This is a genomic window from Laspinema olomoucense D3b (assembly GCF_025370785.1).
GTDB lineage: Bacteria > Cyanobacteriota > Cyanobacteriia > Cyanobacteriales > Laspinemataceae > Laspinema > Laspinema olomoucense.
The window spans coordinates 1-42,290 of sequence record NZ_JAMXFA010000052.1 but is presented as its reverse complement, the minus strand read 5'-3'; the positions used below and the strand labels follow the sequence as shown (position 1 = coordinate 42,290).

36 protein-coding genes are annotated in these 42,290 nt (G+C 45.7%); 22 read left to right on the top strand and 14 right to left on the bottom strand.

Features of this window, described 5'->3' with window-relative positions; all coding sequences use genetic code 11:
- The first annotated feature begins 150 nt into the window (after nt 1–150).
- The gene (locus NG792_RS25865; protein WP_261237326.1) at nt 151–3,462 is read left to right on the top strand and encodes a tetratricopeptide repeat protein; all 3,312 of its coding nucleotides are present in this window, start codon (nt 151–153) and stop codon (nt 3,460–3,462) included.
- A gap of 712 nt (nt 3,463–4,174) precedes the next feature.
- On the opposite strand, the gene NG792_RS25860 is transcribed toward NG792_RS25865, so the two are convergent.
- The 3 genes from NG792_RS25860 to NG792_RS25850 form a co-directional block, all read right to left on the bottom strand.
- Nucleotides 4,175–5,326 (bottom strand): hypothetical protein, encoded by a 1,152-nt coding sequence (locus tag NG792_RS25860; RefSeq protein WP_261237325.1) that lies wholly within the window; start codon nt 5,324–5,326, stop codon nt 4,175–4,177.
- A gap of 6 nt (nt 5,327–5,332) precedes the next feature.
- Nucleotides 5,333–10,678 (bottom strand): hypothetical protein, encoded by a 5,346-nt coding sequence (locus tag NG792_RS25855; RefSeq protein ID WP_261237324.1) that lies wholly within the window; start codon nt 10,676–10,678, stop codon nt 5,333–5,335.
- A gap of 759 nt (nt 10,679–11,437) precedes the next feature.
- Nucleotides 11,438–11,638, bottom strand: coding sequence for a hypothetical protein (locus NG792_RS25850; protein ID WP_261237322.1), 201 nt, complete (start codon nt 11,636–11,638; stop codon nt 11,438–11,440).
- A gap of 31 nt (nt 11,639–11,669) precedes the next feature.
- On the opposite strand from NG792_RS25850, the gene NG792_RS25845 reads away from it, so the two are divergent.
- Both NG792_RS25845 and NG792_RS25840 read left to right on the top strand, forming a co-directional pair.
- Entirely contained in the window at nt 11,670–11,843 is a 174-nt protein-coding gene (locus NG792_RS25845; protein WP_261237321.1) for a hypothetical protein, read from the top strand.
- Between the two features lie 24 nt (nt 11,844–11,867).
- Complete coding sequence (locus NG792_RS25840) at nt 11,868–12,011, top strand: hypothetical protein (RefSeq protein ID WP_261237320.1); 144 nt, start codon at nt 11,868–11,870, stop codon at nt 12,009–12,011.
- A 589-nt stretch (nt 12,012–12,600) separates the two neighbouring features.
- On the opposite strand, the gene NG792_RS25835 is transcribed toward NG792_RS25840, so the two are convergent.
- Nucleotides 12,601–12,816 (bottom strand): hypothetical protein, encoded by a 216-nt coding sequence (locus tag NG792_RS25835; RefSeq protein ID WP_261237319.1) that lies wholly within the window; start codon nt 12,814–12,816, stop codon nt 12,601–12,603.
- 460 nt (nt 12,817–13,276) lie between these two features.
- Entirely contained in the window at nt 13,277–14,098 is an 822-nt protein-coding gene (locus NG792_RS25830; RefSeq protein WP_261237318.1) for a DUF3370 family protein, read from the bottom strand.
- Nucleotides 14,099–15,701: 1,603 nt separating this feature from the next.
- On the opposite strand from NG792_RS25830, the gene NG792_RS25825 reads away from it, so the two are divergent.
- From NG792_RS25825 to NG792_RS25755, 15 genes are all read left to right on the top strand, one after another.
- Nucleotides 15,702–15,944: a hypothetical protein gene (locus NG792_RS25825; RefSeq protein WP_261237316.1), complete on the top strand. Its 243-nt coding sequence runs from the start codon at nt 15,702–15,704 to the stop codon at nt 15,942–15,944.
- A 99-nt stretch (nt 15,945–16,043) separates the two neighbouring features.
- Nucleotides 16,044–19,526 (top strand): CHAT domain-containing protein, encoded by a 3,483-nt coding sequence (locus tag NG792_RS25820; RefSeq protein ID WP_261237315.1) that lies wholly within the window; start codon nt 16,044–16,046, stop codon nt 19,524–19,526.
- Nucleotides 19,527–20,297: 771 nt separating this feature from the next.
- Nucleotides 20,298–20,657: a single-stranded DNA-binding protein gene (locus tag NG792_RS25815; protein ID WP_261237314.1), complete on the top strand. Its 360-nt coding sequence runs from the start codon at nt 20,298–20,300 to the stop codon at nt 20,655–20,657.
- Between the two features lie 87 nt (nt 20,658–20,744).
- A complete protein-coding gene (locus tag NG792_RS25810) occupies nt 20,745–21,233 on the top strand; it encodes a hypothetical protein (RefSeq protein WP_261237312.1) in 489 nt (162 codons plus the stop codon).
- A 290-nt stretch (nt 21,234–21,523) separates the two neighbouring features.
- Nucleotides 21,524–21,979 carry a DUF1257 domain-containing protein gene (locus NG792_RS25805; protein ID WP_261237311.1) on the top strand — a complete coding sequence of 152 codons (456 nt, stop codon included), beginning with the start codon at nt 21,524–21,526 and terminating at the stop codon, nt 21,977–21,979.
- Between the two features lie 47 nt (nt 21,980–22,026).
- Nucleotides 22,027–22,224, top strand: coding sequence for a DUF2997 domain-containing protein (locus NG792_RS25800; protein WP_261237310.1), 198 nt, complete (start codon nt 22,027–22,029; stop codon nt 22,222–22,224).
- A 108-nt stretch (nt 22,225–22,332) separates the two neighbouring features.
- Nucleotides 22,333–23,934: an AAA family ATPase gene (locus NG792_RS25795; RefSeq protein ID WP_261237309.1), complete on the top strand. Its 1,602-nt coding sequence runs from the start codon at nt 22,333–22,335 to the stop codon at nt 23,932–23,934.
- Nucleotides 23,935–24,003: 69 nt separating this feature from the next.
- A complete protein-coding gene (locus tag NG792_RS25790) occupies nt 24,004–24,567 on the top strand; it encodes a hypothetical protein (RefSeq protein WP_261237308.1) in 564 nt (187 codons plus the stop codon).
- Between the two features lie 13 nt (nt 24,568–24,580).
- Nucleotides 24,581–25,498: a bifunctional DNA primase/polymerase gene (locus NG792_RS25785; RefSeq protein ID WP_261237307.1), complete on the top strand. Its 918-nt coding sequence runs from the start codon at nt 24,581–24,583 to the stop codon at nt 25,496–25,498.
- 54 nt (nt 25,499–25,552) lie between these two features.
- Nucleotides 25,553–25,927, top strand: a complete 375-nt coding sequence (locus tag NG792_RS25780; protein WP_261237306.1) for a hypothetical protein — start codon at nt 25,553–25,555, stop codon at nt 25,925–25,927.
- Between the two features lie 121 nt (nt 25,928–26,048).
- Entirely contained in the window at nt 26,049–26,267 is a 219-nt protein-coding gene (locus tag NG792_RS25775; protein WP_261237305.1) for a hypothetical protein, read from the top strand.
- Between the two features lie 35 nt (nt 26,268–26,302).
- Nucleotides 26,303–26,602, top strand: coding sequence for a hypothetical protein (locus NG792_RS25770; protein ID WP_261237304.1), 300 nt, complete (start codon nt 26,303–26,305; stop codon nt 26,600–26,602).
- 79 nt (nt 26,603–26,681) lie between these two features.
- Complete coding sequence (locus NG792_RS25765; RefSeq protein WP_261237303.1) at nt 26,682–27,569, top strand: DUF5895 domain-containing protein; 888 nt, start codon at nt 26,682–26,684, stop codon at nt 27,567–27,569.
- A 397-nt stretch (nt 27,570–27,966) separates the two neighbouring features.
- Nucleotides 27,967–28,215: a hypothetical protein gene (locus NG792_RS25760; protein WP_261237302.1), complete on the top strand. Its 249-nt coding sequence runs from the start codon at nt 27,967–27,969 to the stop codon at nt 28,213–28,215.
- A 75-nt stretch (nt 28,216–28,290) separates the two neighbouring features.
- The gene (locus NG792_RS25755; RefSeq protein WP_261237300.1) at nt 28,291–28,488 is read left to right on the top strand and encodes a hypothetical protein; all 198 of its coding nucleotides are present in this window, start codon (nt 28,291–28,293) and stop codon (nt 28,486–28,488) included.
- Here NG792_RS25755 and NG792_RS25750 read toward each other — a convergent pair.
- From NG792_RS25750 to NG792_RS25725, 6 genes are all read right to left on the bottom strand, one after another.
- Nucleotides 28,457–29,017 carry a DUF6753 family protein gene (locus NG792_RS25750; RefSeq protein WP_261237299.1) on the bottom strand — a complete coding sequence of 187 codons (561 nt, stop codon included), beginning with the start codon at nt 29,015–29,017 and terminating at the stop codon, nt 28,457–28,459. The two genes, NG792_RS25755 and NG792_RS25750, sit on opposite strands and share 32 nt — an antisense overlap.
- A gap of 14 nt (nt 29,018–29,031) precedes the next feature.
- Nucleotides 29,032–30,096 carry a hypothetical protein gene (locus NG792_RS25745; protein ID WP_261237298.1) on the bottom strand — a complete coding sequence of 355 codons (1,065 nt, stop codon included), beginning with the start codon at nt 30,094–30,096 and terminating at the stop codon, nt 29,032–29,034.
- Nucleotides 30,096–30,974: a P-loop NTPase family protein gene (locus tag NG792_RS25740; RefSeq protein WP_261237296.1), complete on the bottom strand. Its 879-nt coding sequence runs from the start codon at nt 30,972–30,974 to the stop codon at nt 30,096–30,098. Before NG792_RS25740 ends, NG792_RS25745 begins: the two co-directional genes overlap by 1 nt.
- A gap of 87 nt (nt 30,975–31,061) precedes the next feature.
- Nucleotides 31,062–31,487 carry a hypothetical protein gene (locus tag NG792_RS25735; protein WP_261237295.1) on the bottom strand — a complete coding sequence of 142 codons (426 nt, stop codon included), beginning with the start codon at nt 31,485–31,487 and terminating at the stop codon, nt 31,062–31,064.
- A 17-nt stretch (nt 31,488–31,504) separates the two neighbouring features.
- Nucleotides 31,505–32,608 (bottom strand): ParM/StbA family protein, encoded by a 1,104-nt coding sequence (locus tag NG792_RS25730; RefSeq protein ID WP_261237293.1) that lies wholly within the window; start codon nt 32,606–32,608, stop codon nt 31,505–31,507.
- Between the two features lie 321 nt (nt 32,609–32,929).
- Nucleotides 32,930–34,129: an RNA-guided endonuclease InsQ/TnpB family protein gene (locus tag NG792_RS25725; protein ID WP_261237292.1), complete on the bottom strand. Its 1,200-nt coding sequence runs from the start codon at nt 34,127–34,129 to the stop codon at nt 32,930–32,932.
- A gap of 1,196 nt (nt 34,130–35,325) precedes the next feature.
- On the opposite strand from NG792_RS25725, the gene NG792_RS25720 reads away from it, so the two are divergent.
- Nucleotides 35,326–37,401: a relaxase/mobilization nuclease domain-containing protein gene (locus tag NG792_RS25720; RefSeq protein ID WP_261237290.1), complete on the top strand. Its 2,076-nt coding sequence runs from the start codon at nt 35,326–35,328 to the stop codon at nt 37,399–37,401.
- Between the two features lie 62 nt (nt 37,402–37,463).
- On the opposite strand, the gene NG792_RS25715 is transcribed toward NG792_RS25720, so the two are convergent.
- Nucleotides 37,464–37,943, bottom strand: a complete 480-nt coding sequence (locus NG792_RS25715) for a GNAT family N-acetyltransferase (protein ID WP_261237289.1) — start codon at nt 37,941–37,943, stop codon at nt 37,464–37,466.
- A gap of 610 nt (nt 37,944–38,553) precedes the next feature.
- Entirely contained in the window at nt 38,554–38,838 is a 285-nt protein-coding gene (locus tag NG792_RS25710; RefSeq protein ID WP_261237288.1) for a hypothetical protein, read from the bottom strand.
- Nucleotides 38,839–39,132: 294 nt separating this feature from the next.
- On the opposite strand from NG792_RS25710, the gene NG792_RS25705 reads away from it, so the two are divergent.
- From NG792_RS25705 to NG792_RS25695, 3 genes are all read left to right on the top strand, one after another.
- Nucleotides 39,133–39,702, top strand: coding sequence for a tyrosine-type recombinase/integrase (locus NG792_RS25705; protein WP_261237287.1), 570 nt, complete (start codon nt 39,133–39,135; stop codon nt 39,700–39,702).
- A gap of 711 nt (nt 39,703–40,413) precedes the next feature.
- Nucleotides 40,414–40,731 carry a hypothetical protein gene (locus NG792_RS25700; protein WP_261237285.1) on the top strand — a complete coding sequence of 106 codons (318 nt, stop codon included), beginning with the start codon at nt 40,414–40,416 and terminating at the stop codon, nt 40,729–40,731.
- A 10-nt stretch (nt 40,732–40,741) separates the two neighbouring features.
- A complete protein-coding gene (locus NG792_RS25695) occupies nt 40,742–41,182 on the top strand; it encodes a DUF4326 domain-containing protein (protein ID WP_261237284.1) in 441 nt (146 codons plus the stop codon).
- Here the strand turns inward: NG792_RS25695 and NG792_RS25690 are convergent.
- The gene (locus NG792_RS25690; RefSeq protein WP_261237283.1) at nt 41,106–42,143 is read right to left on the bottom strand and encodes an IS630 family transposase; all 1,038 of its coding nucleotides are present in this window, start codon (nt 42,141–42,143) and stop codon (nt 41,106–41,108) included. The genes NG792_RS25695 and NG792_RS25690 overlap by 77 nt on opposite strands.
- Between the last annotated feature and the right edge of the window lie 147 nt (nt 42,144–42,290).

The following is a 42,290-nucleotide window of genomic DNA, read 5'->3' as shown; positions in this document are numbered from 1 at the left end:
AAACGCTTATCCAGTCTGGGCTGTATCCATCAACATTCCCATGAAGCCACTGACCATTAAATTGGCGAAGGTATTGCAAAAAAATGTAGGTTATTCTACTGCCCTCCCTATTGTGGATACAATGAATGAAGTGGTTATGGTGACGCGATCATGGATCAAGCAATAGCTGGTCGGTTGGGGACTTTTGGCGCGGCGGTGGTTGTGGGGGCAGCAGTGACCGCCGCCACCCCCTCGGTTCCCTTGGTCGCAGTAGGAACCGCCCTCACTGCGGTAGCGGGGGGGATTGTTGCCAATGATTTGGGGGCGCTCAATGCTCAGTTAGGGGAGCCGGATTTGCGAAATGCCCATTTAACCCGGGCGGTGGGGCGATCGCTCGCCATCGTGATTGAAGATGTCGCCAAAGACCACAAGGGGCGATCGGGCCGAGCGTTGAAAGCGCTGGCCCAAACCGCGCGGCAAGATTGGCCTCAAATCGTCCGGGAAACCGTAGGAAATCAGACCCCGGCGGAGTTATTTGAGGAAAATTTAGCGGCGAATTATTTTGCGACGGTACCAGCGAATTTTGACCAGATGCGGGCCTTGGCAACCTGGGAAGACTGGCGGCTCGTGATTGACGCCTTGGGACATAGAGTGCGGCGAGGGAAGCGATTCCGGCGGTGGCTATCGGGGACAGTGTATCCCTTAAGAGCCTTAAATCCGGGACAGGTGGATACTCTAGCCCAACGGTTGCATCAAGATTTCCCGAGGGCAATCCGGGAAGTGTTGAAGCGGGATTTTGCCGAGGGAAAAGAGGCATTTGCCGGGATGGTGTTTGACCTGCTGGGCAACTTAACGGCGGGTCAGCAGGATTTAGCAAAACGGGTGGCTCAGTGGCGATCGCAAACCCAGTCTCTTTCCCATGCCCTTGCCGAGCAACTAACCCTGGAATTGCTGTGGTTAGAAGGGGTGGTGACTCGGGAGGGTGAAATCACCCGGGAGACGGTGACAGCCACAGGGGAAAAGATTGAGCAAACGATGGGCAACCAGGCCGATCGCATTATCCATGAGCTTCGCCCCGTCGTCACCCCCCAAAACCCCCACTCACCCTCTAACCTCTCGCGCTACGCTCGCACTGTGCCCAAATTCGTGGGGCGGGAGGTGGCAAAGGCAGAGTTGAGCCGGTTGTTAGCAGAGACGGACCAGGTGGCAGTGTCGGGGATGGGCGGCCTAGGGAAAACCGAATTAGCATGGCAGTGGGCGGACCAGGAATATCAGGCGGGCAATTTTCCCGGTGGGGTGGTGTGGCTGGATGTGGCAGCAGGGAATCCCGGGGACCAGTTGCTGCTGTTTTATCAGACCACCTTTGCCGTGGAAGTCCCCCAGGAGTTGGCGACGGTGGCCGATCGCGTCGCCTATTGTTGGCAGCATTGGCCTGGGGAGGGTGCCGTGTTGGTGGTGTTGGATGATGTGGTGCGGGAGCGGGACGGGGCGCAGTTGGCGATGTTTCGGCCCGGGGGTTGGTTTCGGGTGTTGCGGACAACCCGGGAACGGTGGACCGGGGTGCAGGATTACCCCCTGGATCAGCTTTCCGATGACGCAGGGCGGGAGTTGTTGACCAGCTACATTGACCCAGCGCGCCTAGAGGCGGAACCGGAGGCGGTGGAGGATTTGTTGTGGTGGTTTGGGGGGTTGCCTCTGGGGTTGGAGTTGGCAGGGCGGTATTTGGTGTTATATAAAATTTCTCTGATTGCCAAGTATATGGAAGGGTTACATCTGACCCATAAATCCCTAAACTCAAATATTGAGATGGGCTATCCCCACGGGCTGGAGGCGGCCCTGGCGTTCAGTTGGGCGCGGCTGGATGGGGAGGCGGCGCGGGGGTTGGCCCTGCGGTTGGGGCTATATGGGGCAGCGGCGATTCCTCTGACGGAAGATGAGCTACAAGATTGGCACGAGGCTTTCAACGGGTTGTTAAATTTGAATCTATTGGAGGGGGAGAGGAACTGGGTGCGGTTGCATCCGTTAGTGCGGCAGTTTGTGCGGCAACGGTTGGCGGTGGAGTTGTCTGCGGAGGCGGTGGATGAATTGCGGAGGGAAGTGGCGGGGGCGATCGTTAAACAGGGTAAACATATTCCTGACCGCTTTACGATGACCCAGGCGCGGGAGTTTGCCCCCTGGATTCCCCATCTGGAGGAGGTGTGGGAGGAATTGTTGCCCTGGGTGGGGGATGAGGATGTAATTTCACCGCTAGAGGCATTACTCCAGTTTTATTATGGACAGGGAGTCTATCGAGCAGCGCAACTTTGGGCTGAGGAGTGTGTGGCGGTGGTGCGATCGCGCTTAGGCGACAAACATCCAGACACTGCGACTGCCCTCAGCCATCTGGCGGCTGTGTACCGGGAGCAAGGGAACTACACCGCTGTCGAACCCCTCCTCTTGGAAGCCCTGAAGATTGACCAGGAGAGCCTGCCCCCTAATCATCGATATTTAGCCCGCGACTTCAACAACCTGGCAGAGTTGTACCGGGCGCAAGGGAAGTACGACGCTGCCGAACTCCACTATTTGGAAGCCTTGGAGATTGACCGGAAGAGCCTGCTCCCCAATCTTCCCGATTTAACCTGCGACCTCAACAATCTGGGGGGGTTATACTACCAACAAGGGAAGTACGACGCCGCCGAACCCCTCTACTTGGAAGTCTTGGAGATTGACCAGGAGAGCCTGCCCTCCAATCATCCCGATGTAGCCACCCACCTCAACAACCTGGCGGATTTGTACCGGGTGCAAGGAAAGTACAACGACGCTGAACTCCTCTACTTAAAAGCCTTGGAGATTGACCGAGAGAGCCTACCCCCCAATCATCCGCAGTTAGCTATCCTCCTCAATAACCTGGCGGCGTTGTACTACGAGCAAGGGAACTACGCCGCTGCCGAACCCTTTTACTTGGAAGCCTTGGCGATCGCTCGGAAAAGCCGGCCCCCTAATCATCCCGATTTAGCCATCCTTCTTAACAACCTGGCGACGTTGTACCGGGAGCAAGGGAACTACACCGCTGCCGAACCCCTCGTCTTGGAAGCCCTGAAGATTGACCGGGAGAGCTTGCCCCCTAATCATCCTGATTTAGCCATCCATCTCAACAACCTGGCAGAGTTGTACGAGGAGCAAGGGAAGTACGACGCTGCCAAACTCCTCTACTTGGAAGCCGTGGAGATTGACCGGAAGAGCCTGCTCCCTAATCATCCCGATTTAGCCATCCATCTTGTCAATTTTGCACGATTTCAAGGAAAGCAAGGCAATTATGAAGGTACTGAACCCATGATGTTAGAGGGGATACAAATACTATTTGAGTCCTGGGGATTGGAGCACCCACGATTCAAAAAAAAGTTCCAAGATTGCATCAATTTCTACCGCACTGGCCTCGCTGCGGGACTGCCCACTCGCCTGCACCAACACCCCCTTGGCGACCAAATTCGCTCGCGCCTCTAGTCCCGGAAAGCCCAGAAACCCAGGTTCTAAAGTCTGGCGATAAAATTGATGAGCCAGCGCCCACAATCCATCCTGTCCAGTTCATCTTACCCTGCCTGACAACAATGGTGGTCAAGCCTACCGCTCGATCTCCCCATCCAACTGGAACTCGTGGATGACATTTTAATCTTTAGTACCTCCAAATCCGTCCAAAATCGGATTGAACCCATATTCCACTGGTTTAATTGCTGACTTTTTATTTTTTAAAAACCTTTGCCCATAAATGGTTTCAGCGATTTTATAAAAAATCTATGGGAACTATGGTCCTCAATGTAACCGGAGTTTTCCGGCTTCTTGAGAATATTCTCAGTAAAAACTGCACTTTTTGAGTGCTTACTCCCCTGGAGAGAGTAATAAAACCCCGGGTACAGAAAATAGCTGTAAATTTCAAAGGAAAAGGTTTGTAGCGATTTTAAAAAATTGGTTGCTTCAGCCAAAAAACTTGCGGAGACATTCCATCGAAGTATTTTTGCTTATGCGGAATGTGGGTTAAGAATAGCAGCGGTCCAATTGTAGTCGATTTTAGCGACTCCCCCTTCGCCTTCTAAGCGAGGGTAGCGATCGTGTCCAATGTGGTCGATCACTTCAGCTACGGAGTTGGGGCATCTAAAAGTGATGGGTGTTGTGGGTGGCATCAAACAAGCGTCTAACAGCGTACACAGTTAATCTAACTCTACTTTGAGTTTCGCCTTAATATCCGATGCCAGTCAGTAATTTCTCGGCTCAGTAAGAGTTCTGGGCTAATCGTTTCTAAATGAGAGAGAGCATTGCGTATTTTCCTTAAGTGCCGCACAAGATTTCTAACGTCGCTTTTTACAACTCTACAATTTTCATCAATTTGATACTCGATATGACCAATTTCTAAATCTTGAACATCTTTAATAACCTCACCAAATCTGGTCGTAAAAGGCACTTTTAAAAATCCCGCTAGAAGCCTAAGAATATCATGCCTTCTTTCTTCAACAAATGGCAATAGCTCTCCAACTTCCCCGCTCCAGATTCGACGTTCTATTTCTACTTTATCTAAAACTCCATTTACCAAAACAGCAGAGTGAATTTTCTCTTCACTCTCAATAATATCTTTCATTCCTTTACACCATCTCTCGGATAATTCATAATTACAATCACACCAGTTACGTTCCCCAGCAATCTGATGAAGAATTGGTAAAGGTTTAAGAATATGTTCAAGTTTTTCATAAGCCAGACGCTTGCTAATATTGCAGTCCCAAAGAGCAATATTTGTTACTACTGAGATAGCTACCCGCTTTTGTAAATCGGGCAATCGTTTGCCTTGAAAAAGCTGAGAAGTGAACAACATCATATCCATACGGTCAACGACACCCTTCCAAAAATGGTGGGACAAACATACTTCTTCGGCTGGGGGATCGAGAGCCAGTTTCCCAACTAACGAGACGCAAAAAAGCGTGCGATAAAGCTTAGGGATATTCCGACATGGTTGTTCGTAGTCTAAAATAAATTTTTTCCAGACAGGCCAAACATTGGGAGTCAAATCATCCAACCAGACAATCTTGCCAGCAAAATTTTGATGTTGTGCCAATGTACGAGCATTCCGAACTTCATTTGAGCTAATTTCGCCTACAAAATGGTCGAAGAGGAAATGAACAGGTTCGCCTGAGCTTTCAGAAGATACAGAAATCTTCTGCCAATCCCAATCGTCGCCAAGTTCAGACCGGATAGCGCTCGACAAACCGCTTGGTAAATGTTCTGGTAAACAGAGAATGACATTTTTTCCATCTCTAAAGTCTTGAACAACCCGTTCGACAAATTGACTCGGACCGGGGAGTTGCCACCAAAAACGAGTCATATCGCTTTATTCTCCAAAAGATGTCAGGATACGACCTACAAGTGGATCGACACTCCAATTACCATTGCCAATTGGATATGCAAGTCTAAGCAACTCCGCCCACCTAAAAGTTTGACAAACAATTTCATTCGATATGCCATCAACAATCTCAATTAAATCTTCAGTAGAGGCTTTTTCTAAAGTAGCCAGAGCGCGTAATATCTGTTTTTGTTGGGAATGAGGATTATCAAGCCCCATAAGAATTGCTAATTCACTCAGGACATCAAAATGAGTCAATGACTCTCCAATCTTTTGTAGGTGAGGTTCCCAGTGGCGATCGGATTTAGCTTGTTGATACAAACGCTGAAGTAGAACTGACCAATTTCCTGTAATCTCAGTTATCTTCTCTCGGCTTTCTTTATTCAATGCTAAATCACAATCCTCCAACCACTGCCTAAGAGCTCCGTCATGCCAAGGTTTGAGACTCAAAAGACTTACCCCTTGAGACACCAATGAATCAAGACAGTTAACATTCATTAATTCCCACAATTTTTGGGGATTGGCTACAAAAACAACTCGTGCAAATGACTTTTTAGATTTCAGCCTATGAAGTTTATCCAGCGCTGCTCTTACCCATTCTTGACCCCAAGAACAATTGGATGAAACAAATATAATCGTCGTTCCATCAATCTCTCGTTCTCGCTTGTCTAGGTTGTTTAAATGGTTGGTAAAAACCGATGTTTCAGAGACATCTTCAATAGCACTAAAAAATTCTTGACCCACTGCTGAGACTAAGAACTCCTGCAACTCATCTAAACCTGCTGCTGGGCAACCAAAAATAATAGAAACGCTATTTTCTCGTCGTCGCAGGGCTGATTCTTGTTGCACCGTCAAAGGACTGCGACGAGATAAGTCAGTTCGCAAAGCTGACCTAAAAATTTCAGGATCGTAGCCTAACGAAGGTTCACGACTTCTCAGAAGTTGTTCCTCAATTTCAGCTTCAGTGCCCAAAAGCAAAACTACGTTGGGACTTCTGAGGGCAAAGCGTCCTTGATCGGTTTCTCTTAAAACTCCTAAACCCACCATCTCTGCTAGCAGGGCGCGAAACTCATCTGTAGATTTACCTTGAAATCCTTCTGACCACCAAGATAGGACAGTATCCTGAACCCAGGATACAGCAAATCCATCAACCATGCCTGTCTGACTCGTGAGAGACTCATAGGCTATGGAATATGCGATCACTTCATACCGTTGATCTAGTTGCAGCGTCCAGAGGAGGCGATCACGGATAGCCTTGCGGAGATTTTGACTTTGGTAAGCTTCGTCAACTTGCTTGTCACCAATCTCATACGGAGGAGTATTGCTCCGTTCGTACTTTTTCAAGTGATTCTTATTAACGTCTCTGAGCAACTCCTGACAATAAAGCTGAATTAAACTCGGATAGTAATTAGTTTGAGAAAGAATTCGGGTCACCAAATCGTCTGATAATTCATACCCAATGCTTGTTAAGGGGCGTTTGATTAGCTCTCTAGCTTCCCGCCACTCTCCATTTTCTAACAAAGGGCCAATGCAAACAGGCTCCCCATAATGAGCAAGAGGATGGTTTTCCAACCTAGTAGTACGCTGAACGTTGTGCAAACCTGCAAATACTACCTTAAAGCGACGCTCTGTTTTATCCATCAGCCCTTTAAAACGACTGGTTTGATTGAACTCTTTTTGCCCGTCAGATTCAAGAAATTTGTCAGATTCATCGAGTAACAAAAGGATGCGACGGCTTTTATCTTGTTCCAACCAATTTTGCAGATGCTTTAGCAGAGTTTCCGCACCTACATTGGTCGGACTGTTACGGGGGACAACTTCAAATTTTTTAAACTCATCTGCCAACAGGCTCCAAATGTCTTCAATTGGCCTGTGGATACCAATACCATCAGCTTTTAAATCAAGAAAAAGAGCTATTCTTCTTTCCTGTGGCGCGTGGAAATCACGCTCTACAGAACGTAATAAAGCGGTTTTTCCTAACTGTCGTCCTCCATAAATAAAGCAAGAACCCATTGAATTAATGATAGAGTCTCGCTCTTGTCTACGTCCGTAAAAAATTTCTGGAGGAACTAATCCAGCAGTGGTTGCATAAGACTCTAGAAAGGTAAAAGGCAGAGCGCACTTAAATAATGTACGCAGTCTGGGTTCTTCTGCACCGCAAAGATACAGCATTAATATATCATCAATCAAAACAAATGTCCGACGACGTTCTCGGCACAGTCGTGCTAATTCTCTACGTCGCACTTCCGTCAAACGTCCAAAAAAGAATACAAAAGCTGGAGAACCATGAGAAGTTTCTCCAACTGTATTCAGAATATCTTCTACTGTGGGTCTATCCCATACGCAAAGAATGCGATATTGTCCGTGAGCGGCTGAACCGTAAGCAGCAACCGGACACAATTCTTTGTTACGTATAACTTCTGTGGTTACTTGCAGCCACATCCGGCCCCCGTTCCGTTCTACTGTAACTCGTAATGGGTTAAACCCTAAGTGGACTAAAATAGTCCGTGCATCTGATTCTGACATTTGCTGGGATTTACCCCCTCTTTTGGCTGAAAACCAGGCACTCAGCATTTCAGTTGCTCTATCAGTTGCAGATCCAGAGGGTCGTTTTAAATTGATTCCGCAAAAACTTTCTCTTCTTTGTACCTTTTGGATGTAAAATGGTGGGTTATTTTCCTCCATAAATTTGTCAATATCAGTGACTTTTATGGGAAAAAAATCAGTGAACTCATTTGATTCTGCTTCTACTACTTTGGGAATTTCATCACCCCTATCTACCATGTCTATGTATTCATTGGCTGTCAGCACATTTCCTCGCTCTAATAGTTCGGTGATGCGTACATAGCTTGGCTGTTCAGGACCTATAAAAAGTGCATTTAATCTTTGCCTTACCTGATCAATTGCTACTTCTTTCTTTTGAGCGATAGCTGCTTTAATATCTCTCAGATTCTCATGTTTTAGATCGAACCGCAGAGTTGTTTCAACTTCTTTCTCTATATTGACAATTTTGGTTGCATAATCAAATCTATCTGCTTCTTTCAGAATTCCTAAAGCAACTGCTTGTTCAATTTGATTTCTGGTTTCCTTGAGATCTCTAAGTAAACTATCCCGACATTCTCGTAGCCCCTCTTCTCGCATCCGCGAGAGTTCTTCAATATTGAGCGAAAGTTCTGACTTAGCACGAAGATACTCAATAATTTTTTCCGTAGCTTCGTGATTTCTGTTTTCTCTTTGACAATAAAAACTTACCGACCAATCAAAATTATTTTGGGCTAATAGTTCCAGAATGCCTTTAACAATTAGATTTTCGCTATTGTCAGGCTTCCAGTTACCATCTAAAGAAAGCTCGGCTATTCTTAGCATATCCGCATACAAGAGATATTTTGGAGCGGATTCTTCAATTGCTAGAGGAACACTAGAAGCAAACAAAGTCTGAATATTGGTTACAGATCTTTGGCAGCAGGAAATACCTGCCTTAATTAATCCTGACAAATTCCCTGACAAATTCCCTTCTGCAAAATCCTCTAGTTCCTTCAAAACAGCACTGTGACGATTAGATAGTTCTTGTTTAAGTTGCTTCGCTTGCTGTTGAGAAAAATCATTTTCTCGCTCTGGACGTGACTCTTGAAGCTGCAACCATCGCCGTCCAAAAGTCACAGCTTCTCCAACTCGGAGCCGAATTCTATTTAGAGCAGTACCTGTAATCGCATTACCACCTGCAAGACCGCCAATCTCTTTTTGGGTTCGCTTAACCTCTGCATTAATTTGAGACTCGGAAGATAATTGATCAACATACCTGCGAACTATTTCTACTTGATTATGATTATTTTCTCGTACCGGCAATAATAAAGAGTAAATTAAATTATTGGGTTTCAGCCACTCGCCCCAAACTGCTTTGGCAACTCCATAAATCATGTCAGCAAGTGGAGCATGAGAAAACCATTCCTCAACTTGTTGCTGCAAAGTCACTATATCAGTTTCCCAGTCTGCCTGATTTCTGACTGTTTTGATGGCTGTTGTATTTAGTGCGTAGCGTTGGCTTCCGTAATTTGCAATTGCTCGACAATACTCAAAGAGTTGGCTTAGACCTCCTCCCAGTCGTAGGTGGTTGAGAATGTCTGAAGCATTAGTATTTGGAGCTAGTAATGCCGGACGGAGTGCTGAAGCAGCTAAAAGTAAACTAATTGCCTGATTCCACTCACCATCTCCAGTAAACAAGCTCTCACTAAAGTTTGCAAAATCCTCCACAAGGATATTAGCAATTTCTCCAATTCCTACTTCGTAACGTACATGATCTCCTAAAATTACTGCTCGAATTACCCAATAGGGCAATTGGAAACGAATGTTGGGGAATTTTCTTTCGAGACAACGCGCTAGATTAAAAGCTAGACTACCCTTGTCTTCATAAATTAGTTGCCAGATTAAATATTGAAGTTCATTCTGGCTCTCTTCAAGTTTGCTATTTAATAATGAAACTGCTATTTCTTGAGCATCTGTCGGAATTTTAGTAAAAGCATCAGATTGGCTATGAGTTGGAGTGGGAATTGGGATATTAGGGACTTCTGCTTCTTTAGAAGTGCCACTTTCAGTTGCCTCTGGCCTCTCTCTTTCGTCAGAAAACGAAGGCATATCAGATACTTCTGGTTTAATTTGTCCAGATTCTGGAATTACATTATCAGCCTTCTCCTCTCCAAATGTGGACGCTGATAGAAAAAAGAGTTTTCCTGTCAATGCAGCTATTGCAACAGGCGTCCCCAATGACTGACCTACTGCTTTCTGCAAGTTTTCCAATCGTTGATAGTCTGGAGATTCTCGTTCGGAAATTAGTGTGAGAAGCTGCACGAATGGATGTTCACCGGATACTAAGATTTTTGCTTCTGGATGTAAGCCATTTTCCTGCCAATTTAAAATCGAACTGTGCAATTCACAAGCTTGCAATAGACTTTGTTCTAGAGGAGTAAAATCACCATTATCGCTGTAGCGAATTTGCAAAAATTTATCTAATATATTTAAGGCTTCTTGATTCTTTATGTTAACAATTTGTTCCGCTTCGTTAATCCTACTAAGGATAACTTCTATATCCTTAATAGAAATGATTTCCTCAACATCAGGAGTAGAAACTCCAAAAGATTGTGCCACTTGCACAACTAGACTGCGGAGTTCTTCAAATCGTTGTCGTTCTCTAGCAATTTGTTCAGCGAGGGCAAATGATGGAGGAATCAAAGGTTCTTGTAATTTTTTGACGGCTTCTGACAGTTGTTCGCTAAGTTGTAAAAGTTTTTGGGCTAAAGAGTTTAAATCAGTTTGTAACTCGACTGTCTTTTGTTTCATATTCTTTAACTATTTAAAAATCAATAAGAATGCTCGGACATCACGCCCAGTTTTTCATCTGCCAAAATACCACAAACGTTGGCAGACTCGACCTTATAAGCTGGATGCTGTGTTTGGATATCTCCCCTGGGGGGGGGGTAACAAGGGAGCTAAAAGCCTCACTGCGTAAGGAGTTGGCCGAATTATGGTAGAAAAAAATAGGTCCCATTCAAATTAACCTTGACCTATTGAGAAAAAATGATGACTCAATTATACCAGACCTATCTGCGAAAATACTTGACTCTAGCTCAGTTGTCATTCTTCTTCAGTGCAAATAGGAAACTTTTGTTTGGGTTCATGGCTTGTTTTCCAGGGGATTCAGTCCAGCAATCGGTTTGGTACTCATTAACCGATCACTTGGAATTAAGGGCCATCTTTCTCTTGAAATTAAGGGTGCTACCCCAAAAACTGGGTAAAACTTTCTCCACTTCAGGGTTTTGGCGTAGGCAAAATTTTAGAAATGAAACAGCCCTGATTGCCGGTTGCCTCTGGCATGGGGGATCTGCTCAAGTCTTAAAGAGTTTGCCCAACTGCTCCACAATTTTCAAGTGCTCAAAATGAACACTTGAAAAATGAGCGGCCCCATCAGAGCGCTTATTGAGTTCATCTAAGGTAAGGTTCCTCGCAGGTAGCTGACTGCCTCTGGGGTAAGGTTTCGGTTCGATAGCGGGTTGGCAATAATCCAGGGTTTGAAATGTGGAGCAGTGCCTTCTCTTCTGCTCAGTTCGGTGCGGATTGACCGATCGCCTCCGAGGAACGGGCCATCTTCTTCATTGCCAATAGGACGACTCTTCGGTTGGCGACCACTTGGGGAAAGCGGTTCACCCGGGCGATCCATGTGGTAACAATTGACCGATCGCCTCTAAGGAAACGGCCATCTTCTTCATCACCAATAGGACGACTCTTGGGTTCGTGAGCCACTTGTGTTGGCCGTTCAGTCCGGCAGTCGGTCTTGGCACTGGCGGGTCGAGCGCCTCGAAAGAAGCGGCAGTTACGGCATGATGTTGAGGTGGCGGGAAGCCTCAGCTATGTCGTAGGCTTTTCGCCTGTGCAACAGTTCCAGGAGTCATTAACTCCAGTGACGGAGATCGCCTGTGCCGCTACCTCAGAATGCGGTGAAATCTGACGGGATCGGGTAGGACAATCTGTGATGAAAACTACCCATTTGCAAGGGTTTTTGCTGGCGATCGGCTACCGCATAACTTCAACTTCCCCTGGGCGATCGCCAATAAATGTTAGCTTCGACAGTTCCCGTGCGGATAGTTCAGAGTGCCGATTCAACCGGGTGAGTTGAGGTGGGAGTTGGGGGGCGATCGGGTAGAACAACTTGTCACCCCGGCCCAGAAATTTGGTACTCCACAATTTTCAAGTGCTCACTTTGAGCACTTGAACAACGAACGCCCCCATCAGAGGGCTTGAGCAGATATTCTTTTTCCGTTGAGTTTGGTGCTGGGTGAGCGGTAAGCGCAGCTATGCCTACTTGCAATCGCCCCAAAGAATAGGCAATTTTTTCCCGGGAAGATAGGGGCATTCTCAGTTGAGTTGAAGGCATTTGTCCTGGATGTGCTCTGAGGCCATCTCATCGGTGTTGCCTGAGCGGTAAGCGCAGCTATGCCGTAGGCAATCGCCCCCAAGGAAAGGGCCATTTTTCCATTGCCAATCGGACGACTCTTGGGTTTGAGGGCAGTGGGGATCGTGGTTCTCTGCGGCGATCAGTCTGAGTGGCAGTTGAGCGGTCTTCGCAGCTATGCCTACTTGCAATCGCCTCCAATAAGGACTTGAGTTAGACATCCCACCCAATAGCAGTTGAATTTCCCAAATGAGAATTGCTGAGGATGGGGTGACAATTTGCCTCACCACCCTCGGATAACGGTCTGATAAAATCAGGAGTTAGAGGAAGAGGTTGCCTGTTGGGAATTCTCTTTAATTTTTTTGGCTTCTTCAATTTCCATTCGCGCCAAAGTCGTCACGGCATCGGATAAATAGGTAACCAGAGTAACCCTTTTCTCCGGGTCTTTTTCTCGCCATAAGTCATTCGCATAAACCATCACGAGATTGCGATAAGCTCTAATAGATTCGGAATCAATTGCGTAACTCATAGATTTAGTAACTGCTCATGTCAAAGGGATATTGACACTCTGCCCTCTAAAAAGAGGCAGATTCTTTAAGACTTGCTTAAAAGGGATAGTCAAGTATCCCCCTAGACGCTCAAAACAACTATCAAGAAGATGCTGCAATTGCGCTTACTTTCCAAATTGTTTTGCTTTTGGGTTCCATCACTAAGCCAGATAGGTACGCTCCTTGTCCTGCCATTATTTGCTCGTCTAGTCGTTATGCCAATTGCATCCGGTTCTTCGTTGCGGGGATTTCTCTGTACTAGGACAATTCATCGCGTAGATGGTTATTCTTACTCACCATTTTATTTTATCATATTGACGGAGGCTAAAGCCGCCGAGTCGCTTGGGTGACTCGCTCGCTCAGAGACGAGGCGTGACCTCACTCCCGCTACCCGCTTGTGTGGGATTTGATTTGGGAGCGATCGCCTCAAACCCACCCCAATTAATTCGGACTTGCCACCGTTCTCACCGTCAGCACTTGCGGTGGGGTCGCATCGGGAGGATAGAGAAAATCCACCTCAACCAAACGCCGATCGCCCGGTGGTAGAGTCAGGGTCAACAACGGTTCTCCCTGTTGTCCCCGTCGCTGTACCAAGTGCAGATAGCGCGTCTGAGTGACGCCTTTTTCATCGGGATAGCACACTCGGATCGTCCCGCGAAAGAACACTTGCCGATCGCGCGGATTGAAGAATAACAGTGCATCCATATCCTCATTTTCCTTCAACGGTGACGAAAACTCTAACCTCACCGTCTGCGCTCGCTCGCTAGAATTGTACAATGGCAAGCTCAAATCGTATTCTATCCCATAATTAGCATGAGCGAAATAGGCCGTATCGGGATACCGTGCCAGCATTGGCGCACTTTGTATCTGCCCCGTTCCCAAAGTAATGCGATGTACCGTACTCAACGCATAGGCAAACGCTTGACCCAGAGGCGGAATTGTGAGGGTTTCCGAATTCGGGTCATCAGTGAGATGCGATCGCCACTGCGACCCCTGCGCCACCCCCGCCACGCGCCCGAACACCACATCGATATTGCTCGGATCCAGAGAAGTCGGCGGCGTATCTCGCGGCCCTGCAAACCCACCATTTTCTAACAATCGTTGCCATTCGGCTAAAGTAGGTGCGCGTTCTTTGCCATCATCCGTCAAGGGCGATCGCATCGCTAAATTTGCCAAATAGACCTCCGGCGTTGGTGTGGGAAAAGCGATCGCCTCAAAGGAAAAGACCCATTCTTTCCATTTGGGTATGGGCTGACCGATCACCTCGCCACAAACGACGGGGCCATCTTCTTCATCGCCAATAGGGCCTATCGGTCACCTCAGCGGTAGGTCTTGGTGGTAGTTGACAAATCGGCTCAAACGACGGGGCCACTCTTTTCCAGTTTGGTACTGGCTAATCAATCGCCGCAAACGACGAGGCCATTCTTCCCTTGAAATTAAGGATACTGCCCCAAAAACCCGGGTCAAACCTTCTCCCGTTTAGGGTTTCGGGGAAGGCCAAATTTTAAAATGAAACAGCCTGGGTTGCTGGTTGCCTCTGGTCAGGGCGATGGGTTCAACGATTAAATTGTTTGCCCAACTGCTCCACAATTTTCAAGTGCTCATTTTGAGCACTTGAAAAACGAGCGCCCCCATGAGAGCGCTTATTAAGTTCAGGTCAAGTCCCTCGCGGGTAGCCGACTGCCTAGAAAGAAGAGGCCATTTTTTCGGCTTCAGTTCGCTGTTGGCTGACCGATTGCCTTGAATCAAGGGCCATTTTCCCTTGGGATTAAGACTACTGCCCCAAAAACCTGGGTCAAACTTTCTCCCGGTTAGGGTTTCGGCGCGGGCAAAATTTTAGAAATGAAATAGCCTGGGTTGCAGGTGGCCCCTGGTGAGGGCGATGGGTTCAACGATTAAATTGTTTGCCCAACTGCCCCACAAATTTCAAGTGCTCATTTTGAGCACTTGAAAAATGAGCACCCCCATCAAAACGCTTATTGAGTTCATATCACGTCCCTCGCAGGTAGCTGACTGTCTCTGGGGTTAGGTTCCGTTTTGATAGCTGAATGATCGCCCCGAACGAAAGATTCATCCTCTTTCAGTTCGGTGCTGATTGGCCGGTAAGCGCAACTATGCCTACTTGCAATCGCCTCAAAGGAATGGGCCATTTCCCGCTCAGTTCGGTGCTGAGTGACTAATTGCCTCGAAGAAAGGAGCCATTTTTGTTCAAAAACCAGATGGTTTGTTGGCTTTCAGTCAGGTGAGCGGTTTGCTGCTGAGTAGCCGATCGCCCCGAAAAAAGGGTCCATCTTTTTGGCTAGAAATAGGACTACTCTGTTTTGATTTATCGAGACCCGTTGTCCTGGGGATTCAGTCCTGTGAGCCATTTTCTGCTGAGTGATCCCTAACCTCAAATGGGGCATTCTTTTCCATCGCAAATAGGACTACGTTGTTTAGATTTGGGGCAGTGGTCCCTGGGATTTAGTCAGGCGGTAGGTCTCCGTACTGGCTGACTGGACAGTGAAAAGTTCTGTATAATCCCGAGAGTGTCGCTCTATCAGCATCAAGAAATGGATCACCTTAGACTCACTATATAACATTTTACAAAAATCAACTCTCATCCTATGTTAGGGTATCGAAACCCTTAACCCAATTAGATAAATCAACCCAAACCAATCAACCCAAAACCTGCCACAAAAAACCATCCATAATGCCACCCGTCCAGTCCAAAATCATCAAATCCTTCGGTGAAAATCAGTGAAATCAGTGGTCCTCCCAACTCACCCAAGATTACAAAGAGAAACAAAAGCAATCGGCCCCTTCCAATTTAAGTTTTAACGTTCAACTAATCACTCAACCAATTCACAAATCAGGAAGCAAAACAATGGTGCGTCAAGGGTTGTTATTTCTATGTCGTCCAGGATTGGCTATAGCCGCAACTCTGCTACTAGGCTCAAGTGTTGCCCAGATGAGTTTAGCGCAGAAGATGGATAAGTTATCAGAATCAACCGGGATTGGAGAAAGTTGGGTTGCTCAGAATTCGAGTAGTGCCCAGGGTAGTGCTCAGGGCGATCGCATACCCGCAGACCGTTGCGAACCCAATGCGAATTCTGAGTTGGGTTTTTGATTGAGGTTGTCATTACCTCCCTTAACTGCTTGTCTGTCATTTCCCCCAGATGGTCATGCACTCTTCTCTTATTCTCTATTAACCATTCAAACAACAACCATGCGCCGAAAGAATAGCCGAAAAGTCCACCCCTCCCTCGCCGTCCTCATCAGCGCGATTTTCGCCAGCGCAACCGCCATCCCCATCAGCGCTCAACCGAGGATAGAGTCACCCTCTCAGACACCCACCCCAGAAAACGCCACTGATTCGGGAAATGCTCAACCCGTGCAAGCATTTGCGGGACAACTGGCGGTGTTCTTGGGACATGAGGATTTGGTCAACAATGCCACCTTCAGCCCCGATGGCAGTCAAATCCTCACGGCTAGTTGGGATAACACCGCCCGCTTGTGGGATAGATCGGGCAATCTCATCGCCCTGTTCCGGGGGCATGAGGGGAGTGTCAGAAGTGCCACCTTCAGCCCTAATGGCAGCCAAATCCTCACGGCTAGTGAGGATAACACCGCCCGCTTGTGGGATACCTCTGGCAATCTCCTCGCTGTATTCCGGGGGCATGAGGGGATTGTCAGAAGTGCCACCTTCAGCCCTGATGGCGGTCAAATCCTCACGGCTAGTTCGGATAACACTGCCCGCCTGTGGGATACCTCTGGCAATCTCATTGCCATCTTCCGGGGGCATGAGAGTTTTGTCAACAGTGCTACCTTCAGCCCCGATGGTAGTCAAATCCTCACGGCTAGTGAGGATAACATCGCCCGCTTGTGGGATACCTCTGGCAATCTCATCGCTGTCTTCCGGGGGCATAAGCGTGGTGTCGAGAGTGCCACCTTCAGCCCTGATGGTGGTCAAATCCTCACTGCTAGTTGGGATAACACCGCCCGCTTGTGGGATACCTCTGGCAATCTCATCGCTGTCTTCCGGGGGCATGAGAGTTTTGTCAACAGTGCCACCTTCAGCCCCGATGGCGGTCAAATCCTCACTGCTAGTTGGGATGACACCGCCCGCTTGTGGGATACCTCTGGCAATCTCATCGCTGTCTTCCGGGGGCATGAGGGGAGTGTCAGAAGTGCCACCTTCAGCCCCGATGGCGGTCAAATTCTCACTGCTAGTTGGGATAACACTGCCCGCCTCTGGGACATATCATTAGCAATACAAACATCGGCTCTTGAGATAGCCTTTCTACAAGGCATCCAACTCTCTAACCAAGGAACTATCGAATCCAGACAACAGGCCATTCAAAAATTAGAAGAATCTCGCCAACTCTATCAGCAATCGGGAAACTTCACCAAAGCAGCCGCAGCATTATTTTATATTGGCAATCTTTACGCAAATTTCGGCCAATTTCAAAGCGCAATCGACTCCTACACCCAAGCTTTATCCCTGTCCCAACAAGCGGGAGTCAAAGCACAAGAAGCTGAAATTTTCAACAGTCTGGGGCAACTGTACAATAATTTAGCCGACCCGCAAACTGCCCTGGCTTACTATAACCAAGCCCTGCCCCTGTTCTATCAATTAAATGATCAAGGCGGTGCAGCCACGACTTTCAATAATATTGGCGATGTCTATACGACTTTAAAACAAGGGGAAAACGCGCTTGATTCCTACACCAAAGTCCTGATTATCTCCCGACCCGCCGGCAATCTCCACGCCGAAGCTGCTGCCTTAAGTGGCATTGGTCGCACCTACATCGCCTCCCAACAATGGCAAACTGCCCTGAATGCTTACAACCAATCCCTGATTATCTCCCGACACCTCAACGATAACCTTCAACAAGCAACCATTCTCAATGAAATCGGCAGGATTCAAGTGGCTTTGGGTCAAGACTCAGCCGCGCAAGAATCTTACAGCGAAGCCTTATCTTTATCCCAACAACTCGGTGCTAAGACTCAAGAAGCCAACATTCTGTACAATCGGGCTATCTTAAACCATCAGCAAAATAACCTAACAGCAGCCCAAACCGACATTGAAGCAGCTATTAATATTGTCGAAGACCTCCGCACTCAAATCAAGAGTGAAAAGCTCCGCCAATCTTACTTCGCTCAAAACCAATCCTATTACGAATTTTACACCGACTTGCTGATGCAATTGCATCAGCAAAACCCAGGGAAAGAATATCACAAACAAGCCCTTAATGTTAGTGAACGCGCCCGTGCCCGCACTTTGTTGGAAATTCTCGCTGAAGCCAATGCCGATATCCGCGCAGGTGTTGACCCCGAACTGCGCGAAAAAGAAAGCTATTTACAGCAGCGCATCAATGTCATGGCTGCTCGTCAAATCGAGTTAGTTTCTGTAGAATATACTGACGAACAAGCAACGGCACTCAAACAAGAACTGGAGAATTTATTGCGCGAATTGGATGCAGTGAAAGCATCCATCCGCCAAACTTCACCCCGATATGCTGCCCTAACTCAACCACAACCCCTGACTGCTGAACAAATTCAGCAGCAGGTTCTGGATGAAAATACTTTGCTGTTACAATATTCTCTCGGAGAAAACCGCAGTTTTCTTTGGGCGGTAACTCCCGATAGTTTAACCGCCTACGAGTTACCCCCTCGCGCTGAAATTGAGAAGGCAGCACGAGAGTTTCGCGATTCAATGACTGCACCAACTCAAAGATATAGTCCCCCAAGGATTGCCAAAACGGCAGCAAATCTCAGTCAGATGGTTCTGGCTCCTGTTGCCGAACTTCTGGGTAATAAGCGATTACTCATTGTTGGCGATGGTGCGTTACATTACGTTCCCTTTGCGGCACTTTCTCACCCGACAATGGCCGATTATCAACCGTTAATGATTGAGCATGAGGTGATTGCGCTCCCCAGTTCCTCCTCTATGGCGGCATTGCGCGAACAAATTGGCGATCGCTCAGTTGCACCTAAGACCTTGGCAATTTTTGCGGATCCTGTCTTCAGCACCCAAGACGAACGCATCCCCGGCAGCGGAGAAACCATTGCGGCACAAACTGATGTAGTCGTGACGCGCTCCTCGGCAGATATCGGGGTGAGCGGCACCCTGGCGCGGCTCAAGTTTACTCGCAATGAAGCTGAAGCCATTCTATCTTTAATTCCCGATGCCGAAAGACTGAAAGCCTTTGATTTTGATGCCAACCGTCAAACCGTCACCAGCGACGAACTGAATCAATACCGCCTGGTGCATTTTGCCACTCACGGCTTTCTCAATAGCGTCAATCCCGAATTATCCGGAATAGTTCTTTCTTTAGTAGATTCCCAGGGAAATACTCAAGATGGTTTTCTGCGCCTACATGACATTTTTAACCTCACGTTAAATGCCGACTTGGTGGTACTTTCTGCCTGTCAAACCGGACTGGGAGGCTCCATTCGCGGCGAGGGTTTGGTCGGATTGACTCGCGGATTTATGTATGCCGGTGTACCGCGTTTGGTGGTGTCACTATGGAGCGTGGATGATGAAGCAACAGCGGTATTGATGTCGAAGTTTTACGGAAGAATGCTCTCCCAAAACCTCACCCCAGCCCAAGCATTACGACAAGCACAGTTGGAGATGTCGCAAACACAGCAGTGGCAGTCTCCCTATTATTGGGCCGGGTTTACCTTGCAGGGGGAATGGAAATAATCAACAATAATGCCTAATAAATGGCGGTGGGTGCGATCGCCTCCACTTCAGAACTATCATAGGTTACCTGCCTTCAGTCCACTACTCGTTTAGTGGCTGACCGAACACCCCGAAGAATAGGCCATTCTTCTCCAGGAAAATAGGACCACTTGGTTTGCATTTGGGGGCCAGTTGTGATTGTGATTCTCTCAGGCGATCAGCTTGGCGGCAGTTGACCGATTGCCCTGAAGAAAAGGACCCTCCTTTCCTAAACCCATAAGATTGGTCTGCCTTCAGTCCGGGGGTAGGTCTTGGTACGGGCTGATGCGATCGCCTCAAAGGAAAGACCCATTCTTTCCAGTTAGGTATGGGCTGAGTGATCGCCTCGCCGCAAACGACGGGGCCATCTTCTTCATCGCCAAAAGGACCTATTGAGCATCTCAGTGGTAGGTCTTGGTGGCAGTTGACCGATCGCCTCAGTGGTAGGTCTTGGTGGCAGTTGACCGATCGCCTCAAACGACGGGGCCACTCTTTTCCAGTTTAGTATTGGCTAACCGATCGCCCCGAAGGAAAGGGCCATCTTTCTCTTGAGATTAAGGGTGCTGCCCCACAAAAAACCAGATCCAATTTTCTTCCGTTGCGGGTTTTGGCGCGGGCAAAATTTTAGAGAATGAAACCGCCCTAATTAACGATAGCGTAAGTCGTCCTTTATCTTTCATAGCAAATTCCATTACTTAGTTGGGGCGCGGACGCGCCATTGCTATGAACACAATTAAATAAGGAATTGACCTTATGAATACTGCTCACATTGTCGGACGAGTCGGCCAAAACCCCGAACTTCGCTATTTTGAGTCCGGGCGAGTTCTTGCCAAATTTTCGATAGCTGTCAACCGAAACTCACGCTCAGACCAACCCAATTGGTTTGCCATCGAACTCTGGGGGAAAACTGCCGAAGTAGCTGGCAACTATGTGAGAAAAGGCTCGACTGTCGGCATTTCTGGCTCTTTAAAGTTGGATGAATGGACCGACCCCAATACGGGTGAAGTCCGTTCTCGACCTGTCATAAAAGGCCGTCGCTTAGAACTCCTTGGAAGCAAACCTGCTGATTCAGATTCCGACAATTCTTCTACTTCCAACCCTAACGACTTCTAAATTTACTTTACATCTTGATGAGCGCGGTCGGGCCTGTTGGCGCGGTCGCGCTTTTTTTGTGAACAATTGAATTAGGAGATTTTCCATATGAATATCTTTTCCTTCAAATTACGGCTCGATTCCATCCAAGTTGGTCATACCTCTGATGGCAACATCCAGGTGATGGGTTTCAGTTCGTTTCAATTCTTTGACGGCAAACAAACACAAATTTATCCGTTGGCATTCACCGCTTATGGTGAACCTGCACAAACCATTGCCCAAGCAGGTATTAATGGAGTTGTTGTCGCCATCGGAGAACTCAATATATTCTCGGTAGACCGCCAAACCCACAAGGACAAGGTGGCGAACTTCCACGTCGAAGAATCTCAAATCCTCCGCCAAGGGAACTCGGTCTCCCTCGAAGTATCTCCCCCGACCATTCAATCTACTACTGCGCCGACTACTCAACCTCGCGTTGCCCATGCCCCAGCAGCTTCTCATCGCCAACCTCAGCCGACGCAACAACCTGTAGGCTTAGCAACCGCTCCATCTAATGGTCATTCCCCCGTGGATGACGAAGAACTCATCCCATTCTAAACCCTTCTTAATCTAAAACAAAGTACACTGAACTATTACTTTAGTTTAGTGTACTTTGTTTTTTTTAGGTTTTGAATAATAGGGTTACATTACAATGCTGCAAAAAGTATTTCAATCAATGATTGTAATACCCGCAAGTATTTAAAAGTTAATCTAATAAATTTTGTTTAAAAAGTATTTTATATTTGTCATAATAAAATTTTTTCTAACATCCAAAAACCTATTTTTTTATATTATAAAAACCGCTAACGCGGGGATAAGATGAAAATTCCTACAAAGGTACATCAAATATGTCCCACTTCTCCCAAATTCAATCCTCTTTTACCAACAAATTAGCGCTGAAACGGGCTTTAGAACGATTAGGGCTTACCCCCGAAGTCTACGACCAGGCGACCGAATTGGTTAATACCTGGGGTGATTATGCAGAAGCAGAAATTATCCTGCGTCGTCAGACTATCAGTGAAGATAGTCCCTGTCAAGCAGACTTAGGATTTCAGTGGGAGCCAGAATCCGCGTGTTACAAAATCGTGGCAGACTCCTATGAATTCAACCATTCTACGCTGAAGAAAAACTTCCAAAACTTAGAAAATTTCCAAGCTCAGTTGACCGTTGCATATCAATTGGAGATGCTGCCCGTTTTGTACAATCAGTCGTCTTTCGATATTGGTGAACCTATTTATGAAAATGGGTCTTATACCGTGACGATTACCCAAAAATTAGATCCTTACGCTGAAATAACGGCCTAATTTTCCCAAATCAAGCTCATCCAGTCCAAGTTATCTCTCAATTTATCATGCCGCAACCTATTATCAAAGTAACAATCACTCCCAACCAACCAATGAAAGTTGAGGTAGAAAATGCTACGGGCAGTGCCTGTACTGAGTTAACTCAACCCCTGGTAAGTAATGGCACTTTAGTCCACCAAACACTCAAACCGGAATATTTTGAAGATAAGAACTCAACTGACCCCGTTGTAAATATCGAATTCTAAACTCTAACTCTATCAAAAAGTGCCCTCTTAAACCTAGTTTTTTGAGGGTGCTTTGACTTGTGAAAAAGATTTGTAGTCAATTAACACTTAGACCTTCACTGATTTATCATGATTGACCCCAACCAACTCCAAAACTTTGCTAGAGCAGGAATGGCAACCCTTCTCATTAAAAGCCCCAGCGCTGATGAAGGACTTATTATCCATGAGATTGTCCAAACTCTGCAAAAAAAGTCTTATTTTGATAGAGCTTGGCAATGGGATGCAGCTCGTCAATTTACATCTTTGGAACTAAATGGGGAACCCCGGACAGAGGCTCCCCTTGAAGTTAACCCACAAGCCCATCCCGTTCTAACATTTTTCCATCATCTCGAATCTAAGCTGGAGCTAAATCATCCTACTTTGATTATTGCTAAAGATATTTGGAGGTTCATTGAAAGTCCCGAAGCTCGTCCTGATTTTATCCGATTGGCAATTGATTGCTTTTACCAACTAAAACGTTCCCATCATCGACTCTTTATTTTAGATGGGACCGGCAACATTCCGGCACATTTTCAAGACCTAGTTTGGCTGCTCCCCAATCCTCTTCCTAACTCCGGTGAAATTAGTGCTTTAATTGATAAAAAAATGCAATCTTTAGCACAAAGCGCCAGATTAGCTGGGGTGGAATTTCCTATTTCACTTACCTCTAGCGAATGGCAACAATTAATCCGTACCTGCCAAGGTTTAACCAGTGAAGCAATCGAAGATATTTTACAGTTAGTAGCCCTTCAACAGTTTAGCTTTACCTCCGATGCGCTCGAACAGGTCAAAACATTAAAAGTGCAGCGCTTGGCGAGTTCGGGTATCATTTTCGGCAATCCGCCAGATGTAGCAGTGCGGGGGCTGAGTGCGGTCCAAACTTGGGCGGACTCACAGTTGCCCCTTTTACTTGACCCCGTGGGGCGATCGCAATACAATTTACACCTCACTAAGGGGGTGTTGGTAGTAGGGCCTGCGGGAACGGGCAAAAGTTTGTTTGCCAAGACCCTGGCGCAACAATGGAATATCCCCTTGCTCCAACTGGACATGGGCCGGTTGATGAACAAACACCTCGGAGGTAGTGAAGCGAACCTCCGAGGATTGCTAGAAATCGCTGAAGCCTGTGCGCCTTGCATCCTCTGGGCTGATGAAATTGACAAACAATTGGCAAACTCTAATGGAGAAAATGATGGCGGCACCTCTGCCAGGACGATCGCCTTTCTCCTGACCTGGTTACAAGAACACCAAAGCGATGTAATTTTAGTTGCCACCGCGAACCGGCCTTGGAATCTAACCGCTGAACAGTTGCGGCGATTTCAATGTTTCTTTGTCGATATCCCCGATGTTAACGCCCGCCTTGAAATTTGGCAGGCTTTGCTGGAAAAATTCAGTATTTCACTCCCCACCGAGGCAGTCGAGTTGCTGGCTGCTGAATCTGAATCTTATACGGGAGCCGAAATCAATGGGGTTGTCTCAGAATGTGCCACAACCGCTTGGGTAGAAAAGCATCCTGGGCAGGTAGATGTTGGAGCCTTGCTCAATAAATTGCGCGGACGTCGTCCCCAATGGGGCGGTAGAAATCAAGAATTGCTTGATCTACGCAATTGGGCCGCTTCTTCCCAAACCCTTTGGGCAAATCCCTCAACCGAATCTTCTTCTATTACTCAAAACTCTCGACATATTGAGTGGTAGACACTTATACCCGAGCTTGAACAACCCCATCAATGCTCGGGTTTTAATTCTTTAAAGTCATTAATTGCCATGAGAATTCAGCACTATCGATTTAATCGCTCCCAGGGCGTCATTTACCGTGAAGTAGAACGACAAATCCAACCTATCAATGAGCAACATTTAGATGCCATCATCTTATACGCAACCCCGCCTATCCTAGGGCGACCTTTTTCCAATATGCTTCAGCAAGAGTGGATTGGTTTGTGCTTTTTAGATTCAAACTTAGATTGGTCTTATGCTCTCCTTTCAAGCGGCAATTCTAACGCCCTCCGGTCTTTCTTAGACTATCGTCAAAACTTAAAAGCTCCTCTCAATACAGTAACCACGCGGATTACCTTGGATGAGCAAAACTCTCGTACTGGAAATACCTGGTTTATGTACGACTTTGAAGCCTTAAATTTACCCTATGGTTTTGATGGAAAAACTTACCTGGAAAATATTAATTACCCCTTGGTTGATACCCGGCTGGAATTACCATTTTCGCCCCCTCCGAGCTTAGACGAAATTCGTAATCAGTTCCCAAGGGTCATTTCCTCTAAACCCGATAAACAGGGCAGTACCGACCTTCGTACCCAATTTATGATCTGGGATTAGTTACTTCTGCATCATGTCTTCTGATCTAACGCAATTGCTCAATGGGCTGCAAATGCTGCCAGCCCATTGGCCGCTTGTTCCGACCTCCCATTGTAAGAGGCCCCTTGGCTATCAATGGCAGCAGCATCCGTTAAGGTCCCAGCAATTTCAGGAAAACCTCCTGCAATATGGTGCCGTTCCCATCAACGATCGCCAGCTCAAACCCTACTTTATCCGGCCCCAAGGATTTGGGTTATTGACCGGACCGAATCCCGAGGAATTTTTGATTGCTGTTGATGTTGATGGAGAATCGGCCCAGGCAAAACTCTATGAACTCTGTGGCAATCAAGAACTCCCCCCCACTGTGGCCTTTAGTTCGGGGTTGCCTTTCAGAGCACAGTATTTACTTAAGCTGGCTCCCAATCAAGTGGTGCGATCGCAAAAAATCCGCACCGCATCCTCAGAAATCTTAGAAATCCGAGGAATCGGACACCAATCTGTGCTGCCTCCTAGCCCCCATCCTCTCACCGGCGCTTACCATTGGTTGTGCAATTTGTCCCCCGCCGAAACCCAGGTTGCGCCGATTCCCCGAAGGTTGCTCAACTTCTTAAATCAAACCCATCCCACCCCTCAACTCCATCGTTCCCCCATTCATCCCCGCTATCAGCGAGTCTATCCCAAAGCCACTTTACTACCTGCTGTTCCATCCCATTTAAACTGGGTGAATACGGTACTTCAAGCGATTCATCCTAGGTTCGCCGACAGCTATCATGACTGGATTAAAATCGGGCTGACCCTCAAAGCCATTCATCCTGATTTACTGGGAGCTTGGGATTCCTGGAGTCAACAATCTTTTAAGTATAAACCCGGTGAATGTACCTACAAATGGAAAGGTTTTCACCCCCATTCTCTCACAGTCGGCAGTCTTTATTGGTATGCGGGTCGCTTTTAACTTTTTAGCTGAAGCGGCTACGCCGAGTTTTGCTGAACATTGTTGAAAACCTATATGCCAAGCAAACGTCACCCCATCGAAACCCTTCGTAGACAAGCAATCTCTCAACTTAAAAACGCACGAAACCAAGCAGTAATTCAGGCTTGGATGGAATTACAAGATGACGAATTGTGTCAAACTGTACCCTCCCTCAGTCAAGAACAACGATTGGCTTTAATTCAAGTCAAACTTAAGGAAATGGGAGTAGATTTACCTGAAAATTTAACAAAATCTATCTCCCCCAGTTCCTCGCCAAATTCCTCCGCTGTAAATCCACTTTCAACGAACCTGTCTTCCGTTGAACGTCCCAGTGAATCAACGGAATCAGTCCCTTTTACTTCCTCTACATCTACCCAGTTCCCTCAAAATTCTCGAACTCGTGCCTATTAGAAGTTGACCAGGTTGAGCCGTCCTTAACGCCCCTATCCCTTTGAGCAAAAACATCAGGAAAGCTGAAAGTTAACACTTAACTCAGCTTTCCCGACTTTTCTAATGGAGTATTTTACCTAAAATGACAAACCCTAAGCTGAATGTTGAGCCTACCCATGCGGTTGGCTTACCCCATCCCTTAAAGTCTACCGCCCTCCAGGAAATATCACCCCCACGGATTCTATCAACCGATGAACAGTTCAAAGAATCTGAAGTAGAAGAGGTTGAATATTTAGACCAACTTCTAACGGAAGAATGGGACTATTATCATCTAGGTTACTTTGATTTGGAGCGATTTTAATCCATTCCTGAGCAAATTTTACTCTGAATTTTATCATGAACATCAAAACTGACTATCGCGTGACCATTTCCCCTTTCACTCAAGTTCATGCCTTTACCGTCCACAACGATTGTATCGTCATAATTTTCAGTGAAGCCGGAGAATCTATTGAGTTAATGTTTAACTCATCTACTTTAAATACCATTGATGAACTAATCCAACTGGCTCAAAATTGTAAACAAAAACTTACGGAACCTAAACCTCAACAAAATCATGCCAAGTTAGACCCCAATTTATTAGAGTCTTGGAGTCCACCTATGCAGCCAATTTGTTCAGAATTTTTGGGAGAAAAGTAAATGTTATTGGTCAAAAAACTTTATTACATTTTAAAGCGCTAATGCGCCTAACTTGTTGAACTCAAAGCCTATCCATTCTATGAATTCCTCAAATCTTCCCGATCCTAATGCTAACCGAACAAATTATCCCGAAGCTCAATCGATTCGGGATGAATTTGCTAACCCAATTTATGTAGACCCTAATGCTAAACTTCCCCGGATTCAAGCCTTAAGAGGCCCTTCAGAAAATTTGTGTGGCTATTTTGTCAGTGTGGACCAAATGGCTTTAGCGGGGTGGCTTGATTTCAAGTCAGATCAACTGATTACTTACCCCTTTGAATCATCAGGGAAGCAAGAAGAAGGCATTTTAATTGCTTCCCCTCGGATGTTAGTTTGCCCCAAAAGTCCAGTTTTGGCTTTTGACCGTAAACTTACCCAAGAATCACAGAATGGTCCTGTTATTCTAGGCCGTTATACCCCTAACATGAAAACCGAGGTAAACTATGGAAATTTGCAGTATTTCCAAGTTTATCTGCTGGACGTCAATAACCAACCCTTGCACCAAGTTCCCTTAATGTATCGAGCGACTGGAGCAAACCAAGCAACTTTTGCAATTCATTGGCAAGAATTTTGTCATGAATTGGAAACTTGTCATGCTATTGTCAATCAGATTCCAGCTCGCCCCAAAAATTCAGCCTTTCGCTGTTTAGGAGTCTTTTCGTTTACCGTCCGTCGGGATCTAGCCGGAGACAAACAAAAATCCTTTGCCTGCAAAGTTATCCAGCATGAAATTCCTACCCTACAAAACTGGCGTAATTATTTTGTCGGATTTTCTCCTATCAAAGAGGCAGTCTGGGAAGGATTAGAACCTTCATCTCCTTTGTTAATTCCTGATGCAACACAACCGGCTTTAACTGGCGTAGAAGAGTCGTCAATCAACCTCTCTTCGTCAGAGGGTAATTCCAGTCCCTCTGATTCCCATTTTTAACCTAGCACCAGGTAGTTAATCCTTGAAGGAGTCAACTTAAATGGTTGACTCCTCTTGTTTTTTAGCCATAATTTATTGCCGTATGTTACACCATCAACAGTCATTAAAAACTAAAACTCAGGTTATTACCAATGCCGTTCAGTTACTACTTTGCCAACATCCTTCTACAAATAAAGTATTGATACGGCAATCTACGTTAACTGCTACTTTTCAGTATTTAACGAGGAATGTCCCAGAAAACTCCCCCGAAAAAGCCAGTCAAATTATCTTGAATTACGTTCATACTTGCTTGACCAAATAATTTCATTGCCAGAAAAGATGGGCATTCGCCCTGGTTTAATGAAGAGTTTTATTCTGGTAAATCACTCTTCATTAAACCCCAACTTTAAAATTGCGTATGACTCCTATATCTCAATTGAATCAACTGGAAAAGAAACTCCGCAGTTTTGGCATTACCCCCATTCCTCGTCAAGACCGCCACGGAAGAATTACTTTGCCTGTTTTCTACCGTGCTGACCACTTTAGCGTCAAACTCTCAGCCATAGGCGGAAAACCAACCGAACATTGGCGGGGACAATGCAGTAGTCATGTTGCCCGCCGAATTAGAGAGCATTTTCAAGCTTTCTTAGCTGTTGATGCTTTCTAGTCCGTTGTCATAAATCTCAAAAAAGCCAAAGTTGCTTAAACTTTGGCTTTTTTTATTGTTTTTATTGAATAGCTGATGTCAAAACTTCAACTCATTCTTCTCACTCAACCTGGCTTCATTTTTTCCGTAAATTTTCAGCCAACTCTAACTCAATGGCAGAATTATTCTGATGAGTTAGCAGATGATACGCCTTTAGTTTATCCCGACCCTCTCTATGAACCGACTCCTGAAGATATTATGGTTAATTTTTGGGAAGCCTCTCGCTACCATTAGCCTCTATCCTTTCCCTCTGAAGATAAATTGAAGCTGGCTCCTCCCCCTTATTCCATAACAGGGGGACAGCCAATGCCAAAACTACACCAATACCGATCGAAGCCAGAACGACTCCCGCTGCCGGAACAATCGCTGTAAAAAATTTTTGATGGTTGGCCCGATCGCTCACCTGGACTAAATCCCTCACGGTTCGGGCAATAGCACTTTTTTGCCCCTGAATCGCGGCATCTTCATAAGCTTCTATTTCACATTTCACTTCCTTGAGCCAGGAACGGGAATCCTCCATCCACTGCCCAAATTGCCGTTCTAACGCCCCCGGTGCAATCTGGAGCAACACCTCCAGTTTTACCGTTGAAAATAAAATGTCAAACAGCGGGTCATCTTCACTTACCCCAGAAGCTCTGACCCGCTCCCAAACTGCTTCCTTAAATTGTTGAAGCAAAACTTCACTCTCTGAAGTTGTTGTGGTCGAAGAAGACATTTCTGTATCAAGTGTTTGTTCAGTTTCTAAAGTATCTTTATCATTCATTTTTTTATTCAATATTAAAATGGAACTTGACAGAACAATCGCTGGCCCAACGCTTCCTGATGGTCCGCACCTTTTACACTACTGTTTTCCAACAACTCAGGATAGTCCGAGGGGCTTTCTGAATCCTCCAATGTCTTTTTTAAAACCTGTAGTTTCGCTCCTGGATGCAGAGAATCCGAGGTAAGTTTTAGTAGTTTTTCTACGCCCTGTAACCTATCACATCTTTTACTCAACATCGTTTTCTTGACGAGTTCCGTAAACTCAGTAATCACCTCGTCAGTTTTTTTTCCCCATAAAGGCAATGCTTTTGGAGCTTGACCAAATAACCCGGTCGAATAAAAGGCTTGGGAATAGTCTCGCACGAACCGGAAAAAGCGTGAACGAGATAAAATAGGGAACTCCTGAGCGGCGATCGCCTCGGAAAAAAACATGGGATTTTTTTGTAATCGGACCATTTCCGCCGAATAGAGTTTCGGAAATTCTATACTCACTAACGAGCCATTCACCAAGCCCTGACTAATCCAGGTCTCTTCTAGCAAACGCGGCCACCAAGACTGCCATCGCTGATAAGATGACTCGCTCGCATAATCACAAAAGTAAGCATTCCGTACCAAAACGTGCAGGACTTGCTCACCATACTCCGCTAGAGAGATTCGCAAACCCTCTATACTTTGGGGTGAACCATCAGAAACAAGCCAGCGCACCAGACGCAACCCATACTCGGATGCCGCTTCTAATACTCCTGATTCTTTGAACCATCGATGGAGTGATGCTGAGCGCTTTGGCTCAAGCAAAAAGGTCATTGGCCGAGCGATCGCCTCGGAAAATATTGCATCCGCTACATGGATTCCACTCTCCAAGTCAATGCGTTTACAGGATGGCAAATAGAATCCTAACTTGGCACTGCCCAAACCGCCATCCACCACCCCATAGTCCCATCCTCCCAGACAAGCCCGGTCCACCAGCGCTAATAGTACAATAGTTGCTCCGCACAGGGGTTTTCCTCCAATCAAATGGAAAGTATAAGGCAAAGTGGTGGGCAAGGGTGACGGATTTACGTTGAATGTAAAATTTTTCATTAAAACCTCCCTTCAAGCACCTCAAAATAGCCCGTCCCCTCAAACTGCCTCGCGCAGTTGTCCAAAAACTTTTGAGTCCGCTTGCGTCCGAGGACCCCCAACCGTTGATCTGTAGCGATCGCCTCGCTCAGGGGCATGGGTTCTGCCTCTAGGAGATCCCGGTCTATGGCATAAAATTTCGGTAGCTCAATTTGCTTGAAGGAATAGTTTTGTTGCATATTTTTAAACCTATCGGATGACAACACTTTATTCCAAGCATTTGGATCGGGCTGGATACCCAAATTTCTAACCAAAACCTGCTCCATCCAGGGATAGTGATTTAGAGATTCTTCAAATAATTGGAGACTATCCATCTCTCCTGTAAAAGCAAACCATAACACAAATCTGACTTGCATTTCCGAGGCCATTTCATCTAAGCAATTGCGTTCCACCCATTCCTTAAAAGGTACACCAACTTGAGCGGGTAAATTGACCAACACATTTTGGGTAATGGCCAGTTGGAAAATAGTATCAGCATTATTTGATCTATGCTCGGCTTCTGAAAAGTATGCTTCAACACACCGTTCTCCTAACCTTTCCCCATAATAAGCTTTCACATCGGGTCGAGAGCGGTCAGTGTCAACCAGATAAAATGGGATATCACGCTCCAACAAATAATCCGCCATCACTCGGCAGCCCGTTGATTTTCCGGCTCCTCCTCGTTCTCCACCCCACATATGAACAGTTGTTTTGAGTGGGGCTTCGGGTATATAATTATTTGTCTCTATATCTACAGGAACTTCATTTGACCGCTTATGCTCATCTTGATGACTCTCAGATTCTTGACTTTCTAGTAAATCAGTTTCCCTTAAAACTTCATTTCCAATTTCTTCAACCATAGCTAACTCGTTTTTCTTTTTTCTGGGCATAATTTTATCCCCCACTACAAAAGTAAAATTAATTTGTTCCGAAACCTATTCTGGTCATTATAAAAAATTCTGCAAAAATTCTTCAGCATCATCAGGAATTGCCAAAGAAGTAGAAGCCTCTTGAAGTTCAGAATTTTCCTTAATCTCCTCAAATTGCTCAAGAGGTGAATTAGGAGATTCTACATTTACATTATGTAAACTGACTCGGAGTGGTAACTTAAAGTCTTGGCAAATATTCTGAAGATGATTATAAAGCTGATATATCGATTGCCAAGCCGCTTCTTTTACCTGTTCTTCAGTAAATTTTGTCCCTTGCTGCGCATAAGGAAGCCAAAATGCTATCAAAGGAAGTTGCAAATATTTTTGAGACCGCTCATTATGATTAATTGTTTTAAGAAACCGAATTAAGACATATCCTTCGCTCCCTAATATTGGCTGATAGCGCCATGTAAAATCTTCTCGGCTTTTTTTGTTTCTCTTCATTTGGTTTTACCTGTCTTCTACTTTGAAATATTGTGGCTAAAAAATCTATAAATTCCGTAAATATCAAGTAGACGACATCCCAACCCTGCTGTATCTAATGGTGAAGGAATTTCTACACCCGCATGAAATAAACAACGCTCCGGAAAGGCTTGTTTTAGAGGCTGACGCAAATATTCAGCAGTACCGCCACAAAAAATGATAACCGGGGCTTCTTTTGGGATAGTTTCATCAAGCCAATTTTTCAATTGAAAAAAATATTCTAATCGACTTTCAGTAATAGCTGTAATCAATAAATCAAGCTCATAAGATTTCCGATTTGAATCGCTGCTGTTGACTAAATTGATTAAAGCCTCTTTTTCAACATTCCAACCTGCTTTTGCTACGGCACTTACCAGCCATTTTTCAGATTGGTTCGATGAGCGTTTGACAATTTGCTCAATTGCGCGGTACATCCCTAATTCACAGGACGCGATAACATCCAATAAACCCCGGCGAGATACCAATACTGATGCATTCCGGTATCCTAGCATCACTAAAGCGATATCTTTCTGCTGAATTTGAGCCGTTGAAGATTGTCCTTTGTACAATAAAAATGTTCCCGCTCCTTCAGGAAAACACAAGAATTTATTGATATCAACACTCATTTCCCCATCGGGTGTGGTAAATCGTCTGGCCTGACGGCGCAATTGTTCTTCAAAATAAGATTTATCACTCAATTCGTATGGAGGCAGCACAACAGCCACATCCAAGGTAAACTTAGCCTCCAAGTCTAACTTACGCTTGATTACCCAAATTGCTCCCAAGGTTTTGTAAATAGCCGTCTCTACTTTAGATTTAGATAACGCTTTGCTCCCCTGAAACTTAGAAGAGGCTAAATAGCCGAGGGCATAAAATTCTTGCCCGGAACCCACCCAACACATATTCTCCGGCAAGGCCACTGAGATTTTGTTTCCTTGCAATTGGGCGATCGCACTATGGGGTAACTTCACCATCTGTGGTTCCATATAGCAACTCGTTGCCGCTTGTACCTGGCTGGCATTTGCATCATAAATAAACTTTGTTCCTTCCCCTCCTGTATCTAATGCCAAAATAACTGTGGGGGGGTTTTCATTGTGTGTCATAGAAATTATGTAGTTTTCTTGCTGTCTGTGACACCCTTTCTTCTACCTTAATCGAGGTACTGCATTTCTCACTTATGGCTTAGGTATAGGTTTTTTTTATAATCCTAGGTAGATGACACAATACTATCTAGCTAGAAAAACTCCATTTTCACTCAACCTTTAGATAGAGATTGACTATGACTTTATAACTATCTTTAACCCCAAATAAAATCTTTCTGGAGAGTATTAAGCTTTTGGATATATCAAAAAAATTTATGGATACCCTTTGGTTTTTTTATAAGTCGGTTTGCCTCAAAAATTTTTATTGAAGTCGTTAGTAAACTACCCGACACCGACCGCTATAGCGTTACGATGAGGGCTTTTGGTAGCCCTCAAGACAACATCTTGTAAAGAACAAGACATTACCTCGGAGCCTCTGGGGTTGTTTACAATAACCCCCAAAGTAGCGATATTATTCGCTCCATTCTCATCAGCATCACCAACCCATCCACACTTGAGGTTTAGGCACTCAAATTTCTTACCTTGTCGGTTGCCAATTACTTTGCAGCAATGACAAGTTTTTGAGGTGTAGCGAGGGTCTACTATCCGGACATCTACACCAAACTTTATTCCTTTGTAGGTCAAGAATTGACGTAACTGATAGAACGCCCAACTGTTAGACCGTCTCCGCTCTGTCTTAGCGCGTGGCAATTCATTGGTGCGTTCCCTAATGCCCGTCAAATCCTCAAGTGCAATCGCCTGGTTTGAGGCTTTAGCGGTACGGGTGAGTCGATAGCTAATGGTATGGTTCAGCCATGTTTGGAATCTTCGTTCACGTCCACTTAACCGTTGCAAGACCTGACGGCATCGACGCCGCGTTGACCTTGTGCCTTTGGATGCTTTCTTCTGTAACGAAGCCCTTACACGGCTGTATCTGTCTCTAGTCTGCGTGATTTGTTGGCCGCTGAATTTTTCTCCCTTGGATGTGCAGACCAAATCTGTCCTCCCAAGGTCGATACCCAACACATCATCCGTATCGGGGATAGCTGGAGGTTCAGACTCTAGCTGAATGTTTAAGTAAAAACTGCCCTCATTCCGTTTTACCAGGGTTGCCGATTTGGGTGTTTGCCCTTCTAGTAACTGTTTCTGGTAATTACCGATGTGGAGATTGAATTTTTCCCGACCTTTGAGCATGGTCAAGCTAACCATCCAATCCGTTTCCTTAAAAGTGAAGGTGCGAACGTCGTAGGTAGCAGAGGTTGGAGCAAACCCTTTGACGGGTCTACCTTTTTGCTTTGCCGTCTTGCGATTCGCACAAACTCGTCGGATGGCATGAATGGTCATCTGGGCAGACAAACCAGAATGCGCTCTAGCTTCCTTGTAAATTAAAGACTGGACAGCAATCTGATTGGTCAGCTTTTCGGGAGTCTTTTCATTGATGAACTCACAGCAACTCGCAAAAGCAGCAAGCACCACATCAAGTTTTTCAATCTGCTGTGGTGTAACCATCAATTTACAAGAGACCGTAAGTACCTGGGTCATTTTTCAATTGGTGAACTTTATCAATGTATATAATTATATACTATTTTGCAGATTGTGGAGTATTGAACCCCACAATCTGCCCAGCATTCCTCCCGACGCTCAATCAAAGATTAGAGCGCGGGACTCCTGCTGGTTTAGTTGATTTGAATAAGGAGTCCTTCAGAACGAGTTTTCATACCCAGTTTTGTCGGGTATGCGGTGGCCCAGCTATCTTAAGTTAACCTCCAATTTGCCTTCATCTGATACATTTAGCAGAGTAAAAATATTGCGCCCCGGCGCATTCTTCAATTCACTCATCTTCATCTTCATCATGGTGGGGACCCTTGAGCTTCTAGGCTCTAAATATTTATTGCACCAGCTATTTTCTCCTTGACAATCATTCCAAATACTCGGGTCCAGAATAATCACTGAACGCGCAAAAAGACACGGTAGTCACGCTTTCTCTCTATCCCTTTGTAGCCACGGTTTCTTTCAACCCACTTTGAATTATTTTTAGTCCTCTCAAAACAGTTCCCTTGCTCCCACTTAATCGGCCTAGCGGTTTCAATACTGATACTATTAAGTTACTAATCGATGATTAGTTTTCCCTCGGTAGAGAGGGATTTTTGTGTTTTTTCCTATGGCTATCGTACTGTTTGTAGTAACACTGTAAGCACAACGTAGGTACAATTATTACAGTTTGTTACAATTTACGTGGATACAAAATAGGTTACAGATGTTGCTATCCCCTCGAAAAATCCCTCGGGGGGGAGGGATTTTTTAGGTCAAATCTAGTCTATCCCGCCCAGGTCCGCTTATTCGAGTTTGGCCCACAATTAGCCTGCGGTTTTCTTAGCCTCCCTCGGTAGAGCAATGCTATGTCATTGTGTCCACAGTTTTTTTAGGGGGTTATCGATTTCCTAGCAACCTTGACCAAACCTCGGGTAGCAATTCTCGGCTGATTTGACAGTTTCTTGGAAAAATGATAAGCGTCAATCCTGCCTCATTTCTGCCTTACACCGTCGCCTTCTTATTCATACTTGTTACTACAATTAGGCAAGATTTTTTAAAAGTTACGTCAGAACATTTGTAGTAATAAAAATTATCAAAGAAGTTACCCGCCTCTATGAAAACTCCCTGAAAATCTTTCTCAAGTTAGAGCGTTCAACCCCTGCCACTTTTTAAACTGAAAAATAGAGTCAACAATCCTAAGCATCATGATTGGGAAAGTTACCAAAGGAAATGATTTCACGGGCCTCCTCAGCTATGTCCTGGACAAGCCTGGGGCCAAATATATTGGGGCAAGTCAGCTAGTTGGTGAGCATGAACATCAATGGGTGGCTCAATTCATGCGGGTTGCTGCCAAACGACGCCGCACGGAATACCCTGTGGCCCACTACAGCTTTAGCCCCCATCCCAATCAACCGATGGCGGACGAGACGGCCTATCGGTATGCCCAGAAATTCTGTCACCGGATGGGCCATGAGAATTGTCAATGGTTGTTGGTCCGGCATACAGATACCAAAACCGAAAGCGGCCAAGACCGGGACCATTTTCATCTGGTGGTGAACCGGGTGACAATAGATGGCTCTCGCACGGTCAGCAGCTTCAATGATTGGTATCGCTCCCAATCCGCCCACCGAGCGCTGATTGAAGAGTTTGATTTGCATAGAGTCCCGGCAGTATGGGAGACCGATCGCCGCAATCCTTCCACCGGACAAATTAGAAGAGTCCGACGGCAAAACCGAGAGTACGCCGAAGGCGCAAGGTCAACCCCCGCCGACCCAATTATCTTGACTGAACTCCAGGACCGCATTGATAAGTTCTGCCAGGACCAACCCAGATTACCAGAGTTGGTAAGACGGCTGCGAGCGGATGGGGTAGGCGTTCGGATTCAGCCTGCTTCAAATGGAGGGCTGGCAATTTCTTACCAACTTGGCTCGGTGGCCGCTGCGGGAAGTTCGTTGGGTCGTGCCTATACGGTCCTCGGATTGCAGCAGCGACGGGGAGTCTCTTATTACCCTGCCTATGACAATCCAGTTCTCAAGCTGTTTTTAAAAGAACAGTGGTATGAGCGGGCCTCTTTTTCCCAGCCAAGCGATCGCCAAGAACCCACCGCAAACCCCGGGTCAACCGCACCGAAGTTATCCCCAGCGTCCTCAGAACCAACTCAAAGCGATCGCCAAGAAAACCGACAAAACCCTCAGTCAACTGAGGGAGAGTTATCGGCTACATCAACCGACCTAACTCAAAGCGATCGCCAAAGAAACCGACAAAACCCTCAGTCAACCCAACCCACTCAAAGCGATCGCCAACTGGACGCCCAAAACCGCAGATCAACCGCACGGGAGTTATCCCCAGCGTCCTCAGAACCAGCTTCAAGCGATCGCCAACTTTCCCTGCAAAACCCCATATCAACCCAACCGGAATTATCTCCGGCGTCAGCATCAACGGCACGGCCCAAACCCGACATCTTGGATTCTGAGGAATATCAACAGTGGGTCAACCAAGTTGCGCCAGTCATCGATGCTTACCTCCAGCACCGGAGTGTTCCGGTTGTCCAGGGCCACCGCTTCCGCACTTACAAGCGCGGTCAATGCCTCGTTTTAGAGCAGCAGGATGGCTCAAAAACGCTCATGATTGCCCATAACACTCACTCGGGTTCATGGGAAACTCGCAACTATTTCCCCGTTGAGCGAGCTACTGCCCAGCACATTTTGGAGCAGTCCCTCCCAGCCATGCAGCAAGAGATGAGACCCTATAATGCGTGGTTTAATTTGCATGACTCAGAGCCTCCACCGTCCCTACCGGAGGTCCGGAATAAGCAGGAATATCAACAGTGGGTCAATACCGTCGCTCCCCCCTTTAGAGAACCCCCACCAAAACCCTCTGAGTCTCCCGCAGCAAAACCGTCCCCAACACCGTCCCCACCCGATGTCCTGAGTGAGCAGGAATACCAACAGTGGGTGAACAGGGTGGCTCCATTCCTCAATACCTACCTCAAACACCGGGGTGGGCGGATGGTCGAGGGCGATCGCTTCCGCACTTACAAGCGGGGTCAGTACCTTGTTTTGGAATATCGAGATGGGTCGGACACTCTGATTCTTGGCCGACCGACTGGCAAGGGTTCTTGGGAAACTCCCCAGCAGTTTTCAGTCTCAGTCAAACGCGAGGACGCCAATTACATTGTGGAACAGTCTATCCCCCTGATGCAGCGTCGCATGAGCCAAGATAAAAAACGCGCTCAGAATAAGAAGCGCTCTCGTTCCCGGCAACTGGATATTTCTGATTGAGGCATTGAGCGGCCCCGGTAAGCAAGCAAATCACGCAGTCCTCCTTCGGGGCGATCGCAGTTTCAGCCGCGTTTCATCGTGAGCGACCCCTCGCTTTTGTTTACGACCTCAAACCCAAAACGCTCATAAAGCCGCAACGCCGGATTGTCTACCGAAACACTCAGCGAAATGGAGGATTGCCCATAATCCGACGCCAACAAGTGAATGAGCAATTGTATGCCAACGCCTTGACCCCGATATTCGGGCAACACCGCCATACCTAATTCCGGCGTGTCATCATCCACATAACCATAACCTTTGTTCTCGCCCACCAGTAAACGTAACCAAACCGCGCCGACAGATTGGCCCGTTGCCGCATCGCTGGCGAGAAAACCACAATCGCCGGAGCGCTTCCAACCCTGAACATACCGCGCGAGTTCAGGAAGCTGAACAACCTCACGAGGCGGGACAGATTGCCCTTTAGGAACATAAAGTGCCTGGTACAACATTTCCCAAAGAAACGGTTGATCTGTTGATATGAGCGGTCGAATAATGCAGTTCATCACCTTAGTTTTCCTTAAAAGCCGCGCCTGTAAACCTATCTGCTTAGTTGATGACCCTATGCAGTCTAAGATGCTTGCCACATTTTGTCGTACTCCATGTGAGCATAACCGTTCCATGTCTATTTATAGTGGTCAATCCGGATCTAGTTTTTGTCTACAACCCTGTCTACCTCAGCAGCTAATCTGGGTTTAATTTGGGCCTACAATCCTGTCTAGTCTAGGAGTCAATCTGCTTCTAGTGTTAAGCCTATTACCTGTCTATAAACCGATCTATCCTAGTGGTCAATATCGGTCTATTTTCCTTCTACAATTCCGTTTAATTTAGGGAATTCCACTCGTTCTATTTCTGTCTAAAGTTTGGTCTATAAATCCTCTAACCCTTTAGCTGAAAAGGATTGTATTGCCCTTGTTGATAGCTCCAAGTGAGGCTATCCGGATCCTGTTAGTTTGTCCATTTGGCAAAGGCGTTCGTGCCTTTTTTCTCACAATTTGAGGTGAGACTTGACAGGCTGACCAACAACCTTTTCGCCAACTCCCGGGTACGGAGTTTGTCAGTGTAGGAGTCGAAAGGTTTGTAGACCAATACCAATACCCGTACCTCGACTACTATTTAATTTTGTAGACGTTCGTTTTCTTCCTCCAACTCAATCAGCCGTAAGTCGAGTTCAGCCAACGCTAACCCAATTTTCTCCTCCAATTCGTTGATGCGGTTGTTAAGCCGGTTCGATGCACTGACCTCCAAATCCTCATCGCACAAAGGCAAACCCTGAGCAAGGCACTGGCGAATAAAAATAGAAATTTGCTCTGTGGCGGTGGTCCCCTCATCCTGGCAGAGGGCGACGAAAGATTGCCACTCTGACGGCTCCATCCGAAGGGAAATCGGTTTTCTTTTCATGACTTTTGCGTTATTGCGTTAGCAGTCTATACGGTTAGCATACAGCGCCAATACAGTGTTGCCAATACAAATGTATTACGTTTAAAGAAGATTGCCAATACACAGAGCCGCTAAACATCCTAACGCCACCTGAGCCTTATTTGCGGGTTGCTCAAAACTTTCCATCTCCAGAAGATTAAACCTGGTCCCTCTCCCCATTTATCCCTGGAAACCCTTGATTTTTGGGGACTTTCCGTAAAATGTCCCTTTTACTTACAGTTGTCGTAGAATAAAATAGGAGCGAATTCAGGATTTATGGAATTCAGAAAACCTAAAAATAAGGACCAACGCGCCCGAGAGCACCTGCTACCGAATGAGGTGGAGCGCCTGATTGCGGCGGCCCAATCGATGGGGCGTCACTCTTTGAGGGATTCAACCTTGATTCTGCTTTCGTTCCGGCATGGGCTGAGGGTGGGGGAAGCGGTGGCCCTGACTTGGGACTGTGTAGATTTTGCAGGTGCAAGCATTTATATTAGTCGCCTCAAAAATGGGAAACCCGCCACCCACCCGTTGAAGGGAGTGGAGATGCAAGCCCTCCAACAGCTCCAGACAGAATATCCTGACTCCCGCTATGTCTTTAGCAACGAGCGCGGAGGTAAATTGACCACCTCTGCCGTCAGAAAAATTGTCACCCGCGCTGGGGAAATTGCAAGAATCCGCAATTGCCACCCCCATCAGTTGCGCCATGCTTGCGGATATTTCCTGGCTTCCAAGGGGTTTGATACCAGAGCCATCCAAGATTATTTGGGGCATCGCTCGATTCTGCATACGGTCCGTTATACCGAGCTTGCACCTGATCGCTTTAAGGATTTTTGGCAAGATTAGCCTCAAGGTATTCAACGATGCAACGCTCGGATCTCACCATTTCCCCCGATGAGTCGAGCGCTTCGGATTTTAAATATTTAACCCAGATTCCCTAAAGGTTGACTATGTAGGGAGTTTTAGAAAAGTTTGAGTGCGATCGCCTGAAAGATTTCACCCCAAAACCAAAAGCCCTTACCAGTCCCTATACCTTCGCCAAAAAAAGGTCAGGGATCTCTTATCAAGAACATGGCGCATCCCCATCCTGAAGTACCGGGTTTTCCCGGGCCATGTTCTTAATAAAAAAAAGAAAGCTGAGTAGATGCCGGTGACGATTCACCCAGAGCAATCGCTTATTTTCGTTTCCATCGAACGATTGCTATCAATTCCATAAACTGCACAGTTTAGGCGCTACGCGCGTCCTTGAAGTGGGTAGTCTGACTACCCGCTCACTCTGCCTTGCGTAACTCAAAAAAACGACAGATAAAAATTTTGTACCTGAAAGTTAAGGCTTGAATTTTTCAAAAATTAAATAATTTAAAATAAAATTTACCTTTAAAAATATTAATTACCTATTGTAGGTGCAATTAAAAACTAGACCTACAAATTTAATTTATCAACATTCAAAATTTTTAGTTTATATAAAAAATCTGGAATATTTAAGTCATTAGACTTTAGCAACAAATATTTTAAATTAAAAAGTTTGTGATTTTTGTAGGTTTTGAGGCAACCCGAATGGAACCTTTAACACCTCGTCAACTAGAGTTGGATTTATATCCGCGACTTAAACCGGGCCAAGTTGTTAAAATTTTAGGTAAAGACTTCACAGGTTACTTTGATTTAGTTGGATTTTACGGCATTATTGAAGGGTGCAACATAAGTTGTAACATTGGAGTTTCTGTCTGGGTACTAGGTTTTAAGTTGGGTACAATCTTCCCGGTTATTCTTGAATATGACATCTACAATATCGAGCCAACCGGAAAAATAAAAACTCCCTGGCATCGGTATAGTCTCCGAACCCAACAAATTCTCTTAAATCGAAATCTCAAATAGAGGTTTAATCATGATAAAGGTTGTAAACTTAAAAAGTTACGGTTGGCTAGGTACTCATTATATCGGACGTTCTAATCCAAAAATGGGTTTGCCAGGTTCAGCCCTAGCTAATCCATTTCGCATTGGAGTTCACGGTAATCGTCAAGCCGTCGTACAAGCCTATCGCCGATGGCTTTGGCAACAGGTAAAAGCGGGTTTATTTGACGGAGTAGAAACCGCCGCGTTCCTAGAATTAATGGCTCTGGCGCGACAAAATAAAGCCGGACATCAATTAAAGCTGAGTTGCTATTGTCCGCCACTTTTATGCCACGGTTATGTTATAATCCGTTGTATCCAGTGGCTCATTGATGGAGGGTATATTACCTATAGCAGTCCTAAATCACTTGTGGCAAAATTCCATAATAAAAAAGTTTGGGGAAATCAAATATTTGACCATCAGCAAAAAACTTAAATAGACCTTTTACTACCTTAAATGAATCACATAAATGATAAAACTGCCGAATAAAGTTTTTAGCTTGTAACCAAAGATCTTCTACTGGGTTTTGCTCGGGAGCATTTGGAGCAAAGGTAGTGCAATGAACTAACCATTCATCTTCTGACAACTCTCCATTTACTTTCTTTAAATATTCTTTAAATTCTTGAGATTTATGATAACTAGCGCCATCCCAAAAAATGGCAATTCGTTGACCTGGTCTTTGTTTTTGTAAATGTTTTATAAAATCTACGGTGTTTTCCGTATTGCCGCTTGAATATTCTTTGACAATAAATTCATGATTTTGATAATCTAATGCCCCATAATAAGTTTGTCTATTTTTTTGATTTTTAATAGGGACTTCCACCCGACTATCTGTTCGTCCCCAAACATAACCTAACAAGTCTCCCCAAAGAAGATGACATTCGTCAATCATAAACACAGCAAGCTTTCCAGCTTTTATTTCGGGTTCCCATTCTTCGAGTTTATTTTGAATTTCCTTTTTTTTGGCTTTGACTTTTTCTTCATCTTTTGCTGGATTTTTTTTCTGCGATTTCTTCCAGCTTATTTTAGCGGTTTTGAATAAAGCATAGTAGCTTTCATCCGAAGCATAAACCACGCCATATTCATGGTCTAAATGTCGTTTTAAATCCCCGGTTCTTAAATAAGGTTGCTGCCTTAGCCATTCAATCACCTTGGCTTTTGAGTCAGCATTGAGGTAACCTTTACTTCCTTTATATTGAAGTTTTAAGCTGTCTACTCCATGAAAAAGAGCTCGATTTTTCCACTTGCTAATAAAACTATGAGACACCTGCAATAGGTCTTCAATTTCATGAGAAGATATTCCCATTAAAATCATTTTAACAGCCAAGGCTCTTTTGACTTCTTGAGTATTTGTGCTGGTGTTGATGAAATCATCTAGTTCAGTGATAATGGTCATGATGTTTTCTGAATGCCTCTTTCTGGGTCGGGTCTCATCCTTATATTATATCGGTTACAACTGATTTAGGACTGCTATAGCCCTCTTCTGTCACTCTAGGTAGAGTATAATAAAAAAAAACGGCTGAAAGCCAGAGCAGGACCATGA

Excerpts from the sequence above, each read along its gene's own strand:
- NG792_RS25865 (WP_261237326.1), top strand. The coding sequence starts at position 151 with ATGGATCAAGCAATAGCTGGTCGGTTGGGGACTTTTGGCGCGGCGGTG.
- NG792_RS25860 (WP_261237325.1), bottom strand. The coding sequence starts at position 5,326 with ATGACTCGTTTTTGGTGGCAACTCCCCGGTCCGAGTCAATTTGTCGAA.
- NG792_RS25855 (WP_261237324.1), bottom strand. The coding sequence starts at position 10,678 with ATGAAACAAAAGACAGTCGAGTTACAAACTGATTTAAACTCTTTAGCC.
- NG792_RS25840 (WP_261237320.1), top strand. The coding sequence starts at position 11,868 with ATGAAAACTACCCATTTGCAAGGGTTTTTGCTGGCGATCGGCTACCGC.
- NG792_RS25835 (WP_261237319.1), bottom strand. The coding sequence starts at position 12,816 with ATGAGTTACGCAATTGATTCCGAATCTATTAGAGCTTATCGCAATCTC.
- NG792_RS25825 (WP_261237316.1), top strand. The coding sequence starts at position 15,702 with ATGGTGCGTCAAGGGTTGTTATTTCTATGTCGTCCAGGATTGGCTATA.
- NG792_RS25820 (WP_261237315.1), top strand. The coding sequence starts at position 16,044 with ATGCGCCGAAAGAATAGCCGAAAAGTCCACCCCTCCCTCGCCGTCCTC.
- NG792_RS25815 (WP_261237314.1), top strand. The coding sequence starts at position 20,298 with ATGAATACTGCTCACATTGTCGGACGAGTCGGCCAAAACCCCGAACTT.
- NG792_RS25810 (WP_261237312.1), top strand. The coding sequence starts at position 20,745 with ATGAATATCTTTTCCTTCAAATTACGGCTCGATTCCATCCAAGTTGGT.
- NG792_RS25805 (WP_261237311.1), top strand. The coding sequence starts at position 21,524 with ATGTCCCACTTCTCCCAAATTCAATCCTCTTTTACCAACAAATTAGCG.
- NG792_RS25800 (WP_261237310.1), top strand. The coding sequence starts at position 22,027 with ATGCCGCAACCTATTATCAAAGTAACAATCACTCCCAACCAACCAATG.
- NG792_RS25795 (WP_261237309.1), top strand. The coding sequence starts at position 22,333 with ATGATTGACCCCAACCAACTCCAAAACTTTGCTAGAGCAGGAATGGCA.
- NG792_RS25790 (WP_261237308.1), top strand. The coding sequence starts at position 24,004 with ATGAGAATTCAGCACTATCGATTTAATCGCTCCCAGGGCGTCATTTAC.
- NG792_RS25785 (WP_261237307.1), top strand. The coding sequence starts at position 24,581 with ATGTCTTCTGATCTAACGCAATTGCTCAATGGGCTGCAAATGCTGCCA.
- NG792_RS25780 (WP_261237306.1), top strand. The coding sequence starts at position 25,553 with ATGCCAAGCAAACGTCACCCCATCGAAACCCTTCGTAGACAAGCAATC.
- NG792_RS25775 (WP_261237305.1), top strand. The coding sequence starts at position 26,049 with ATGACAAACCCTAAGCTGAATGTTGAGCCTACCCATGCGGTTGGCTTA.
- NG792_RS25770 (WP_261237304.1), top strand. The coding sequence starts at position 26,303 with ATGAACATCAAAACTGACTATCGCGTGACCATTTCCCCTTTCACTCAA.
- NG792_RS25765 (WP_261237303.1), top strand. The coding sequence starts at position 26,682 with ATGAATTCCTCAAATCTTCCCGATCCTAATGCTAACCGAACAAATTAT.
- NG792_RS25760 (WP_261237302.1), top strand. The coding sequence starts at position 27,967 with ATGACTCCTATATCTCAATTGAATCAACTGGAAAAGAAACTCCGCAGT.
- NG792_RS25755 (WP_261237300.1), top strand. The coding sequence starts at position 28,291 with ATGTCAAAACTTCAACTCATTCTTCTCACTCAACCTGGCTTCATTTTT.
- NG792_RS25750 (WP_261237299.1), bottom strand. The coding sequence starts at position 29,017 with ATGAATGATAAAGATACTTTAGAAACTGAACAAACACTTGATACAGAA.
- NG792_RS25745 (WP_261237298.1), bottom strand. The coding sequence starts at position 30,096 with ATGAAAAATTTTACATTCAACGTAAATCCGTCACCCTTGCCCACCACT.
- NG792_RS25740 (WP_261237296.1), bottom strand. The coding sequence starts at position 30,974 with ATGGTTGAAGAAATTGGAAATGAAGTTTTAAGGGAAACTGATTTACTA.
- NG792_RS25735 (WP_261237295.1), bottom strand. The coding sequence starts at position 31,487 with ATGAAGAGAAACAAAAAAAGCCGAGAAGATTTTACATGGCGCTATCAG.
- NG792_RS25730 (WP_261237293.1), bottom strand. The coding sequence starts at position 32,608 with ATGACACACAATGAAAACCCCCCCACAGTTATTTTGGCATTAGATACA.
- NG792_RS25725 (WP_261237292.1), bottom strand. The coding sequence starts at position 34,129 with ATGACCCAGGTACTTACGGTCTCTTGTAAATTGATGGTTACACCACAG.
- NG792_RS25720 (WP_261237290.1), top strand. The coding sequence starts at position 35,326 with ATGATTGGGAAAGTTACCAAAGGAAATGATTTCACGGGCCTCCTCAGC.
- NG792_RS25715 (WP_261237289.1), bottom strand. The coding sequence starts at position 37,943 with ATGAACTGCATTATTCGACCGCTCATATCAACAGATCAACCGTTTCTT.
- NG792_RS25710 (WP_261237288.1), bottom strand. The coding sequence starts at position 38,838 with ATGAAAAGAAAACCGATTTCCCTTCGGATGGAGCCGTCAGAGTGGCAA.
- NG792_RS25705 (WP_261237287.1), top strand. The coding sequence starts at position 39,133 with ATGGAATTCAGAAAACCTAAAAATAAGGACCAACGCGCCCGAGAGCAC.
- NG792_RS25700 (WP_261237285.1), top strand. The coding sequence starts at position 40,414 with ATGGAACCTTTAACACCTCGTCAACTAGAGTTGGATTTATATCCGCGA.
- NG792_RS25695 (WP_261237284.1), top strand. The coding sequence starts at position 40,742 with ATGATAAAGGTTGTAAACTTAAAAAGTTACGGTTGGCTAGGTACTCAT.
- NG792_RS25690 (WP_261237283.1), bottom strand. The coding sequence starts at position 42,143 with ATGACCATTATCACTGAACTAGATGATTTCATCAACACCAGCACAAAT.